This window comes from Segatella maculosa DSM 19339 = JCM 15638 (genome assembly GCF_000382385.1).
In the GTDB taxonomy this organism is placed as follows: Bacteria; Bacteroidota; Bacteroidia; order Bacteroidales; family Bacteroidaceae; genus Prevotella; species Prevotella maculosa.
This window is the reverse complement of sequence record NZ_KB908326.1, coordinates 57,672-115,342: the sequence shown is the minus strand read 5'-3', so window position 1 is coordinate 115,342 and position 57,671 is coordinate 57,672. Positions and strand designations below refer to the sequence as shown.

Below are 57,671 nucleotides of genomic sequence, written 5' to 3'. Positions count from 1 at the left end.
ATGGGCAAACTGATTCAGGCGAGGCGTATACGTAGGGTCGCCTTTGAACTTCACATGTTCAGCGTAACCGGGACGCTGCCATATCCCCAATGCGCAGTTACGGAACTGATCGGGGAACACATAGACGACATTCGGACGTGCGGTTTGACCGCCCGCAGCATACATCATCTGCGGACTCAAGGCCAAGGCGCCTAAGAACAACTTTCCGTTTTTCATTTTCTTCTCGTTAAGGCTTCCAGAAAATAGTAGTCGGCATAGTTCAATGGGACATCAATCTCATTGTTATGTGGAATGCTTCCCACAGAGTGCATCAGCAAGAAACAGCCGTTCTTGCCTAATGGTGCACGGTATTCGGGTGTCGAAAGCGACTGCATGATCCTGTCAGCGAGCGTCGCATAGCCGCTATCCGGCAGATATTCGTTCATTTCATACAGGGCGGAGGCCACGCAGGCAGCACTCGAAGCGTCGCGAGGTTCGTTGGGTATGTTCGGTGCATCAAAGTCCCAATAGGGCACAAGGTCGTCGGGAAGGTTCTTGTTGTGCATGATAAAGTTCAAAGAAGCAACGGCCCTGTCTAAGTATTTCTTGTTGCGTGTGTACCGATAGCAGGTAGTATAGCCGTAAACAGCCCATGCCTGTCCCCTTGCCCAAGCACTGTTGTCAGCATATCCCTGTGCCGTTTGCCGGTGAAGCACCTCACCTGTCGTCGGATTATAATCGACTACATGATAGCAACTGCCGTCCGGACGGAACTGATTCTTCAACGTTGCATCGGCATGGGCAATGGCTACATTCCAGAAAGTGGAGTCTCCGCTCAGGCGGGTTGCCTCGAACAGCAGCTCAAGGTTCATCATATTGTCGATGATGACGGGGCATGTCCAGCCGCGTTTCGACTGCCATCCCTTGTCAGTATTCCATGACTGAATGACTCCGGCCCCCTTCCGAAAGCGGGTGCAAAGCGACTTTGCGGTCTGAATGATAACTTTCTTGTATGCCTTGGTGGGCTGTAACCGATAGTTGTTCAAGTAACTTGAACCTATCATAAAGCCGACATCGTGGTGCCACTTCAGGTATTGTATGGAGTCTAACACCTCGGTGAAGCGCTTGGATTGTTGCAACCACGACTTGTCATTGGTCAACCGATAGAGGTAGTACAGGCTTCCTGCGAAGAAACCCGAGCACCAATCATCGGTCGGAATATACACCATGCGGCTCATCTTGTCAATGGTTTTGGGGATACGGACGGCACCTTTTCGGCCAATTTGGTCGAGCATCAACGAATATTGCCGTGATGCAAAGACGATATCTTCGCTCATGGTGTTACATACATTCCCTTGATTGGCCATGCAAAGGGCCGGAGTCAGCAGAAAAACTCCTGCTGCAAGCAGCAATTTTCTTATTTTCATGTTATAGTTTGTTTAGTTCGATATCGTAACTCAGTCCATCTTTACACCTCACTTCAATGATGGTGGTCTTGTTCGTCCGGTCAATCAGTCTTATATTATCGTCTTGTTGAAAATTCCATTTGCCCAACAGCGTCACGGTTACAGGTATTTCGCGGCTTGGGTTCTTGATCCAAGGGCGGCTGTAAATGCTTCTTTCTACGCGTTTTCCATCTTTATAGATGTCGTCAGCGGGCCCTTGATACAGTGAAAGGTCGGGTTGTGCGACCGTCAGTACCATCTTTTCCTTGCCTACCTGACGTATCATGGCAAGGCAAGTGGTGTCGGTTTGCAGCAACGGACCGCCGGGAAGGAGTCCTTTCGGGGTCTCGAAGAGAACGTAGGAGAGCGACTTCGTGGCATCAGAACGCACGATATGGGCATCTCTATTCCGTTGAATGACAGTATATGTGGGCGTTGTTTCGAAGGCTTTCAGCCGTTCCGGAGTCGTATTAGGGAGCACGGCATACTCGTAACTGCCGTTCCGAGGAGCCTTCCCATGGCTGATATAGAGCGAAGCCCACATGCCTTCGTTGGGCTTATCAGTGTCATTGTCGCGCGACTGCTGGCTGACAAGGCCCGTAAAAGTGGCGGAGTTGGGACTGTAATATCCCGTTCCTAAATGGTCTAACCATGTTTTTCCGTCGCCTTGATAGGCCTTCCAATAAGCCTGCACCTGCGCATCAGGGGCTGCCAACTGGAAGATCGTGGTCTCGGTATCGTGTTGTTTGTCGTTGTTTTCTATGTCGCTTCCGAGGCAGACAATGACATCGTTGAAGAAATGATAGGACTTACGGGCCCTGAAAGAGCCATCGTATTTGTCGTGTTCATGCAGCTTCATGCCGAAGTTCCCATTGCTGCCTTGCTGTGAGAGCCCGCCTGCGAAGGCTTCGTCAGAGAAAAGCATCTCCTCCACGCCCGAATGCAAATCGACATTGCGTATCTTTGCCCTCAAATCGGCCAAAGGCAGATGCAAACTTGTGACACCCGGAATGCGATTCCAGTTGAAACCGGCCTCCTGCCAGCCGCTTGTCGTTGGGGTAACGTCCTGGTTTTGAGGTGCAGTCATCAGGAACAAACTACCATAACCCAGATAACGACCGAACTGATTCTCGTTCGTATAGTGTTCACTACTCCACAGGTAACGACTCATACCACGGACCACTGCCGACCAATTTCCTCTACGTTGTATTGAAGCACAGGCGTAACCCAAGGACAGATTGCCCTGAGGAGCCGCCTCTGGTCGGATACCTTGCGCTGCAAACTGCCTGCAAAGCTGTTTTTCTTTGAGCAATGTCGTGTGCTCAACCAAGCGCATGAAGCTCGCCGCCATGTCCACATCGACAGGCTTATTGCCGTCGGGTGTCCCCGATAAAGCCATATAAGCGTAATGCATTGGGGTGAGATGGCCTTTCCCATCAGGGTGACGGCCTGACATGGAAAGCGGAAAATGCAGTTTATTACAGTAGAAACGCATAGCCAAAAGCGCGTTCTTCACCGTCTGATGTGCCAGCTTTCCGACTGCAAACTCGGTTCCGCTCAAGATGTAAATCATCTGTGTGGCACCGTTCAATCCACCAATGGCGTAGGCAGGATAGTTGTTACAATGATGATAAGCAGACCCATCTATCTTGAAAGAATCCATTAAACCCGGAGCAGGACGGCAGCCCCAATCCAACCAACGAGAGCAGGAACGGACGTATTGCAGCTTCTCCGGCGAGTCTTCCATCAGCAGAATGCTTGCCATACAGCCGATGGAAGCCGTGTTAAATGTGTCCATATCCATGCCGTTGACCGTGGGTTTGGCATAAAGCTGCTTCAATTGCGAGTACCATGTCATGGTGGCTACGGCTTCGGGCAACTTTCCAGCGGCCTTCAGTACGTCTTTCATCAGGAAATATGCAATGTACATGCTGCGAAGACTGTAGCCGTAATGATGGATATTGCCCCAACATGAACCCCAAGTCACGCCTTGGTCGGTAATATGTTCATACATCAAGAGGAACATTCCTTGCAGTTCTTTCTTGTCTTCTTCTGCTGTGGCATTGTTATAAGCCACGGCAATCTGCTGCATAAGCTTGAAATAATCGTTCATTTCAAAGCCGGTACGCGTCAGAATTTCCTTGTCCCAGCCGGGCATCATTCGCTCGTAGGCCTCCGCATGGCGCACAAACCAAATGGGCATTCCCGTGATATTGCCTTTCTTTTCCCTTATTTTATAGACATCAAACTTGTCCCGAAGGGTTTCCATCTGCTTGGGATAGAGTTTCGCAGGCGTATAAACGAGACTGCGGAACCGCTTTTCCATCTGCTGCATAGCCTTGCTTTGCTGTTCCGTCACAGGGGTCAAGGCGATGTCGGGCTGCAGTTTTGAATGCTTCAACACCTGCAACCAGTCGTTCGTCGTCTTGGGATTGACAAACGGAAGCTGCTCATCTGCGGTTTGATAGCGTGGATCTACCTTGATAGCCGTTATCAAATGGTCGATATACAGCCTGCCCTTCGTATCGGGGCCCTTGATTTTGATTTCGTCCATGCCGGGTTCTGCGTTTCCTTTCATGTCACGTTCGTAGCAAACCCACGCTCCTCGCCAGCCTTTGAAGTTGAGGTTCATGGGAAAGGACGTGCATACTTTCCCTTGTTTGCAGAACTGAAAGACCAGAGATTTCCCAGATAGCGGGGCTTCATTGTAGACCCAAACGATAAAAGCAGAGAGATAGTTGTCCAAACCATCAGTTTTGCGAGGCTCAAATTGTAAGTCTTTGTCGATTTTCAGCACCCCTCCAGCCTGAAAGCTCCACTCCAGCGACTTCTTTCCATTCTTGAAATGCTTGTCGGAAAGCGTAACAGCGGATTTCTCCACCTTAATATATTGCAGTTCCTTGGCATTTTCAAACGAGAACATGCGGGAATCATGGTACAATTGGGCATGTATTGCTGACGAAAACGCCAGACAACATGCCGCTATTGCCATTCGCACCAATTCTACTTGCTTCATATCGTCATTCAACCACCTTGATGTTCAATTCGCGCAACACCTGCGACTCGGCCTTATAGTTGCTGTTTGTTGCCACGAAAGTGGCCTTATAGGTACCTGCAGTCTTATATATATAGGTATAAGAGGACGTCCCCTCCGTCACATTCTTGATGGGTTGCCCGTAATCCGGCGAGCAGGCATTGGCTAAAATCATGTTCGAGACGAGCCAACTGTATTTCAATTTGGCCCCACTATTGGAACTATGAATGAAGAAATCACCTTTTGTGGCCCCCGAAAGGTTCCATATACCACTCGTACTGTTGGTAACTGAGCCGTATTCACGGTTAACTGTCATCGAACGTTGGTCATTCAAGCGGTGATGACACATCATGTTGACGGGCGTAAAGTTGAAATCGCCGGCAAAGAGGGTCGAAGTCGTCCCGTCTTTCATGGTGTTGACGATTTTCATGCCTACGATATTCACGCGTGGCTGTGCAGCTGCGTTGGAAACCGGCTTATAACAGGCCGCAATTGTCATGCGTTTGCCGAGATAAGGCGTGAAGTCTACTTCGAAATGCGTTGCATTGGCTGCATTACTGGGTGCTGTTGGCATCTTGGAAGGGTCAACGAGGTCGTTCCATGCAAAGCCTTCGACCAGAACGGAGTCTGCTTCAAATTTATTTTTAGCGAGTCCCGGGAACGTTTCCGAGAGATACAGCTTCAACAGATTGACCGAAGTGGCGGCATTACCATATTGATACCAGACGGAAAAGCTCAGTTTAGACGACACAATGTCTTTTAATGCCACTTGATCGCGCTTCCGATAGATGAATTTACGGCCGGATTCCCCACTAAAGAAAGTAATGAAGTCGGGATTTCCCGTGAAATCGAAAGTCAACGGCGTGCCTTTCTTGACGACAACTGTATTGCCTTCCCATGTAACATTGCCCGTGGACGAAACCGTTACGTCCAAGGCTGCCTTCTCTTCCAGCTCATCTTCACAACTGACAAGGGCAAAGGTCAACAATGGAATCAATAAATATATATATCGTTTCATATCGTTTGAATTTATTGGATAACAAATTGAATACTGAGAAATAGGCGCTTTCGCTCCCTACCATCCTGGGTTATTGTCCTTAATCGCCTTGTTGACGGACATTTCGTTTGATGGAATCGGGAAATAATTATAGGTATCCGACACTTGGAAATACGTGTAGACGTTGGAAGGGCCCAAGGTCCAGTTGCTTCCATTCTTGGCTCTGGCGACCAACGCATTCATATTGGCCTTGAATTCTCCCCAACGAATCAGGTCGAAACGTCGTGTCATCTCGAAACACAGCTCCATGGCGCGCTCATTCTTAACAGCTGTGCGGAAATCTTCCTGATTAAGGCCTGCAAGAACGGCTATACCAGCCCGCTGTCTAACAGCGTTGATGCATTGATAGGCCAATGTCGTGGGCCCACCGTTGACTTCATTCTCGCATTCTGCCACCATCAGCAACACATCGGCATAGCGAAGAATCGGGAAGTTGACCAATGTGAAGTTCTTATTCTTCTTGTCCGGTTCGTATTCGCGCCGCCATTTGCCGCATGCCCTACTGTAATCCGTGGTCTCGGTGGTCTTTTCGCGGTCGCCGAACTTCGCATTGGAAGGCTGATCGCCGTAACTGAACGACTTGTTCCAGTATTGTGCCTTCACTTCATCACGCTTTCCTTTCTCGAACATACGGCCGTCAACGCCTTTTCCCGACTTGGATTGCGTGTAAGTAAAGGGAGCTATGTTCCAATTCATGCGGTTCTTGTCTCCGTTTGCTTCATAGAGCTCATACAGTTTCGGCGTACTCCAAAAGAAACAATAGCCAAATCCGGGGTCAGCCTTGCCGGTAAGTTCGGCTTTACTCGACAAATCGGGAGCCTGAATGCCGATGATATTCCCCACACGTCCCTCCGTTCGGGTGTCGGTGCTGTAGTTTCCCGTGAATTCTGCCTCCCAAATGCTCTCCTTTCCTGTCGTGTTGTACTTGTCGGAACATTGGTCGATGAAGTAATCCCAATAGTTTGGCGCAAGCGTGTGCCCTTCATGCATTACTTTCTGGGCAAAGGTGCCGGCCTTTGTGAAATAGGTTTTGCGCAAGGTTGGGTCGGGTGCCACGCCATCGCGGAAACATTCGCCGGCACGGAACATATACACCCTTGCCAAGATGCCCCATGCCACCGACTTGGTGACGCTTCCCGGCAGATAACCGTTCTCAGATGCCGTCTTGAGATGGTCGGCACTTTCTTCCATCTCCTTGCAGATAAAGTCGTAAATTTGCTCCTTGGGCGTACGTGCAATCTGCAAACCATCTACGGATTGCGTGGAAGAAGTCTTGAAAGGAACGTCTCCCCAGCACTGAACGAGGTTAAAATAATAGAAAGCACGCAGGAACCGAGCCTCTGCGGCCATTCTTTTCTTGGCCGATTCGGGCAGTCCCGAAACCCCATAAACACTCTCTAAGAAGATATTTGCACGGTTGATGCCGGCATAAAGCGTATACCAAAAGGCCGTAACCGCAGGGTCACTGCTGTTGGCATTGTTGCAAATCAAGCCTCTTGTAACCGGAGAACGACCCGGACCGCCGTAGGCTTCCAAGTCATCTCCGCCGGCAAGGAAGAAATAGTCGTTGCCATAGAAAGAGGTTTGAGTCAGAATAGCATACACACCTTTAAGGAATGACTCCGTTTCGGCCTCGTTTTTGAAGTAGCTTCCCGACGTTGTTCGCGTCGGTTCTTTATCCAGAAAGTTGCAGCTTGCAGTCAATATCAGGGCTGCCGACAGTATAATGATCGATAATTTAGATAATTTCATTGCAGATACTTATATATATGATTAGAAACCAAGGTTGATGCCGAAGCTGAAACTACGTGCACGCGGATAGGCAGAGAAGTCCAATCCCGGCGTCAGGGCACTGTCCTTGATGGATACTTCGGGGTCATAACCGCTGTAGTTGGACAGGGTAAACAGGTTCTGTGCGGCGAAATAGATTCTCAACCGGTCGATTTTGAAGCGCGAAAGCATCTTCTTCGGAACACTGTAGCCCAAGGTCACGGTCTTCAAACGCAGGAACGAACCGTCTTCGATGATGCGCGAAGAGAACACACGGTTGGAACTTGAGGACGTAGCCCTTGGAATATTGCTCGTCGGATTGTCCACCGTCCAGCGCTCAGCGTAGCTGGCATACTGGTTCAGTTCACGGGCTTTGTTCCACGAACTCTCGAACATCAGCCGGTTGGCATTCAATATATCGTTGCCATATGACCACTGGAAGAACACGCTGAGGTCGAAATCACCATAGTAGAAGTTGTTGGTAAAGCCGCCGATATGCTTGGGAAGTCCGTTACCGATTGTCGTACAGTCATTCGAATCGATGACACCATCGCCGTTCACATCGCGATATTTCGGCATACCGGGCTGTGTATTGGCCTCTGAAGCAAAGTGAGGAACGTTCGATTTCAGCGTATAACTGTCGCCCGACTTATTGAAATCCTCATACTTATAAGTCCCTTCATAGATGTAACCATACATGGTTCCCATCGAATGTCCTACCTTTGCGATGTAGCTACTCTGCGTGTTGAAGTTCTGATCGAACTGTGCTGCGGTGAGCAGTGCCGTCTGATTGTCTGCCAATGCCAGCACTTTATTGCGGTTGAAAGCAATGTTGAAGTTCGTTGTCCACTCAAAATTCTTGGTCTTGATGTTGGTGGTATTCAACGTGATTTCCAAACCTTGATTGCGAACCTTGCCCACATTCTTCGTCGCACTGACGAAACCTGAAGACAAAGGAAGGCTCGATACCAACAGTAAATCGCGTGTTGTCTTGCTGTAAAGGTCTACCGTCAGCCCGATACGGTCGTTGAAGAAGCCAAGATCGAAGCCCAAGTTCCATTGCTCTGTGGTCTCCCATCTCAAGTCTTTGTTGGGGATTGAGGTCGGAACCATGCCCACATTGGTGTTGTCGTTGTTGAAAGGAAAGACGCCACTTGGGACACTTCCGAGCGAAACGAGGTCGCCTTCGCGGTCCTTGAGCAGCTGGTAAAGCCCATAGGTGTCGTATTCTCCCACGCGATTATTACCCGTCAGACCCCAACTCAAGCGTAATTTTCCGCTGTTCATCGTACTGCGTAAGGGCTTCATAAACTTCTCTTCAGTGACGTTCCACGCCAAAGATCCAGAGGGAAAGTAGCCAAAACGGTTCTTTCCTCTGAACTTTGAGCTACCATCGGCACGCATTGTTGCGGTGGCATAGTATTTTGATTTGTAGTTGTAATTGGCGCGACCGAAGTAAGACATCATGGCCCAAGAGGCCTTATCCGACCGGGTCACCGTCGGTGTTCCATCGCTCATGCCGGCCATTCCAAGGCTTTCGTTCGGTATGCGAATGGTCTTGAAGCGATAATATTCATAGTCTGAGTTCTGAAGTGAGAAACCCAACAGCGCATTCAGATAGTGACGCTTGTTGAAATTGGTCTGCCATGTCAGCGTATTCTCATTCAACCATGTGGCACGCTTGGTGCGAATGACCTGCGCATTCACCTTCTCAATCGACGTACGGCCGCCATATCGGGTCTTTGAATTGTTGAACATGTCGTTGTCAAAGCGTGTATCTGTGTAGCCACCCGACACTTTCAAGCGCAGTTCTTTCGTCAGTTTGTATTCCACAAAACCATTGAATTGCAAGTAAGTTGTCGTTTGTTTGTTGTATTCGTTGTTCAACGACATGATGGGATTGAAGCGATAATCGGTCGTATTGTTGACGTCGTCGTCTGTCGCATTCTCCACCAACGACTGCAAAGGCAGGCCGGGTTGCGTCACAGGACGGTAGCCCCACACGCTGTAGAAGAGGTTGTTCATGCCCGAATGAGACGAGGCCGAGGGCGATTGTCCCATGCGTCGGGCCTGAGAATAGTTGAGGTTGAGGTTCACTCTCCACTTCTTATGGTTGATAGTCGTGCCCAATCGGCCCTGTAAACGGTTGTAGTTGGAGTTCAACACCACGCCGTCTTGGTCGTAATACGACACGGATGCCGTGTAGCGCACGCCCTCGTTGCCCCCCGTGAGACTCACATTATGGTTCTGTAATGGGGCAGTTCTGAAGATCATGTCCTGCCAATCGTATTGCGGAATGTTCCGATAATCGTCCAAAGTCCACTGCTTTCCGTCGTGAAGAGACAGGTAGGTGTCGTCAACAGTCTTTGAATACATCTCCTTTTGCAGCGAAACAAAGTCGTAAGCATTCATCATTGGAATCTTCCGGGTCACCGTTTGCCAACCCATACTTCCGTCATAATTCACCTTAGGTTGGCCGATTTGGCCGTTCTTTGTGGTGATGATGATAACGCCGTTTGCCCCACGTGCACCGTAAATTGCCGTGGCCGAAGCGTCTTTCAGCACGTCAATCGAAGCGATATCCGACGGATTGATAGACCCTGCAATACTCGCATCCTCTACCGGAAAGCCGTCGATGACATACAAAGGTGAGTTCTCTTGCGTCAGCGAATTGTTGCCTCGGATAACGATGTTCATTGTTCCTCCGGGCATACCTTCGTTAGACGACACGTTAACTCCAGCCAAACGGCCTCCCAATGTCTGGTCGAATGACGACACAGGTGTGCTGATAAGCGCCCCCACATCGGCCTTGGAAACAGACCCGGTCAGGTCACGTTTCCTCACTTCCTGATAGCCGATGACCACCACTTCCTCGAGACTTTTGTTGTCTTCCAGCAGGGTCACGGTCATCAACTTGCCCGGTTGGGCCTTCAATTCCTGCGTAACAAAGCCCAAGAATGAGAAAGAAAGCACGGCTTCTTTGCGGTCAGTCTGCAGGCTAAAGGCTCCGCTCAGGTCGGTAACCGTACCGATATTCGTGCCTTTTATCACCACACTGACTCCCGGCATCGCTTCGCCAGTGTTGTCTTTCACTACACCTGAGAGTTTAGTTTGTGCACAAATCGCCACCGATGTGAACATCATGAGGAGCGACAATATGCGTTTTTTCGTAATGTTTTTCCTTAAACGATTCATGTCTTAATCTGAAAAGGTTGTATAATTGTTCAACTTTGAATGACAAAATTAGGGAAATCGGCCCGTTGTTCATGGCAGAATAATACAAAAACATTCTAATATCGTACAAAAAACACATGATTGTGTCCGGAAATGCACCGTATGTCGGAAACCAATGCCCATTGCTTTGCCATGAAACATACATGCGTAACGATGTAGGGACGTTGACTTTGAACTTTGAATTTTGAACTTTGAACTTTAGGATTTACTGACTTTGAACTTTGAACTTTGAACATTGACCTTTAGGATTTGCTGTATTAAAAATAATTTGCAGACAAGAAGGCATATAGGGACGCACGGTTCGTACGTCCGTTCTGCGCGGAACAATCAACTTGCCAATTTGTTTACTCGTTCACTGTTAACTAAAACGTGGGCGGACGCACGGACCGTGCGTCCCTACATGCTTCATATTGATAATCAACGACTTGGACCTTGCGTTTCAATCTCAGCCATTTTGTCGTGCAATATGGCCCATTTCACCGCACAAAATGGCTGAGATTGCACGGCGAAATGACTGAGATTGAAAACCGAAACGGCTGAAACGGAAAAACGGGGTGGGCGGAGGCGGAAAATAAGATCTTTAGGGTTGCTTTTCAGGGCAGTGTTTTTATCCGTAGAGATATAAGATTTCATCGGCATCAACGTATCGAACTTACTTGAGTGTGCTGCTCTTTTGTCCGTGAAGATATAAGGGGGCATATCGCCATTGAGCGTCTCACAGCCTTCAGCGAGGCGTTTCTATGTGATGAACACACGCAGGTTGTCGGCATCGAAGCGTATGTTGCCGCGCTGAATGAAACGCGATAGCGAACCGTCGGCAGCCAGTTGGCGCGGCGATCCCACGTGGAGTGCACCGCTATCCATGAGCCAAAGGCGGTCGGAAACCTGCAAAGCCTGTTCGATATCGTGCGTGGAAAGGAGGATTGTCTTATGGAGTTCGTGGGCCAAACGGCGCAACAGCTGCATCGTTTCCACCTTACTGGGGAAGTCGAGAAAGGCCGTCGGCTCGTCAAGGAATATCACCGGCGTTTGCTGGGCCAGTGCTTTTGCGATCATGGTCTTCTGCCGTTCGCCGTCGCTCAGCGTGCCTATCAACCGCGTTTTCAACGTTTCTATGCCCACCAATGCCAAGGCTTCGTCGACAATCCGGCGGTCGCGGTTGCGCAAGGTGCCGAAGAACCCGGTGTAAGGATAGCGTCCCATGCCCACAAGCTCGGCCACCGTGATGTGTCCGGCATCGGGTTTCGTGGTGAGCACCACGCCAATTTGCCCGGCACGTTCATGGGGCGTGAGATTCGAAATGTCCCTTCCATTGAGGCGAACGCAGCCTTCGAGCGGGCGGAGAAAGCCCGAAAGCGTGCGCAAGAGCGTCGATTTTCCCACGCCATTCGGGCCCAACAGGCATGTGAACTCGCCCGCCTGAAGGGCCGCTTGCAAGTCGCTTGCCACCTGTTTTCCCGTGTATCCGATGGTTAAATGTTCCAAAACGACGGTTTCCATGCCGCAAAGATACACTTTTATCTATAATCTTTTATAATTTTGCAAAGGAAAAGCGTAAGCTTTTAGCATTGAACTTTGGCGTTTGAACTTTGAACTTTATGATTTGAATGCTCATTGAACATGCTTCATTCTACACGAGTTACTCATTCAATTCCACATTCAACAATTCGCATTCAACATTCCCTCATATGTCTTCTCACACGCAACAATCCTCGCTCCACATTGAAAATATGACCGAAGGTGCCCCTGCTCGCGCCATATTGAAGTTTGCCGTGCCCTTGATTTTGGGCTATCTGCTGCAACAGATGTACCTGATTATCGACGCAGCCATCGTGGGTCGGTGGATTGGAGTGAACGCTTTGGCCGCCGTAGGTGCTTCAAGTAGCATCATGTTTCTCATCATGGGCTTCTGCAACGGGGCCTGTGCGGGCTTCGCAATTCCTGTGGCTCAGGCCTTCGGTGCTGGAGATTACCACAAAATGCGGTGCTATGTGAGCAATGCTTTGCGCATTGCCATGGTGTTTTCCGTGGTCATTACGCTGCTTTCATGCCTGCTTTGCGAGAAGATTCTCCAGCTTGTTAACACGCCGAATGACATTTTTCACGATGCTTATGTGTTCCTTTTCCTTCAGTTTTGCGCCATTCCTTTCACCATAACTTATAATCTTTATGCCGGTCAAATCAGGGCTTTGGGCAATTCAAAGCAGCCTTTTTATTTCCTGATTGTATCGTCGTTGGTGAACATTTTGCTTGACGTGGTGCTCATTCTGCTGCTGGGAATGGGTGTCGAAGGGGCCGGAATAGCCACGCTACTCAGTCAGGCTTTCGCCTCATGGCTGTGCTATCGGTTCATCAGACGCCACATGCCGATGCTCGTTCCACAGGGAGATGAACGACAATTCGACAACAAAAGGATAAGCATTCTCTTGAATAATGGCGTGCCAATGGGCCTACAATTCTCGATAACAGGCATTGGAATCATCATGTTACAGAGTGCAAATAACGCGCTTGGTACAGTATATGTGGCCTCATTCACAGCTGCTTTGCGCATCAAATACCTCTTTACTTGCGTGCTGGAGAACATAGGTGTGGCCATGGCGACCTATTGCGGACAGAACATCGGGGCTGGTCGTATCGACCGAATCAAGTCAGGTGTGAAGGATGCCATGCTCGTTATGCTCGTCTATTTCGTGCTGACCGTGGCCGTCATCTACCCATTTGCCGACGAAATGATGATGCTTTTCGTCAATAACGGCGAGCAGGAAGTGATTGCAAATGCCGCTCTTTTGATGCGCATCGCCAACTGGTTCTATCCTTCGTTGGGCATTCTTGTCATTCTACGCTACAGCATTCAAGGGCTCGGCTACAGCAATTTGAGCATGATGAGCGGCGTGATGGAGATGTTAGCCCGCTGCGGTGTGAGCCTTTGGTTGGTGCCGGCGTTGACTTGGACGGGCGTTTGCTATGCCGATCCCGTGGCTTGGGTGATGGCAGATTTGTTCCTTATCCCCGCATTTTGGTGGCTTATGAAAAGGTTAAAAGGTAAAAGCGTAAAACGGTAAAAGGACGTTTAGGCATAAAATGGCCGAAATTGAGCGATAAGGACAAGGAGTTTGTTGCTCAAACAAACTGAGAAGACAGCAAAAATAAGAAATCCGGCCGGCTCAGGGCAGGCGTTTTTCATCGGCTTTTCTTGCCCGTTGACAGTATTTTTATGGGGGAAAAGATGAAGCGATGGGGCATTTCGGCCCGCGAAATCTGTGGCTTCAGCCATTGTTTCAACGCGTCTTCGGTGAGCACGGCCCCTTTTTGAGGTTCTATCCGAGCGTGAAGTACCGAGCCGAAACGGGCGTCGGGAACGGCAAAGACCAGTGCTTCGGCAATCGAAGGGTGGGCTTTCAAACACGCTTCCACATGCTCCGGATAGACGTTTTCGCCCCCACAAACCACCATTTTGTCGGCTCTTCCGCGATGAAAATAACGGCCGTCGGGTGCTTGAAACACGCGGTCGCCCGTCGATTGCCAGCGATTTTGCCGACCGTTCATGGCCCATTTGCACTTCACCCACAGCGTTCCTACGCCTTCATCGTCGGCATCTCTGACGGCACATTGCATGCCGCGGATAGGTCTTCCGATGGAAACTTCATCACCACGAAGCAATTCTTGCGGCATAGCCAGCATGAAAAAGCCCGCTTCCGATGTGCCGTAAAGGTTGTAAAGCACATCACCCAAGCTCGCCGAAGTCCTCTCAACCAACAGCTTTTCCAGCCTGTCACCCCCGCTGATGAGGCATTTCAGCGATTTCATCCGGGCCTCGGCATGTTCCGATTGCCACAATCTTGCGAGCATAGCCGGCACGATTGGCATCACCTCTATGTGCTCTTTTGCTATCGTATCAAGCACATTCGTATCGAAATGACGCAAAAGACAAATCCGTTTGCCCATGACAAGCGAGATAATCAACGTGGCCAAGCCGAAACCATGATAGAAGGGAAGGACCAAAAGCACGCTCTGATAGCGGTCAATATGGACGTCTTGAAGCAGCGAAAAGAATGGAGAAAGGAACGCAAAAATGCCGGTTTGGCGGGCAGCCTCCTTGTAGTTGCCGCTCGAACCGCCCGTCAACACGCTGATGACTCCACCTCTTTTTATATAAGGAAGGGGAATGCGGACTGTCGACGGCTGTACTCTCATGCGCTTCATCAGCGTTTCGCACGATGTTTTCGGACAGGAATCGGGCACCGACATGGCTGTATTTTCGGCCTCATCATAGATGAAAAGTGCGAAAGGACGGGCCATCAGGTGGGCCAATTGTCGGCTTCCAAGGTCGGTGTTCAGCAGTTTCACGTGAACGCCCAAGCGTGAAAGGGCCGGCAGGAGCAAGGCCGAAGCCATGTGATTGCGGCACAGCAAGGCCACACGGTCGCCGCTTTTCAAACCGTAATCAGCGTACAATATACCGGCTAACAACCGTGCTCGGTGGTAAAACTCCTTGTAATCGATGCGCTCACCGTCGGCAATCAAGGCGCAATCTGCCGCATGATAGCGAGCCGAAAAGCGGAGAACGGCCATCAACGTGATGCCTTCGCGCAGCAGACAATCCAGCAATCGCATGATGCCGCGCGGCGTAATGAGATGCAAACGCACAAGGGAACGGAGCAAAGACAGGTTCATCGGGCGGCTTTTTGATAAAAGAATCGAACGAAAGGTGCAAGGAACGAGGCCACAGGAGCAGTCACCCAGGCCCACCACGGCTTGTAGGCAAAGCGATTACTCAAGGCCAATCGCAACAGGATTCCGGCGGCATCGTGGGCCGAATAAGCCGGAAGTGCGTGGTAGTTTGGGTTGACTTGCGACATTGGCGTGCGCACCAAAGGCAGATAGGCCACGTGGACACCGATGCCAAGTGAATGCCATTCGCACGCAGCTGTGCGGCACCAAACGTTAGAAGCGCACTTGGAAGCATGGTAAGCTGACCACTTTGGGGCCGGAGGATAAAGGCTACTGACCGACGAAGTGTAGACAAGTTGGCCGCCAGTTCGGCGCAAAGCAGGCAGTAAAGTGAGCGATAATGCCACCATGGAACGGTAGTTCAGGTCCATTGTCCGGTCGAAATCGTGCAGCCGGTCGGTTGCATCTACAAGGCTGCGGCAGATGGATTTGCCCGCATTACAGAAGAGAAAGTCCACCGATGGCAGCGTTTTTGCCAAGTCACCGCACACAGAATTCAATGCCAATCTGTCGCGTAAATCGACGCAACGGTAGCTTGCACGGCAACCCATCGCACGTGCTTCGCGACACAGCTCCTGCAATTCGGGCTCGCTTCTTGCCAGCAAATAGAGATTAGCCCCACAGTGCATCAGCCTTCGAACCAAGGCTTCACCGATGCCATGTGAGGCTCCCGTGACGACCACCCACCGGCCGTTGAACCGGTTTTTCAGTCGGCTTTCATGCAAACGGGGCGCAGGATAAAGGATAGAAGACAGTAGAGACATGGCTTTTTCTTAACAGATATAACAGTAAAACACGACGATTATCAGGCAGAACAGTAGGCCGATGAGGGCATTGAGGCTGCGGTTGGTGAAGTATTCGGGGTTCCGAGGGAAGACATCCGTGTCTGTCAGCGTGATGTCTCCGGCCGAAATCATGGCCTCGATGGCCTCTTCCCGACCGTAACCTTCGGCTTTCAGTGTATTGAAAATCCGTTGTTGGCGGGCATTAAGCAGCGTTGTAGCCCGAGTATTTCTTTCGTTCTGCTGCCGTTTCCAGTCTTCAAAAGCCTCTTGATAAGGCTTTTTGACACCGTCGAGCAATGGAGAATCAGTGATGAAAGCATGGTAGCTGTAACGCTCTCTCCCCTTGATTTCGTGATACAGCCAGCGCAAACAGGCACCAATGTGCACGAAAAATAATCTGAAGATGTGTGTCAGCAAGTCTCTGAACATGGTTTCACGGTCGATATGCAAGTACCTTTACGAGGCTATTCCGTTATTTCTATCAGGTTACCTTCGAAACCTTCGATGCAACTTTCATAGTAGCCGTCGCCCGTGATGCGTGGTCCGGAAACGATTTCATAGCCATCTGTGCGCAGTCGGGCAGTCAGTTCGTCCACTTTCTTCCTGCTTCCCACGCTCAAGGCCACGTGGATATAGCCCGTAACTTCCCGCTTTCGGTGATTAATCTCAATGGTTGGCTTGTTCATGAGCTCCAATCTTGTCCCGCCTTCGAATGAAATGAAGTAGGAACGAAAGTCGGTTTTCGGGTTATGGTAGCCGTCATTGCAGGCTGCACCGAAGTAGTTGACGAAGAAATCCCTTGCTTTTTCGAGGTCTTCAACATACATTGCCAAATGCTCAATCCTTGTCATTGCATTCTGTTTTTGCTTGTTTGAAGAGGTCGGGGCTGCATTGTTCTCTGCTTACCGCCCGTATTCTTCTCCCTGCAAACTTACGGATTTTTTCCCAATATCCATCAAATTCCGACAGAAATCATGCGACCTATCGGTTAGATGAGACCTCTATGGGGATACAAAGACAAAGGAAGCAGGCCTTATAGCTAGCTTCCTTTGTCGTGTATGTTATCCTGTGTAGTTTGTTTTTCTTACCTTTATGGCGGCTAGTCTTAGTGCAACCTTCCGGCAACGACGTCCCAATCGGCGATGTCCCAACTTGCCGCAATATGGTCGGCACGGCGGTTTTGGAAGTCCAAATAGTAAGCGTGCTCCCAAACATCAAGTCCGTAGATGGGCTTCAAGCCTTGGCGAACAGGGTTTCCTCCGTTAGCTTCTTTCGTAATGACAAGCTTTCCGTCTTCCTGTTGTGCGAGCCATGCCCAGCCAGAGCCGAAGAGTGTCGTCGCAGCCTGCGTGAATTGTGCCTTGAAGTTCTCGAAACTGCCGAACGAAGTGTTGATGGCTTCCAGCAAACGGCCTTCAGGCTGATTGTTTTGGCGTGGCGAACGGAACTGAGAGAAGTAGAGCGCATGGTTCAAAACCTGTCCGGCATTGTTGAAAAGCGGCCCATCGGGTGCTCCTTTCACGATGTCTTCCACGCTCTTGTCGGCCCATTCGGTGTCTTTCACCAGCGAAGTCAGCGTGTTCACATAGTTCTGCAGGTGCTTTCCGTAGTGGAAATTGATGGTCTGTTCACTGATAACCGGCTCCAAAGCATTGGTTGCATAAGGCAACGTTGGCATTTCTATTTTCATAATGTTTTCGTTTTTAATGTGAATATTCTTTGTTCTGTCAATCGTTTGCAGCCTTGTGTGACTTGATTGACATTGCAAAGATAGGCAAAGTTATCCTTTCCTGCAATCGATTTTATCTATCGGGCGATAGATAAATAGCCATTTGCCCGGCTACTTTGGCAAGAAAAAGCGAAAAAACAGCCTTGCCGACAGAGGTTTTTCACCTCTTTATGTGTATGCTTTCAACCAACTTGCACACAAAGAAAATGCGCCTCCCGTCAAAGGAGGCGCATGGTTATATCATTATCTTTTTGATTATTCAACAGTAAATGTAGTAACTTTCATCGAATTCTTTGTATTTTCATGATTGGGGTCACCGATAACAATACCGTATTCGCCTGGTGTGAGTCCTTCAAGCACAAGAAGATAAGAACTTTTACCATATTTCTTGGCCTTATAGTCTACACTTGAGAGATTGTTTGTCTCGGTTTTAGAGAGTGTTCCCGCTTCCGCGAGTTGGTATCTCCGCTCTTTTCCTTTTATTTCAAACTTAAATATGTTGATAAACGAGTTCGGATCAGTTTCATTATTGATTGCTTTAACGATAAGACGCGTCTCTGTTGAACCTTTTACTTGGCTGGTTGATTTTGTACCTTGCAGGGTAAGGCGTGATTTTACTTTTCCTATACCTGTAAGATAAAGGCTTGCGCCGGCCTTGGTCTTTACAGTTCCATTTTCCCGACTGAGTTTTACGCCTTGTGTGTTAGAAGTAAGCAGCAGAGTTTCTTCTGCAAATTCGGGTTCTTCTACTTTTACTTGCGCATAGGATGCGGTTGTAAGGCAAGTACTCACAAGGAGCATCATAAAGAATTTCTTCATAATTTCTGATATATTAAAGTTAAATTATAGCACAAAAATACGTTTTTTTCTTGATTTATACAAAGAAAAAGGTTATGAAATCGAAAAAAAATAATCGCATAACGGCTCGTCATGCTGGCCAATCATAATGAAAACCGCCTCTCATTTGAAGCTGAAAACAATGGAGACTTACCCTTATAAACGCCCAATCAGGCGCTGAATGCCCTCCAAATCAGTTGCAACTTGGATATAATCTGACCACTTTCCGCGAATCATTCCACGCTGTTGTAGGTCGTCAAGCAGGCCAATAAGCGAGTCGAAAAAGCCGTTCATGTTGTAGAGAATCACTGTTTTTGCGTGATAACCTATCGTGCGGCTGGCTGCCACAGTGAACACTTCATCGAGCGTACCGATGCCACCTGGCAATGCAATCAGCACGTCGCTCTGAGCCAATATCAGGTCTTTGCGGTCGCTCAGGTTGTCACATGCGATGTTCACATCAACCGAATTGCTAACGCGTCCGCCCTTTTCAACCACGCGGGGAATGACACCTATGGCCTTTCTCCCACCCTCATGGACGGCCTTTCCGATGGTTTCCATCAGCCCGCAATTGCAACCTCCGTACACAACATCATGCCCGTTGCGGGCCATCCAAGCCCCCAAATCCTCGGTTTTCTTGAAGTATTCGGCATCAATTCCGTTGTTCGCAGAACAAAAAACTCCTATTTTCATATCCGCAAATTTATTAAAAAAATCTGTGAAAAAGCTTTCGTTTGTCCATAATTTTATTACTTTAGCATCGGCAAAAGGATTTCCTACGACCGCGACAAAACGCTTTTTCAACGTCGAACCACGTCCGAAGGACATCAAAAAGCCACGGAAAAACAATTTAAAACAATAGGCGCCATGAACAAGAAACTGATATTTTGCGCCGTATTTGCCCTACTCACCGGGGCAAGCGGCATGGCACAAGAGAAGCTTTTCAATGGGAGCAGCGTGCAATCGCCCGTGAAGAACGCCGACGGAACGGTCACTTTCAACCTCTATGCCCCGCAGGTAAGGCAGGTAAGTGTGAGCGGAGACTTCCTGCCGACAGTGAAAATGAAAACCCCGAAAGGCGAAATTGACGTACCGGGAAGTGCACAACTCACGAAAAACGCACAGGGCATGTGGAGCTATACGACTGCCGTGCTCTCGCCGGAACTCTATTCTTACGCGTTCAACGTGGACGGATTGAACATCAACGACCCTGCAAACATCTACATGAACCGCGACATCAGCACCTACAGCAACATTTTTATAATCACTAAAACAAAGGGAGATAAGGGCTATCTTTACAGCGTCAACGAGGTTCCTCACGGCAATTTGGCCAAGGTTTGGTATGAAAGTCCGACGCTAAAAATGCAACGTCGCATGACAATTTACACGCCGGCGGGCTACGATAAGGATAAGGCTTACCCCGTACTCTACCTCCTTCACGGTGCAGGAGGCGACGAAAACGCGTGGAGCGAGCTTGGACGTGCGTCCCAAATCATGGACAATCTGATTGCAACAAGCAAAGCCAAGCCGATGATCGTGGTGATGCCGAACGGTAATCCCGACTGTCAAGCGGCCCCGGGAGAGTGGTCGAAGGGCATGTATAAGCCTACTTTCATGGCCAGTATCAGTCCGAAAACGCCCAAAGCGACCATAGAAGAGAGCTTTATGGACATTGTTAACTACGTAGACAGCCACTATAAGACCGTCAAAAGCCGTGAGGGACGTGCCGTTTGCGGCCTTTCTATGGGCGGAGGTCACACATTTGGCATCGCTCGGTTATATCCTTTGACCTTCGATTATTACGGACTTTTCTCCGCAGGATTGCATCTTTCAAAACCCATAAACCTGAAAGATCCGTCGCTATATGACGAGATGAAGGCCGACAAAGCGTTCCAACAACAGATGAAAACGCTCTTCAACAGCAATCCAAAGCTGTATTGGATTGCCATTGGAAACACCGATTTCCTTTACAAATCCAATGCCGACCTGCGCCGGTTCCTTGACAATAACCACTATAAATACGAGTATGTGGAGACCGACGGCGGCCATATCTGGCGCAACTGGCGCATCTATCTGACGGCGTTTGTGCAGAAGCTGTTCAAAGCCTCGCCCACCTCGTCTCGCTAAAAGGAGAAGAAAAGTTTCTAACCCGGCTGCCCTTCCAAGGCAAAGGGGGCCGGTTTATTGTCCAATCATAACATTCTCATGTTCTGTTTTCAAAGCGTTCTGCTTCCCTCTCCTTGGGTATAGGGCTGGGAAGCGGTGCTATTTCTCTTCAAATCGGGGCCGATGGAGCGGCCTTATGCTGTTCATCACCGCCAATAAAGCCACACCGCTGTCGGCAAAGACAGCCTCCCAAAGGGTCGCCACGCCTAAGACTCCGAGCACCATCACCAACACTTTCACGCCAATGGCAAAGACAATGTTCTGCAAAACGATGCGACGTGTGCGCCTACCAATGGCAATTGCCTCGACAACCTTAGCCGGTTCGTCGGTCTGAATGATGACATCTGCGGTCTCAACTGCCATGTCTGCGCCCATGTTTCCCATGGCAAAACCCACGTCACTCAAGGCCAATACAGGCGCATCATTGATGCCGTCGCCCACGAAAGCAACCCGTTTTCCCTCTTTCTTCAATGCTTCAAGATGCGAAACCTTGTCTTCGGGAAGCAAATCTCCATAACCTTTCACGAAACCATGCCCATGAAAGCCCGCTATCAGCTTGTCGATGAGGGCCTGTTTGTCGCCACTAAGCACCTGCATCAACTTGATTCCCTGGGCTTTCAGGCGTTGAGGGAGCGTAAAAATGCCCGCTTTCGGCGTGTCGGCCAGCAGAATATAGCCCACGAAACGGCCGTCATGGGCCACGGCAACGATTGTTTCTGCCACCTCATTCAAGGCCTCATCGTAGGCAATTCCCTGTTTTTTCATCAGCCGAAGCGTCCCAATGGCCCACGTTCCGCAGGTCATTCCGTAGCCGGGAACGTTCACTATATGGGCCGAATCGACTGTTGCAAGCGGCTTTCCCTGCATGAATTCGACGACAGCACGGGCTATCGGGTGACTGCTTTTGGCCTCAACGGCGGCCACAAAAGCCAAGTCTTCGGGCGAAAGACCCACGGTTTGCTCCACCCGAAACGCCCCCGTTGTGAGCGTACCTGTCTTGTCGAACACCACCGTATCAAGCATTGTGACGGCATCAAGCCCATTACTTCCTTTGAAAAGAATGCCTTTTCGGCTTGCAACACCAATGCCCCCGAAGTAGCCCAAGGGCACACTGATGACCAAAGCACACGGACAACTGATGACCAAAAAGACCAAAGCGCGCTGCAACCACATGGAAAACGCATAGTCTGTTGCCGAAAACAGCGAGGCCAACCACGGCACAACGACCACTAACACGGCCAAGGTTATCACCACAGGCGTGTAGACATGGGCGAAACGGTGGATAAATGCCTCGGTAGATGACTTGCGCTCGGCCGCCTCTTCCACCATTTTCAGAATGCGACTGATGGCACTTTCGCTTGCTTCGCGCACCACTTCGAGTCGCACAATGCTGTCGGTTGCAATCATTCCTGCCATAACTTCGTGACCCGTTTCTATCATTCGGGGCACCGATTCGCCCGTCAAAGCGGCCGTATTAAAGGCGGCCGGAGCATCTAAAAGGCGGCCGTCGAGGGGCACACGCTCACCGGGTCGCACTTCGATAACGCTGCCAATGGCCACCGCTTCAGGCCGTTCTTCGCGCCCATCTGCCAGCCTTGCGAAGTCAGGACGAAAGGCTATGAGCCGCTTGATACTGTCGCGTGCACGGTCGACCGCCCTGTCTTGCAGGCCTTCGCCCACGCAATAGAGCAACATAACGGCTACGGCTTCGGGGTATTCTCCCAAGAAAAAGGCGCCAATGGCAGCCACCGACATGAGCATAAACTCGCTGAAGAAGTCGCGTTCGTGCTCGATTTGCTCCCAAGCTTCGCGCATCACGGGCAGTCCCACAGGCATAAAGGCCACTATATAGATAAGGAGAACGAGGTAAGGATTAATGAACCCGAACGTCTCAACATTGTCAAGAAGCAGTCCTATCACTAAGAATACTGCCGAAACGACGATAAGTTTCCAGTTCATTTCGCCTCCGCCATGTTCATGGCTATGTGCTTCGTGTGCCATATTTCTTTATTTTGATTTCTAAAGGCAAAGGTATAAGTTTTTTTTCGCAACCGAGTTGCAAAGGAGAACGGGCCACTTTGCAATCGAAAGAAAAGGAATAAGCATTATGTTCCAAAGATGGAAATGCGCAAAATGGTTGAGAGGAACATGCAGAGATACACGGCCCGTGCGTCCGTTCTGCGCGGAACAATCAACTCGCCAATTTGTTTACTCGTTCATTATCAACTAAAACATGGGCGGACGCACGAGCCGTGCGTCCCTACATGCATTCGAGCAGCTCGCCCTATCCATCATTTTACACATCAATATGGACAAGGTGGGTATGTAGGGACGCACGGTTCGTGCGTCCGTTTGGCGCGGAACAATCAACTTGTCAATTTGTTTACTCGTTCACTGTTAACTAAAACGTGGGCGGACGCACGAGCCGTGCGTCCCTACATGCATTCGAGCAGCTCGCCCTATCCATCATTTTACACATCAATATGGGCAATGTGGGTATGTAGAGATGCACGGCTCGTGCGTCCGTTCTGCGCGGAACAATCAACTTGCCAATTTGTTTACTCGTCCACTGTCAACTATGTTGCGTTTCAATCTCAGCCATTTTGCACGCTAATATGGGTCATTTTACCGCGCAATCTCAGCCATTTTACCACGCGATATGGCTGAGATTGAAACACAAGGTGTAAGCCATTGATTATCAGCCTGAACGTATGTAGGGACGTACGGAGCGTGCGTCCGCTCCATTAACCATACATATTTGTTTGCCATTCAAGGCAAATCGGTATATGATGGCAGGGAAGCAAGTAGCACATTTGCTGCATAAACAACGAAGCCACGATGCGGTTTATCTCTTACCTCCTTCTTGTTTGTCCTCATCATTTATCAAGTGGGCCAACATCAAACGTCAATTCCTCCTCATGAATGCTTGAATGGGCCATCAATATAGGCCAAACAGCGGGGGAAAACGAAAAGCGTCGGACGATTGAAAACTCAATCTTCCGACGCTTTTTGTTGTCCCAGGCGGACTCGAACCACCACTGACAGAACCAAAAACTGTAGTGCTACCATTACACCATAGGACAATCTGCGCGCAAAGGTAGTGGTTTTTTTGCCTATCACCAAATTTTCGGCCGACTTTTTGCGGCTCCTTGCCCGTTACTTTCCCTTGAAAAGCAACGTCAGAAGCTCCATCTCGCGCGTGATATCGAAGTGAATGGTGGACTTATCATAGCGTTCGCTCACCCCACCAAGCGTGAGAATGTCGCAATGTCCCACCAATGCTTGCCCCTTGACACGTTGTATTCCAAGGTATTCGCGCAGTAAATGATATTCATCGGGCACTGATGTGACCACGAAAGGATGCGCATGTGAGCCGTCACCCGTGGCGGCAATAGCCTCAAGAAGCCGCTGGAAAACGAGCAAAGCGCCGTAACCTGTGTTCTTGGGAACAGGCGTATCTGTTGCAAAAGGCCAGCCATCGCGGCACAATTGGGCTTTGACAAGCAGGGCAGAGAGGTTGAGCGGATTCACAGCAAGCACTTTATCAGCCAGCTGAATGGCTTTGGCTGTTTCTTTATTCTGCAGGGCTTTGTTCATTTCCTGCTCGTTGACGGTTTCCTTTCCAAGGCTGATATAGCTCTGACCGCAGTAGGCCAGCACGCATTCCGCCATGGTCGGGGGCTGCTCGGGCGTTGGGGTTGCGACCCTTTCTACCAGCAATCGTATGCTGTCGGGACGCGAAGTGCAAAGCTGTTCGATATGTTTCCAGTCGGGCGTGATATAGTTTTTGGACGCCTGCGCCATGCTTGTGAGGGCGAGAATGAGGAACAACGAAGTGATAAATGGCCGTTTCATGTCGTGAAATTCAGGTTTATGGGACAAAGATATAAAAAAATCTGCAAGGTAATGTGCCCTGCAGACTTTTTTATCGTCATACAAATGAAATCTTATTTGACCGTGATAAGATAGTAATTCTTCTTACCTCGCTGCACAAGGAGATATTTTTCGTCGATGAGGTCGGCAGCCGTTACGGGGCGATCGAAGGCATCGAGCTTCTCTTTATTGAGGCTCACGCCACCCCCTTTGACCAGTTTTCGCATCTCACTCTTGCTGGGGAAGATGTCCATTCCCTCCTGATTGAACACGTCTACAGCCGGTGAACCCAGCAAGGAGTGGTCAATGGTGTAGTGAGGTACGTCGTTGAAGACATCGTTGAGCGTTACTTCGTCGAGCCGTTCCAAGCTTTCTTTGGTGGCTTTCCCAAAGAGTATGTTGCTGGCGGCAATGGCCATGTCGAGGTCTTCCTTTGAATGAACCATCGTTGTGACCTCTTCTGCGAGTCGTTTTTGGAGTGTTCGGCGGCCCGGGTCCTGCAGATGATCGGCCACAAGCGCCTCAATGGTCTCCTTATCAAGGTCGGTAAAGATCTTGATATAGCGTTGGGCATCGTCGTCACTGACGTTGAGCCAGAACTGATAGAAGGCATATGGCGTCGTTCGATTGCGGTCGAGCCACACGTTTCCACTCTCCGTTTTGCCGAATTTCCGCCCATCTGCCTTCGTAATCAACGGACAGGTGAGACAGAAAGCCTCGGCTTCATTGCTCAAAGTGCGGCGAATCAGTTCGGTTCCCGTGGTCATATTGCCCCATTGGTCATTGCCTCCGAGCTGCAAACGCACGCCATGATGCTGATAGAGATAAAGGAAATCGTAGCCCTGAAGCAGCTGATAAGTGAACTCGGTGAACGAAAGTCCGTCGTGAGCCTCGCCGTTCAAGCGCTTTTGTACGCTGTCTTTGGCCATCATGTAGTTGACGGTGATGTGCTTGCCCACCTCTCTTGCAAAGTCAAGAAAGGTGAACTCCTTCATCCAATCGTAGTTATTGACCAGCTCGGCCTTGTTGGATTCGCTGCCATCGAAGTCAAGAAACTTTGCAACCTGCCTCTTGATGGCCTCTTGATTGTGGTATAATGTATCGGAATCCAGCAGGTTTCGCTCCTGACTTTTACCCGAAGGGTCGCCTATCATGCCTGTTGCACCACCCACAAGCAGGTAAGGTTTGTGTCCGCAACGCTGCAAATGGCGCAGCATCATGATGCCGCAAAGGTGGCCGATGTGCAGGGAATCGGCCGTTGGGTCGGTACCCAAGTAAGCCGAAACCATGTGGCTTTGCAGATACTCTTCCGTTCCCGGCATGATTTGTGCCAGCATACCACGCCATTTCAGCTCTTCAACGAAATTCTTTATCATGTTTTTTCCAATTAAAAACGCGGGAAGTTGCTTTCCAATCCCTCCCACATTGTTTATTTATATGCGTGTCGGGGGCCGCTCACAGTGCTTATGGCACGGGGTCATAACCGCTTCCGCCCCATGGATTGCACCTCAGAATGCGCCACACGGCCAATGCCAATCCCTTGAAAGGGCCGTGCTTCAGCAGTGCTTGTCGGGCGTATTCGGAGCACGTTGGCGTGAACCTGCACGACGGAGGTGTGAGGGGTGAGATAACATGTTGGTAGAACCAAACGGGCAACAGCAACATCCATACGAGGAGTTTCATTGCACCTTGCCATATCATTTTAGCTATGTTCATAGCTTTTCACCTATGCGTTGTAACAGATTGACAACCTTTCGGGTGACGATTTCCGACGATTGGAGCTTGTCATCAAGCCAGATGAAGGCCATTACCATGCTTTTTCCGTCTTCCATTTTGTCGGCCACGAACCGGCGATTTCGGCGATATGCCTCCCTTATCTGACGCTTTACGCGATTGCGTTTAACGGCTTGTTTGAAGCATTTCTTAGGCACACTGACCAGTAATTGCGTCTTGGGAAGCCGTTGTGGGCCATCTTCCGTCATTAGCATATAGACCACGCGTAACGGAAAGGCTGACATGGAGTGGCTTTTTCCACCATTAAAGAGCTTGTCAATGGTCTTTTTGCTACTGACGCGCTCCTCTTTGGGCAGTCTTTCCGAGTGAATCGTGACCATATCCCACCTGTTAGGCTTTTATTCTTGCGCTTCCAAATAAGCCTTCAAGGCCGCCGTCATCGAGGGATATTCCTTACTTGGCGCCACAAGGTCGATGTGCAAGCCTTGCGCTTCCACCTCTTTGGCCGTCGCAGGCCCGAATGCAGCAATCTTGATGTCGCCTTGTTCGAAATCAGGGAAGTTCTTTTTGAGTGCTTTAACGCCCGTCGGGCTGAAGAACACCATCATATCGTAGTCGAAAGCGGCCTTTTCTGCGGCCGAGAAGTCATTACTTACCGTGCTATACATCACACATTCGCTGTGTTTCAGCTTCTTATTGTCGAGCATGTTCTTGATGTCATCGTTGTGAACACTGCTCAATGGCACGAGATATTTCTCGTTCTTGTGCTTCAACATCAGGGGTATCAGCCCGTCAATCTTACCATTTGTGCCGAAAAAGACCTTGCGTTTGCGATACTGAACATACTTCTGTATGTAGAGAGCAACAGTCTCTATGAGGCAGAAATACTTCATATCTTCGGGTATAGTGATGCGTAATTCCTTGGCTAATTTGAAATAATTGTCGATAGCATGACGCGAAGTGAACACCACTGCCGTGTGATCAAGCAGGCTAATCTTCTGCTGTCTGAATTCTTTAGAGGAGATTCCTTCAACCTTAAAGAATGGTCTGAACACCATTTCCGTGCCATATTCCCGCGCAATGTCATAGTAAGGTGACTTGTCACTGGCTGGTTTTGGTTGAGAAATCAAAATCTTCTTTATCATTATATCCTAAAAATTGATTTTCAAATATGCGTTAATTGTTGCCAAGGTTCCCCATAAAGCGAGCACAGGCATGACTTCAAGGGTGCAAAAGTACAAAATATTCTGCACATAACTTCCGTTTTGTTTGAAAAAGATAAGATAGCTCTTGCAGAACAACATGATTTTAAGTAGGACGATAACCACAAAGGTATAAACCATAGCATGGTCTACTTGGAGACCGAAATAGGCCACCAATGTGCTCGCAGGGAATAGCAACAAGCCCTCTATCGACACGATAAAGAGAATCGACTTGAGCCATTGTTCGTTCCGCTTACGGTCGAAAAAGGTCAGATTGGTCACCGTGTAAATCACTATCTTCAATAGGAAATAAATCAGAAACGCACCAGAAAACCACCCGATTACTTGGTATTGATCGACAATAAACGTGTCGCTAAGGGTGGCACGTGTGTGAAAAAAGAACAGCAACGCTAGCTGAAGACACGTCTGAAGCATCAAGAAAAACTGGAAACGAAGCTCGCTTGCCGTCTCAGTAACGGCCGTTGTCTCGCCGTGTTGCACGTAGAAGAAGTGCTTTGCCTGCCGTCCGATGAAGCCACGCGACTTTCTGAAGGCCACTATACCAATGACAAAGCAAGCCAAAAGAAGCCCCGTTATCACATTGTCCGCTGCAACGGAATACGGAATGGGGTCTCCTGCAACGCCCATTCGCCCACCCGGTAGCTCAGGATGGAACAAAGGAGAACGCGAAAAGAATGATTCTTTGTAGTATTTCGGGAGACTCACGTCCCGCCAGCTCTTCCCTACGGGCTGACCCGGCAGATGTAGCGTGTCGGGACGGCTGCTCCAATGAATCTCGCTCGGCTTGATATGGGCCTGAATGGCCGAATCTTGTTGGGCCGGCGTGGCGTTCTTGGGCAGCCAACTCAGCACTTCGGCCGGCGTAGGTTGCCGATGTACGAGTGCTTCGGCCTCGGGAACACCTTCCGACAGTGCTGCTTGTGCGATGGAATCTCCTTGTTGTATCATTCTATTATGATGAAAAAGGGACGGAAACACGTGCTTTCCGTCTCTTTCGGTACATGAATTTACAGATTAAATGCCTGTTTAATGTCGGCCACACGGTCGAGTTTCTCCCACGTGAACAGCTCCACGTCGATGGTTTTCGGCTCATGATACCTGCTGGTAAAGGTCTTTTTCACCACTTCATTACGTCTTCCCATGTGTCCATAGGCTGCCGTTTCCAAATACATCGGCTGTCTCAGCTTCAACATACGCTCAATAGCGTGCGGACGGAGGTCGAACAGTCGTTCAATTTGCCTTGCAATCTCGCCATCGCTCATCTTTACGTTGCTCCGACCATAGGTATCGACATACACACTGACCGGTTTAGCCACGCCAATAGCGTAAGCCAACTGCACAAGCATCTCGTCTGCGACGCCTGCCGCTACCATATTCTTGGCGATATAGCGTGCAGCATAGGCCGCAGAGCGGTCAACCTTCGACGGATCTTTACCTGAAAAGGCTCCTCCACCGTGTGCTCCTTTGCCGCCATATGTGTCAACTATAATCTTACGGCCTGTAAGTCCGGTGTCACCATGCGGACCTCCGATGACAAACTTGCCCGTCGGGTTGACGAGATACTTGATATTGTCATTGAACAAGGCTAATACTTTCTCGCCTAAACGGCTTTTCACGCGCGGAATAAGAATGTTGATGACGTCTTCTTTGATTTTATTGAGCATAGCTTCATCGTCATTGAGGAACGCATCATGCTGTGTACTCACGACAATCGTGTCGATTCGTTGCGGAATACCAGCGTCGTTATATTCAATCGTCACTTGACTCTTGGCGTCGGGGCGTAGATAAGGCATCAATTTGCCCTCGTGACGGATTTCGGCCAGCGTACGCATCAGCAAATGTGACAGATAAAGCGACACAGGCATGTAGTCCTCGGTCTCGATAGTGGCATAACCAAACATCATTCCTTGGTCTCCTGCTCCTTGTTCGTCTTCATTTTGTCGGCTCACACCACGATTAATGTCATCGCTCTGCTCATGAATGGCCGTCAAAATGCCACATGAATTGCCGTCAAACTGATACTCTGCCTTGGTATAACCAATCTTTTTGATGGTGTTTCGGGCGATGGTTTGCAAGTCGATATACTCTTTTGAGCGCACTTCGCCCATGATAACCACTTGTCCCGTGGTGCAAAACGTCTCGATGGCGCAGTGAGATTGCGCGTCATAAGCCAGAAACTGGTCGAGCAATGCGTCCGAAATTTGGTCGGAAACCTTGTCAGGATGTCCCTCGGACACTGACTCTGAAGAGAATAAATAACTCATTTTTCTATTACTTTTTAGCGTGGAACAACACCAAGTAACCGTAAAATCAGAGAGGATTTTGCAGTTTTAGCATTTTTTTATGTGGTTGCAAGCAGCCAAATTTTTCCACAATTGTTATACATAATCTATTAACTTGCCGCAAAGTTACAAACTATTTTCCATATTGCAAAATAATAATACGAAAGTTAATAGCTTAATTTCGGTTCCCGTTTGCATGTAACTGTTCCTCCCGCTCCCTTTCCTTCATAATCATCTCGGCCCTATTGCATCGCAATAGGGCCGAGAAGGAGATGTAGGGACGCACGGTTCGTGCGTCCGTTTAGGGTGAATTGCAGGTGTATATGTATGATTGTTTGAGTGGACGCACGAGCCGTGCGTCCCTACATGCGGTCAAACGATTTATCACATTGGCCTGATTATGGCCTGATTTCGGCACTCCTTGCTCCTCGTGGCCTTACGGTTGCTTGCCGATGTAGGCCAAGATGCCGCCGTCCACATAGAGAATGTGACCATTCACAAAGTCGCTGGCGTCAGAAGCCAAGAAAACGGCCGGTCCCATCAGGTCTTCAGGCGTTCCCCAACGTGCAGCCGGGGTCTTACTGATGATGAATCGGTCGAAAGGATGGCGGCTTCCGTCGGGTTGTTTCTCGCGAAGTGGAGCGGTTTGTGGCGTAGCTATGTAGCCCGGACCAATGCCGTTGCACTGTATATTGTGCTCGCCGAACTCCGAACATATATTGCGTGTGAGCATTTTCAGGCCGCCTTTGGCTGCCGCATACGCGCTGACTGTCTCACGACCCAGCTCACTCATCATCGAACAAATGTTGATAATCTTTCCGTGTCCCTTTCGTTTCATACCCGGAATGACGGCTTTTGAGACGATAAAAGGAGCGTTGAGGTCGATGTCAATCACCTGTCTGAAGTCCTCCACACTCATCTCTTCCATCGGAATACGCTTGATGATTCCGGCGTTGTTGACGAGAATATCAATCGTTCCGAGCTCCTTTTCAATCGTATTGACGAGCGTTTTAACCTGCGATTCGTCGGTGACATCGGCAATATATCCGCGGGCATCGATGCCTTTGGCCTTGTAGTCGGCCAACGCTTGCGCAAGATGTTGCTCACTACGACAGTTGAATGCCACCTTAGCCCCAGCCTTTGCGTAGGCCTCAGCAATGGCAAATCCGATGCCATAAGCACCACCTGTGACCAAAGCTACCTTACCTTCTAAAGAGAATTTTTTTGAAAATGTGTCCATGATTTGTTTTTGTTTCGAGTTATTCGTAATATTTCTGCAAATATATATCATTTATTTTAAAATCCTGCCATAAATGAATGGAAATTTGTTTTGTAAAAAAATGTACGCTAATTTTAACACTTCGGAGTACCATGAAATAGAAATAAAAAGTAAGGATAATCGACCTCCGGACTCTATCTTCCGTTTTTTACAAGCCATTTTCCATCGTTTTACTTTTCCGTTTTCCTCATCGCAGTTGACAATATCAGCCATATCGTCGCGCAATATCACCCACTTTACCGCGCAATATGGCTGACATTGTGCGATAATATGGCTGATATTGGTTTTCAATATGATGCATGTAGGGACGCACGGCCCGTGCGTCTGCTCCCCGCTTCAGTTAACAATAGACAAGTAAACGGGTGAGCAAGTTAAATGCTCGTATGCATGTAGGGACGCACGGGCCGTGCGTCCGCTCATTAAACCACGTGGATATACCTTTCAATATTGATGGAACGGACGCACGAGCCGTGCGTCCCTACATGCCTATCATGGCATGTTATGCAGGAAAATGATTGAAATAACTACACAAAACGAGTGATTTCAGCTTGCAAAGTCCATACAATCGATCTGCAAAACAGCGAGTTTTGCCTCGCAGATTGCATTGTTTTATTTAATCATTTGATTTTTAATGGTTTATAAAAGCGTAAAATACGGTTTCTATTCCTATCATCTGTGCTTCCATTTCAAATACGCAAGTTATGCGAAAGCGTTTGTAAAAGAAAATCATAAAATCAAGATTATGGTTCCATATACTCATTTTTGATTTCCACCCCACCCCATTTTAATGGGAAAATAAACTGATTTACACCTTATTTTACCTTCATTTTCTTCACAAAAAAAAATAGAAAAAGCCATAAAATACGGCTATATTTTATGGCTTCTTCTATTGGTATCGCTATTTTATTTCATTCGGAAACGGAATAAAACAGCCCGTTTGAATATGCTTATTCTTTGAAAGCGGCAGCTTCGGCAGCAGCAATGATTTCTTCATCGCTCTGCTTTCGCGCACTGATATCGCTCAAATCGAACTCGTCTTTATCCTTTTCGGGTTTTTGTTCTGCCGATTCTTTCTCGGTTTTATACATGGGTGAACGACGACGGTTGCGACTTGGCCTGTCCTCATAAACGGTTTCACGGAACACGTTTTCGTGTTTTTCCTCCGGAAGTTTGTCATCTTTGCTTTGAGGAATGATGAAATTGTCGGCCTCATCCGTGCTCGGCACGTTCTCAACCGGCTCTTCTTCCATCTTTGTACGGTCGGCTTTGGCAGCGAATACGGCGTCGATAAACTTCGGTTCTTTGCGCAATCGCTCTAAAGTAAGCTTGCTGGCGAGTTGCTGGCTCTCCTTTTTACTGTAGCCAACACCGCTACATCCGTCTACACCTTCAATGACAACACGATAGTTGAACATCGGACTTCCGTTCTTGTCTTTGCCTTGTTCAAGGATATTAAAGTCGAGACGGACGCGGTTTTTCTGACTCCATTCGATGAGTTTGCTCTTGAAATTCACCTCTTTATAGGCCACTTTGTCGATGTTGATCATCTGTGCAAGGATTCGGTTCTTCATAAAACGCATGCAAGCATCATAGCCCTTGTCGAGATAAATGGCCCCAACAAGTGCCTCAAAAGCATTGCCTCCTATGTAATTATTATGTGAAGAGCTACGCCCATTGCTAAGGATTAATCGGCTAATTCCAAGCTCTTTGGCCAGCTTATTCAGCGTTTCTCGCTGCACAAGTTTGGAGCGTGTGTTGGTAAGAAAGCCCTCTCTCTTACCCGGAAAGTGCTGGTAAACGATGTCACCTACAATGGCATCAAGGATAGCATCACCCAAAAACTCAAGTCGTTCGTTGTTAACTGGCTTCCCTTTTGCATTGCGTCGCATCACACTTTTATGCATTAATGCCAACTTATAGTAGCTGATATCGTGTGGAAAAAAGCCGAGAATGGAACGTAAAGACGAATAAAGCTCCTTCTCTTTTCGGAAAGGAAGCTTTATTCTATCAATGATATTATTCAGCATATTTCTTGAAAACAACGCAGCAGTTATGTCCTCCAAAGCCGAAAGTGTTGCTCAATGCCGCACGCACTTCACGCTTTTGAGCCTTGTTGAAAGTGAAGTTTAATTTGTAATCCAGTTGTTCATCGTCGTCACCTTCTGCGTGATTGATGGTCGGAGGCACTATATTATGCTTCACACTCAGCACACAAACCATCGCTTCAACAGCTCCTGCAGCACCCAAAAGGTGGCCGGTCATGCTCTTTGTTGAGCTGATATTGAGTTCATAGGCATGGGCTCCAAAGACGTCTTTTATGGCTTTTGCCTCTGAAATATCACCCACTGGAGTAGACGTTCCATGCACGTTGATGTAGTCAATGTCCTCAGGTTGCAAGCCAGCATCCTTGAGTGCGTTCATCATAACAAGCTTTGCACCGAGGCCTTCCGGGTGAGAAGCGGTGATATGATGGGCGTCGGCACTTGCTCCTTCGCCTACCATTTCGGCGTAAATCCTTGCACCTCGTGCCTTTGCATGGTCCATTTCTTCGAGTATTAAACAGCCCGCTCCCTCTCCCATCACGAAACCATCGCGGCTTGCACTAAAGGGACGGCTCGCATGTTCGGGGTCTTCATTGCGCGTAGATAGGGCATGCATGGCATTAAAACCGCCCACTCCGCATTCGCAGATGGCTGCTTCTGCACCGCCACTTACAATAATATCGGCCTTTCCCAAGCGGATAAGGTTGAACGCATCAGCTAAAGCATTGCTCGAAGATGCGCAAGCACTGGTCGTAGTATAGTTGGGACCGTGGAACCCATACTGTATACTTATCTGCCCAGCAGCTATATCTGCAATCATTTTCGGTATGAAAAAGGGATTGAATTTAGGTCCATCAGTAACGTGTTGTCCGTAATATGTCACCTCATCTTGGAAAGTTTGAATGCCACCGATGCCCACTCCGTAGACCACACCGATACGGTTCAGGTCTTCTTTCTCCAAATCGAGACCGGCATCTTTGATGCCTTGAGCGGCACTTACCATTGCCAATTGGCAATAACGGTCCATCTTTCGGGCCTCTTTACGGTCGATATAGTCATTCAAATTCAAGTCTTTTACCTCGCAGGCAAACTTGGTTTTGAACAATGTTGTATCGAAATGGGTGATTGGTGCAGCTCCACTCTTGCCTTCAAGCAGGTTTTTCCAAGTCTCTTCTGGCGTGTTACCAACCGGTGTAACAGCTCCCAAACCTGTTACTACTACTCTTTTTAATTCCATATATATAAAAAATTGATTAGGGATTAGGGATTAGTGACCGGGCACAACAGGTTGTAACCCAATCCTTAATCACTAATCCCTAATCTTATGATTTGCAAAATAATCTAAGCTATGCTATTACTTTGCGTTCTCTTCGATGTACTTAATAGCATCACCTACAGTCTGAATGGTCTCTGCTTTGTCGTCAGGAATAGAGATACCAAACTCTTTTTCGAACTCCATAATCAGCTCTACGGTATCCAAAGAGTCTGCACCAAGATCGTTTGTGAAGCTTGCTTCGGGCTTAACTTCAGCCTCGTCAACACCGAGTTTGTCTACGATAATAGCTTTAACCTTGCTTTCAATTTCTGCCATAATAGTTAATTTTAAAATGATTATAAATTAATTTCTTAATGAAAAACTGCGTGCAAAGGAACAAATTTATTTTCAATTCCGCAAATATTTTATACAAAAAAGCACCTTACCTTGCACAAATACCCCCACATTGTGCAATAAATCACGCGTTTTTTCCATTTTTATTCCGTTATAACAGCCATGATTTTCCAATGCATGTCGCCAATAATAGATGTCTTTTTAATTGAAAATACGTTGCACATGTGCCACAATTTGTTCGTAATCGATATCGTTCATGCAAGCATAATCGCCTCGGAAACAAGGCTTATTGCCATAAACGGAACAGGGACGGCAGGGCATATCCAACTGAACGGCATCTGTTTTGCGTTGGTTCCAGCCCATGAAGCCGGCGAAAGGATGCGTGGCTCCCCAGACACTTACCACTCTTGTACCTACCAACGAGGCCAAGTGCATGTTGCCACTATCCATGCTTAACATCACATCTAAATGGCTCATGAGTATCAATTCGTCGCCTATTCCGTTCAAAAGTGCCGAAGCATTCATGCAATTGGCATAATTCTTGGCCCACGCATCAAGCACTTCTCGCTCTTTCCCGCCACCACCAAAAAGGAAAATACGACAGGAAGGGTAAAGCTGAATGAACTTTTCAACAACCTTTTCCATCTTTTCCAAGGGATAAATCTTACCCTTATGGGCAGCAAACGGGGCAATACCTATCCACCGCTGGAACTCCTTTTTCTCGCCTATTACAGTCGGAAGCCGACGCAGATTTCCCCCTTCGGTAGGGAAAACCGACTGAAAATCCAACTTTACGGGATAGCCCAAACGGGCCAATACTGCTGCATAGTTTTCAAAAGATGTGGGCTGCTGTACTTTTACTTTATCCTTTTTCCGACACAACAGTCGCTTTCCTTTGCGGTGTTTATCTATATGTGCCACGCGAAAACCACCGAGGAAGAAACGCAACCGCAGGTATTTCGTGCGCAACACATCATGAAAATCGGCTATATCGGTGAAGTTTTTTGCCAACAATCTGCGATAAAGTGCATTCAAACCATTAAAACCTTGATATTCGTTTTTAATGTCGGCAGCCATGAAACGAACGTTATCGAGTCCTTCAAAGAATGGACGAGCAAACGGTTTGCTCAACACTGTAACACGAAGATCGGGATATTGGCGTGCCAACGAAGCCACAACGGGAAGCATCATGGCTACATCGCCCATGGCAGAAAAGCGGATAATGAGAAGATGTTTCATCGTATCAGACCCCTACTTCCTACATGTTGCAGGGTGATTGGATTAACATATCAATGTTTCGGCTATGTTTCTACCTCCTATTTCTTATATAACACAGGGTTCGTATCGGCATCGTTATACATCTTCATCTGTCGATATACCTTCATATATTTCCTGCCTGCCGCAATATCCTCAAGCAGTTGGTCGATGGCCGTACTTAAATCAACCTGCTGCTCCATGAGAACAGCCAGCTTAGCCTTGCACTTTTCAATGTGTTCGGCTGTGGCATCAGTACGATCAGCCTGCTCTTTCATGTGATAAATCTTCAAGGCAAGAATGCTCAAACGGTCCACTGCCCAAGCCGGACTCTCCGTATTGATGCGTGCATTTGGCTGAACTTTCACCTCTTTATATAAGTCTCTGAAATACGAATCAATCTGTTCTACCAAGTCAGTTCGGTCTTGATTGCTCTTATCGATGCGTCTTTTGAGAGTCAAAGCCTCTGCAGGAACAATCCCGGGATCGCGGATTATGTCTTCAAAATGCCACTGAACGGTATCTATCCAACACTTCAGATAGAGGCGATTTTCAATGGTTCCCTCTTTAAAAGGGTTACAAATAGGGGCATTGATGTCGTCTTTTACGTGATAATCACCAATGGCTTGATTGAATATCTTGTTGCAATGTTGTGTGAAAGACATATAATTACTATCTATTTTACACTTAGGTTAATACTGCAAAAATATATATTTATTTTCATAATCACAAATATTTATCCACAATAAGTGTTGATAAGCCTGCTGAAAAAGCATAGATAATCTTGTTTATAACTTGATTGTTATTCACAACCTTCCCCCCTACCCCATAAATCTCGTGGATATCAACTCTCTTATACAGCAGTTTCCTTTTGCTTTTCCACGTTTTCAGCATTGAAATATTTATCAACTTATCAAATCATACCTATTCCGTCGTTTAAGTGGAAAAGCTATATATGCCATTGATATTCATTGAAAAATTATCAATAATAGCGTTGATAACCGCTTATTTGATGTTGATAATGAAACAAGCAAATTATTCCTTGACTTTTTATCGACATATCCACACTCATTATTCTTACTCTTTTATTTTCTTTCTTTTAAAATATTAAAGTATAAAAAGAATAAAGCGTCGGGCGTATCTTTCTAAAAATACATATAAAGCTATAGTTAATGCTTTATAATTCCTATATCGTTTTGATTAAGTTTCCGTAACTTTGTAATCTCACATCCTGTTGTCTAATTTTAAATGATAAACAAATAAAAGAATAGTATAATTATGGAATAAATATATTCCATATTGTTTTGAGATATAAAATGAATTATTTACTTTTGCAATGGAACAATTAAGGGAAATATTCTACTCTGAATCGTACGAAACTTACTATAAGAAGTTGGATAAAAAGCTTCAAGAAAAGTTTGATTATGTGTCACATATAATAAGAACACAGCCTGTTGTAAATAGTAAGTTCGTTAAGAAGCTGGAAGGAAGTGACTTCTATGAGGCACGAATATCAATGGGAAGTAATGAATATCGTACTATTCTCTTTGCAATAGATGCTGAAAGTTTTAATCAATGTTCATGTGTTTTGTATTTGAATTCTTTTCAAAAGAAAGATAAAAAGCAATATAAAAGCGAAATAAAGAAAGCTGAAAAAATAATTAAAAACTATATGGAGGAATGATAATGATAACATTAAATAGAGACAAATTGGCTAAGTTGCGAACTTCAAGTGCGCATTTTAATAAGAAATATGGCGTGGAAGGAACACCTAAACGAAAGGATTTTGAAGCGCGTGCCAATACTTATTACTATGCCGAACTGCTGAGAGAGCAACGTAAAGCACAAAAACTTACACAGCAACAATTGGCAGAAAAGATAGGAAAAAAACGGGAATATATCTCGCAAATCGAGCGAGGTAACAGCGATATGCAACTATCTACCTTCCTACAAATAGCCAATGCGTTAGGTTTAAGGTTTGCAATGGTCGTTGGTTGAATGACTTCAATCTTCAAAAGACCATCAATCGTTAACGCTTCCTAAATTATATTCCCTTTCAATTGAATTTCAGTAATTTTGTACATTCAATGGAATTCAATCATTACGCGATAGATTATGGCAGCAAACGATAAGGGCCTGACGCCCATGATGAAGCAGTTTTTCTCGATGAAAGCCAAGCATCCCGGTGCATTGATGCTGTTTCGTTGTGGCGATTTCTATGAAACTTATGGTGAAGATGCCGTAGTTTCGGCGGGCATCTTGGGCATCACGCTGACCAAACGTAATAATTCTGCTGAGAATTCAGTGGAGATGGCGGGATTTCCTCACCATGCCTTGGACACTTATCTGCCTAAACTGATTCGTGCCGGCAAGCGTGTTGCCATCTGTGATCAGCTGGAAGACCCGAAAAAAAAGCGTGAACAAATCAAGGGAAAGAAGGGTCTTACGGAGATGGATAAGATGGTTAAGCGTGGCATTACAGAGCTTGTGACGCCCGGAGTAGCCATGACTGACACCGTATTGAACTACAAAGAGAACAATTTTCTGGCTGCCGTGCACTTCGGAAAGGCTTCTTGCGGCGTGAGTTTCTTGGACATTTCGACGGGAGAATTCCTCACCGGAGAAGGCTCATACGACTATGTTGAGAAGATGTTGGGCAACTTTCAGCCCAAAGAAGTGCTCTACAACCGCGAGCATAAAAAGGATTTTGAACGCTTTTTTGGTACAAAATACTGCGTGTTTGAGATGGATGACTGGGTTTTTTCCGACCAAAGTGCACGCCAAAAACTGCTGAAACATTTCGGAACAAAGTCGCTCAAAGGCTTTGGTGTAGACCATTTGAAGAACGGAATCATTGCAAGTGGAGCCGTATTGCAGTATCTTGAACTGACCCAACACACACATATTAACCACATCACTTCGCTATCTCGCATCGAAGAAGAGAAGTATGTGCGCCTCGATCGCTTTACAATTCGTTCGTTAGAACTGGTATCTCCGATGCAAGAAGAAGGCAGTTCACTGCTCAATGTCATTGATAAAACGGTCACAGCTATGGGCGGTCGAATGCTCAGGCGCTGGCTTGTTTTCCCCTTAAAAGACGTATTTCCCATCACAGAACGGCTGGATATCGTCGACTATTTCTTCCAAAAACCGGAGTTCAGGCAGCTTATTAACGAGCAACTTCACCGTGTGGGAGACCTCGAACGCATTATATCTAAGGTGGCAGTTGGACGTGTTTCGCCGCGCGAAGTGGTTCAGTTAAGGAATGCACTTGACGCTGTTAGGCCCATCAAAGAGGCTTGTCTTTATGCCGAAAATGAGGCTTTGAAGCGCATAGGAGAGCAGCTGAACCTCTGCGAAAGCATCAAGAATCGCATCGAAAAAGAGATACAACCCGACCCTCCACAGCTGATTGCGAAGGGCGATGTCATAGCCGATGGCTGTAATGAAGAGCTGGATGAGCTGCGTGCTTTAAGCAAAAACAGTAAGGATTACGTGCTGAATATTCAGGAAAGAGAGGCAGAAAAGACGGGAATAACAAGCTTAAAAGTGGGTTATAACAATGTTTTCGGCTATTATCTTGAGGTACGTAACACCTTTAAAAGCAAGGTTCCCAACACATGGGTACGTAAACAGACGCTGGCGCAGGCCGAACGGTACATCACACAAGAGCTTAAAGAATACGAAGACAAGATACTTGGCGCCGACGAGAAGATTCTTGCGTTAGAAGCACGCCTGTTCAGTGAGCTGATATTGGCCATGCAAGACTTCATTCCGCAGATTCAAATCAATGCAAACCTGTTGGCACGCATCGATTGTCTGCTGAGTTTCGCCAAAACGTCTGAAGATAACGGTTATATCCGACCTGTCATAGACGACAGCGAGGTGATAGATATCCGTCAAGGTCGCCATCCTGTGATTGAAACCCAGCTGCCTTTGGGCGAGCGTTATGTGCCCAATGACGTCTATCTTGACACGGAAAAGCAGCAAGTGATGATGATAACAGGGCCTAATATGGCTGGAAAATCGGCGTTACTTCGCCAAACAGCCCTTATTGTTTTGCTGGCCCAAGTGGGTTGTTTCGTCCCTGCTGAGCGGGCAAACATCGGACTTGTGGACAAAATATTCACGCGCGTAGGAGCCAGCGACAACATTTCGTTGGGCGAATCCACGTTTATGGTCGAGATGACTGAGGCTTCTAACATTCTTAACAACGTGTCTTCAAAGAGTCTTGTGCTGTTCGATGAGTTGGGAAGAGGCACAAGTACCTACGATGGTATCAGCATTGCGTGGGCTATTGTGGAGTATCTTCACGAACAACCTAAGGCACGTGCACGCACACTTTTTGCCACACACTATCACGAACTCAATGAGATGGAAAAGAATTTCCATCGCATTAAAAATTACAACGTGAGCGTGAAAGAGGTAGATGGCAAGATTATCTTCCTGCGCAAGCTGATGAAAGGTGGCAGCGAACATAGTTTCGGCATTCATGTGGCTGAGATTGCGGGCATGCCACGCTCGATAGTGAAGCGAGCCAACGTGATATTGAAGGAATTGGAGGCCGATAATGCCGGCGTAGGACGTGCAGGAAAGCCTAATACAGCCAAGATAGCAGAACACAGAGAGGGCATGGAACTGAGCTTTTTCCGTCTTGATGACCCTGTATTGGAGCAGATTCGCGACGAAATCCTCGGCCTCGATGTGAACAATCTCACGCCCGTTGAGGCCCTTAACAAGCTCAACGACATCAAAAAAATATTGAACGGGAAAGCCTGAACACCCGTTTTTTCCATTCTAATGAATGGAGATGGAGTGGTTTATGGGTTCCTATTGGATTGTAACCAAATTTATCCCGCTTTTTTGTTTCATTCATCTTGTGATTTAATCTCAGCCATTTTGCCGTGTAATTTCAGCCATATTACACGCTAATATGACCCATTTTAGCGCGCAAAATGGGTAATATTAAAAAGTAAGATGCAAGTCGTTGATTTCCAATTGACTGCATGTAGGGACGCACGAGCCGCGCGTCCGTTCTATTAATCTTATGTATTTATTTATTATTCCCCTTGAGCGGACGCACGAACCGTGCGTCCCTACATACCGAGTAACAATCATTGAAACGCAAACTAATCCTTATTTTGACGGTTATAAGCTGCTTTCATATTCTTTTCAAGCTGTTCTACCGAACTGGCACCTACGATGACGCTTGTCACTCCTTCTTGTTCAAGCACCCAATCAAGGGCTCTTTCGGCCAAGGAAAGTCCGTTTTCAGTGGCTTCCTTGTTCCATTCGTGCAATTGATGCAGCAATTCTGGTGTCAATGCGTCGTGCTTTAAGAACTTTTCCTTGGCCATTCTGCTGTCAGTAGGTATGTTTCCATGCAGGTAACGGTCAGTGAGTAGACCTTGAGCCAATGGAGAAAAGCCGATAAAACCAATGTTTTTATGTTTGCAATAGTCGAGAATACCGTTGTCGATGACCTCCTTGTCAAGCATATTGAGCCTTCCTTGATAGATCAGCAGGGGTACATCGCGTTGCGACAAGAATTGGTTTGCAAATTCAAACGCTTTCAATGGCCAACGACTGATGCCTAAATAACGCGCTTTTCCCTGTTTAACGATGTCTACCATGGCCTGCAACGTCTCTTCCATGGGCGTGTTCGGGTCGAAACGGTGGCTGTAAAAGAGGTCTACATAGTCGAGATGCATTCGCTGAAGACTTTGTTCAAGGCTCGCCATGAGGTGCTTTCGCGAGCCCCAATTACCGTATGGACCGGGCCACATGTCGTATCCTGCCTTCGTAGCGATGAAGAGTTCGTCGCGATAAGGCCTGAAACTGTCGTCCATCAAACGTCCCATTGTCTCTTCGGCTGAGCCATTTGGAGGTCCATAGTTGTTGGCCAAATCGAAATGAATGATGCCATGATCGAAGGCATAATGGGCAATTTGGCGGCTTCTTTCATAGGAATCAATGGCTCCGAAGTTGTGCCAAAAGCCCAAAGAAAGCTTCGGTAGCAAGATACCACTCGTGCCGCAACGACGGTAAATGTCGTGTGTATAGCGAGAAACGTCAGCTGTGTACATGTTTGTTTCGTTTTGATGAACAATAAAAATGATGGGTTTAGGCCTTTTATTCGGCAGGCGTTCCTTGTTTATTTTGGGCTCTGTCTTTCCGAATGAGGGCCAACAAGTGCTCTACGGCCACTTCTTGTGGAATGTTTTTCTCCACACAAACCTGTTTTCTGTATAGACTTACGCGGTTGATTCCTGCGCCTACGTAACCATAATCGGCGTCGGCCATCTCGCCGGGGCCGTTGACTATACAGCCCATAATACCTATTTTGAGTCCTTTCATGTCCTTGGTAGCTTCGCGAATGCGGGCAATTGTCTCGCGAAGTTCATAGAGCGTGCGCCCGCAACCGGGGCAACTGATGTATTCGGTCTTGCTGGTTCGGAGGCGAGCTGCCTGCAAAATGCCGAACGAAGTGTCGGTGATGACGCTTTGAGAGAGGTCGCCATCGTTCATCAACCACAGTCCGTCGGTGAGTCCATCAATCATTAATGCGCCCATGTCTGCTGCCGCTTCGAGTTGGAAATCGCTCTTTTCGGCCGCTGTGTGCCGATACATTTGGGCGAAGATGACGGGATTATGAACACCGTTCTCCCACATTTCGTGCACCAAGGCCCGCTGTTCTGCCGTTTTGTTTTGATGATTACTCGTGCAAACGACCACGATTTCGGGGTGCAGTTTAAGGCAGGTAAGATATTCATCTGTTGGTGCTCCGAATTGCAAAACAAGGAATTTTAGGTCGGCTTTCACCATACCTATGAACGGAATTGCGGTCACTGGGAAGATAGGATAGACGTTTGTTGTGTCGTTAAGTGCCATATATTGGTCGTAATCGAGAATGTATTTGCATCCTTTCTTACGTTCTTTCAGCTCCTGACCTACGTAGATATAGTCTGCTTCCTGCTTGTTTCCGCTCGGCGAAGAAGCGATGACAACGGGCACATTGCTGCCACCTATGCCACAAACGGCACGGGTGAAGCGGCGTTCGGGCTGCAACCAATTGAAGTCTTTTGCCTGCGTTCCGGGCACAAGAAGGTGGCCTTCGCGTCGCCCGATGTACTCAACAAGATGACGGGCAACAGGGATTTCGGCTGCAGGTTCCTCGCTTAGGCTCACCCGAATGGTGTCTCCAATGCCGTCAGCCAGCAGCGCTCCGATGCCAACAGCACTCTTTATGCGTCCATCTTCTCCCTCTCCTGCCTCGGTAACGCCCAGATGTAGCGGGTACTTTATGCCCTCTTTTGCCATGCGATCTACCAGCAATCGCACTGCAAGAACCATGATAACGGTGTTCGATGACTTGATAGATATGACCACATTATCAAAGGATTCGCGTTTGCAAATGCGTAAGAATTCCATGCAACTCTCCACGATTCCCGCGGGTGTATCGCCGTAACGGTTGCGTATTCTGTCGCTTAAACTGCCGTGATTTACGCCAATTCGCACCGCAGTATGGTTGGCTTTACAGATGTTAAGGAATGGAACAAAGCGGTCATTTATCTTGTTTAACTCCGCAGCATAGGCCTCATCGGTGTACTCATGCACGATGAATTTGCGGGCAGGATCAACGTAATTGCCCGGATTAATACGTACTTTCTCGGCGTAAAGTGCAGCAACATCGGCCACATTCGGGTTGAAATGAACGTCGGCAACCAATGGTGTTTGATAGCCATCAGCACGCAGTTGCGCATTGATATGCTTCAGATTTTCGGCTTCGCGCGTGCCTTGTGTAGTCAAACGCACCAGTTCTCCGCCCGCTTCGATAATCTCTTCGGCTTGTCGGACGCATGCTTCCGTGTCGTTGGTGTTGGTGGTTGTCATGCTTTGCACGCGTATGGGGAACTCACTCCCCATATCAATGGCACCCACATGCACGGTGATTGTTTCCCGTCGTTTGTATTGAAATAAGTCGATATTCATAAGATTGGTAGCTTGCTACGGCCGCTCTAATTACACTTATACTCGTATTTCACTGCCTTCAGCTTCTCATTTGCCTGTTCAATCTTATCACCTAAGACTGCTTTCCAAGCGTCGATCTTGGCTGCAATGGCCTCATCTGTGAGAGCAATCATCTGAGTTGCGAGGATAGCAGCATTCTGTGCGGCGTTCACTCCCACTGTTGCAACGGGGATACCCGGCGGCATTTGAATGATAGAAAGCATGGCATCGAGTCCGTCGAGCATGCCTTTGATGGGCACACCGATGACAGGAAGCGGCGTAGAAGCAGCGATAACGCCGGGCAAGGCAGCCGACATTCCGGCCGCAGCAATAATGACTTTAATGCCTCTTTGCTTGGCATTGCGGGCGAAAGTCTCTACGGCTTCGGGCGTACGGTGGGCAGAAAGTGCGTTCACTTCAAACGGAATAGCATTATCGTTGAGCCATTTACAGGCCTTTTCCATAACAGGCATGTCGCTTGTGCTGCCCATAATGATACTGATGATAGGTGTCATAATTGTATTGTTTTGATGAGTTTATTGTTTACTTTTATTGATTTTCTATACCATGGCGATTGTCAGAAAGGCGAGAACGCAGCCGATGAACCACCCGATCACTATCTGTGAGAGCGAGTGTTGACGTAACATCATGCGACTGGTGCCCACAATTCCCGAGAGAAAAAGGGTCAGACAGAACCACCAAATGGGGTCGAAGGTGAAGATAATGGCAAAGGCAAGCAGCGCACCTGTCACACCTCCGATGGCAGCTTCATGCACTGAGACCTTCCACCACGTGTTGATGAGGGCACAAACTACCTGTATCAACACGGCAGCCACAAGGATACTGCCCATGAAATGAGGGATATGAGCCATGCTCATAAGGTAGTAGCACACTGAATAGCACACGATAGAGATGACATAAGGCACCATTCTTCGCTCCCGAACAATAAGGTCGAACGGCTTCCATCCTTGATAATGGCGGTAAAGACGTATTAAAAAAGTGGGCAAAAGTATGGTGAACAGATAGACAAGACCCAGCACCGTGAGTTTGTATCCCCATGGCATGAGACCCAAATAGCTGAAGAGAAACAACGCAGCAAGGCCCACTATGGGCAGGTAGAACGGTGTGAATACCATGCTGATGACGCGTGCTGCCAATATAATGTCTTTTTCTTTCATAGACTAAACCTACCCCCAACCCCTCCCCAAGGGAGGGGAGTACAAACTCATGAAAGGTTTTCTACTCTTTAGAATGGAGGAAAATGAATCTTTATATATTTGTTTATGAATTACTTCATCTGCTTTATCATGTCTTAAACATGTGTCGTTGTGCTATGTCTGCTATAAAATAGCCTGCAAATTTGGTCTCCCCTCCCTTGGGGAGGGGCTGGGGGTGGGTGTTAGGAGCAATGGGTGAGTGGGGGAGGCTCACCCTCTTCTCAACCTTGCCACGGGTATATTGAGTTGCTCCCTGTACTTTGCTATCGTGCGACGGGCTATCGGGAACCCTTTTTCTTTCATCAGTTTGGTCAGTGCTTCGTCGCTTAACGGCTTGCTTTTGTCCTCTTTTTCGATGACGGCTTTCAGGGCCATTTTTATCTTTCGCGTTGACATTTCCTCACCTTCTCCCGTGGTATAGGAGTCAGTAAAGAAGAAACGGAGGGGGAAAGTGCCCCATTTTGTCTGCGCATATTTGACGTTACTCACCCTACTTACGGTCGAAATATCGAGTCCGGTCTTGTCGGCAATGTCCTTAAGTATCATAGGTCGCAGCTCGCTCTCGTCACCTTCTTGGAAGAAGCGCCTTTGCCAGTCGATGATGGCCTGCATGGTGAGCGTCAAAGTGCGGCGGCGTTGCTTTATGGCCTCAATGAAACCCTGTGCCTTGGCCACCTTTTCTTTGGCGTAGAGTAGGGCCTCTTTGGTTTGTCGGCTCATGCTTTTCTTGTTGCCGCGATAGGCTTTTACCATCTCGTTGAACGCAGGTGAGACTTTTAGTTCGGGGATATTGCCTTGGTTGAGCGTGAAGGTCACCGTGCCGTCGTCGTCGGTATCGATGATAAAATCGGGCGTTATCTGTTGCATGTTGCGTCCTTCGGTCTCGCCAAGTGAGGCTCCCGGCTTCGGATTCAGCTTGTGAATTTCGCGTTGAAGTGTCTCTGTTTGCGTGTCGTTCAGCCCAAGTTGTAACTTGATTTTATCCCAATGCTTCTTCTTGAAGGCCTCGAAACACTCTTTGAAAACGCGCTCCATGGCATCTAACAAGCGGTCGTTACGGCCATCTTCGCGCATTCGCTCCACTTGAAGCAGCAAACATTCTTGCAACGAGCGTGCTCCGATGCCCGCAGGGTCCATGCTTTGGAGTAGTTTTAACAGCTTTTCGAGTTCTGGTTCGCTGATGTCGATGTTGTGATAGATGGCAAGTTCGTCGCCAATCGTACCCAAATCCTTGCGCAGAAGTCCGTCGTCATCAAGGCTACCGATAAGATATTCCATCACGGCATGCTCTTTTTCGGTAAGCATGAGCATGTCCATTTGCTCCTTCAGTTTGTCATAGAACGACGTTGTATCGCCGTAAACGGTCTCCTCATAGTCGGCATTATCGTGGTTGTTGGCGTAGGGTAGGGGCATGGCATCATCACCTTCGATGCCTTCCAAGACCGAATCGAGGGCGTCCTGCCGCTCTTCTTTCTCGTTGAGGCTGTCGAAATCGTCGGCTTCATTACCGTTTTCAAGTTCGTTTTCTCCCTCGTTTTCGGTCTGCCCCAAGTCGTTTTCCGCCTTTTCCAAGGCCGGATTGTCATCGAGTTCAGCGTTGATATTCTCCTCAAGTTCGGTCAACGGCATCTCCAGCAGGTGCACTTGCAGCATCTGTTGCTGCGAGAGTCGCATCTGTTGTACCAGCTTTTGTTCCTGCGTTTGTATGAGTTTTTGAGCCATGATGTATGGAGATAGCCTTCAACACTTGCAAAGATAGAGATTATCATAGACAAATCAAAGCAAAAAGAGAAATAATTAAAAGTCTGTTTCCATCTTCTTTTCGATACATACGTGCTTGTTTGCCGATGCAATGTGACGGTGTACAAGGCGCGAAAGAGGGGAGGAAGAAGGTCTTTTTGTAAATATTCTCTCCCTGTTTTTAACACTTCGGAGACTGCTGAAATAGAAACGGAAAAGCAAAAAACCGGGTATTTCGTTGCAAGAAAGTGCAGGCTGTTTTCTTGTTTCGCGCTCTTTGGAATACCATTTCCACCGTTTTGCATTGCCATTTCACCTATTTTGCATCGCTATCTCAGTTGTTTTGCATCGCTATCTCAGTCATTTTACCTTGTTATTTCAGCCATTTCACCTTGCAAACCCACCCATATTGCTTCGCTTTTTGTCTGTGATTGCAGTTCGTTTCTTTTCGAATTGTGCAATTATTTGATGGTCAATAATTTGCAACTTGGCGAATATGGCGCGTATTTGTAGCCGCGGAGTCGTCGGTTTTAAATGCGCGAGCGATGCGAAAGCATTTGTAAAGGAATTTAAAACCCACCTCTATCCCTCAAAAACCCACCCCCAACCCCTCCCAAAGGGAGGGGAGAGTGAGCTTGGATGGCTTCGGCATGTAGGGACGCACGGCTCGTGCGTCCGCTCAAGATGATGTAATAGGAATGTGAACTACTTGGTTTTATGAGATTGTTTAAGCGGACGCACGAGCCGTGCGTCCCTACATTCGAAGCCTTTTTCCTTTATATGCAAGCCTATTTGTCCGCAAGTTTGGGCTCCCTCCCTTTGGGAGGGCTGGGGTGGGTTTTTGTTTTTCTTTGTTATTTTTATTTTATGGTGGCAAAAATTGCTTATCTTTGTAAGCGTATGAAAAGGAAAATCGTTATTATTTCGCTGATGGCGCTCTGCCTCGGCAGCTTTGCACAACAGGCAAAGCAGGACTTCAAGGCCGACAGGCTGCTGTCGGCGAGTAATTATCTGGCCTATCCCGGTCCGCTTCAAAAGACACTTACGCCCGCACCAAAGGGCTATGTGCCGTTCTATTTGAGCCATTACGGACGGCATGGCAGCCGTTGGCTCATCGGTAACCGCGATTATCAACGACCCGTTCGCTGGCTTGAAAGGGCCGACTCGCTTGGAAAACTCACGCCGAAAGGGCAGGAGGTGCTCGCCAAACTGCGCCGTATCAGTGAGGCTGCTCGCGGTCGTGACGGCGAACTGACGCAGCTCGGGGCCGAGCAACACCGTGGAATTGCCGAGCGAATGATGCGGAATTTCCCCGAGATTTTCAAGGGAAAGACCCATGTTGACGCCAAGAGTACGACGGTGATTCGTTGCATTCTGAGCATGGAAAACGCGTTGCAGCAACTCGCGCGCATGAATCCTGCGTTGGAAATCAGCCACGATGCCAGCCATCACGACATGTATTACATGAATTACGCGGACACTGCTCTCTTCAAAACACGCATGCCCAAGGAGGTGAAAGCCACATTCGAGGCTTTCAGAAACCGCCATTTCCATCCCGAACGTGTGATGCGTTTGCTCTTCAACGACGATGATTACTGGCAGAAACAAGTGGATTTTGGGAAGCTGTATGAGCTGCTTTTCAAACAAGCGGCCAATCTTCAGAGCACCGAACTGCGCCATTCAATGTCGCTTTATGACCTTTTTAACGATGACGAAATCTATGATATTTGGCAGATAGGTAACGCATGGTGGTACATAAACTTTGGGCCTTCGCCACTCAACGGCGGCCGCCAACCGACTTCACAGCGCTATCTTTTGCGGAAGATTGTCAGTGAGGCTGACAGCTGTTTGCGCCTGAATCACCCCGGAGCAACGCTGCGTTACGGTCACGATACGATGGTGATGCCGCTGACATGTCTGCTGGGTTTGGACGGAACAGGGGTGCAAGTGGCCGACTTGGAGCAGCTTCCTGCAATCGGATGGAGCGACTATCGCATCTTTCCCATGGCCTGCAACCTGCAGTTTGTGTTCTATCGGAAGGCGGGAAGTGACGACATTTTGGTGAAAATATTGCGCAATGAGAACGAAGCAAAGCTGCCCATTAAGACCGATCTTTACCCATATTATCATTGGAAAGACGTGAGGGCGTATTGCGAAAGAGTGAGTCAGTAGACAAAAGGGCCACCCTTGGCCTCCAAAGACCCACCCCCAGCCCCTCCCGAGGGGAGGGGAGAGCGAGCTTGAAAGGCCTTTTTGCGATGTAGGGACGCACGGTTCGTGTGTCCGCTCCATGGGAATAGCCCCCTTGAATGGCCTGTTTGGTGAATGTAGCGTGTTGAGCGGACGCACGAGCCGTGCGTCCCTACACGCAAACGGAGGCTTCAATGATGTTGCTTTCTGCTGGAGTTAAAGATTTAGAGGGCTGTAATCGGTATGTAGGAACGCACGGCTCGTGCGTCCGCTCCATGGGGATAACCCCCTTGAATGGCCTGTTTGGTGAATGTAGCGTGTTGAGTGGACGCACGAGTCGTGCGTCCCTACACGCAAACGGAGGCTTCAATGATGTTGCTTCCTGCTGGAGTTAAAGGTTTAGAGGGTTGCAATCGGTATGTAGGGACGCACGGCTCGTGCGTCCGCTCCGGTGGAACAATCTTCTTGAATGGCCTGCTTTGTGAATGTAGTGTGTTGAGTGGACGCACGAGCCGTGTGTCCCTACATGCAAACGGAGGCTAAGGCCAATTATAGAAAATACTAAAATCAATAAAAACAATGAAGAAATCACTTCTTATTTTGCTGCTGATGGTCTGTCCGTTTTTGGGCCATGCGCAGGTGATCCGGCCCAAATTGGTAGTCGGAATCGTGGTCGACCAAATGCGGTGGGACTATTTTTACTATTACAACCGAGAGTTTTGTGCGGGCGGTTTCAAGCGTCTTTTGAGCGAAGGTTACCGCTGTCAGAACACAATGGTACCTTATATTCCCACCGTTACGGCCATTGGTCACTCGAGTATCTACACAGGTAGCGTTCCGGCTTTGACGGGAATACTCGGCAACAGCTTCTTTATCAATGGCAAAAAAGCCTATTGTTGCGGTGACGACAGCGTAGAAACGGTGGGCAGTAAAAGCAAGGAAGGGAAGATGTCTCCACGCAGATTGTTGGCTTCAACGATAGGCGATGAGTTGAAACTTGCCACGGATTTCAAGTCGAAAGTGGTGGGGGTGGCTCTCAAAGACCGTGCCGCAATCTTGCCGGCAGGCCATTGTGCCGACGCAGCCTACTGGTGGGACTCGAGTGAAGGCCGCTTCATCACGAGCACATACTACATGAACAAGCTGCCTGCGTGGGTGGAACAATTCAACAAGGCGCACCAACAAAAGAAAGGATTTGACGTGAAAAGTACGCCGAAGGGTATCACGTTGACCTTCGATATGGCCGAGGCTGCCCTGAAGAATGAGCGGCTGGGGCTGGGAACGGAGACCGATATGCTGACCGTGAGCATCTCTTCTACCGACATTATCGGCCACATTTACAGTACACGCGGCTCTGAAATCCACGATGCCTACATTCAGTTGGACCGCGAACTTGACCGTTTTTTCAACACACTTGATGCGCAGTTGGGACGTGGGAACTATCTTGTTTTCCTCACAGCTGACCATGGTGGTGCGCATAATCCTAATTTTATGCGAGCCAATAAGCTGCCTGCGGGAGGCTTTGAAGGCTGGACTTTGGTCAAAAAACTGAACAAGGAACTGCAGCAGGCAATGGGGACAACGGCAAATCTTGTGCTGGGTGAGAACGTATTGCGCGTTTATCTTGACCACAAAAGTATTGCCGAAGCAGGTCTTGATTTGCAGAAAGTGAAGGCCGAGGCCAAGCGGTTATTAGAACAAAAGCCTCATATTGCCTTTGTTGCCGACTATGAAAGTGTAGCTACACAACCTATTCCGCAACCCATTCGCGACCGGATCATCAACGGATATAGTCGTGAACGTGGGGGAGATCTGCTCATCGTGACTCAGCCGGGCTGGATAAACAGCGTGTCGGACAGCAACTATAAGGGGACGAACCACGGCTTGTGGAACCCCGACGACAGTCATATCCCACTCGTGTTCATGGGGTGGGGCATCACGAAAGGGGAGACATTCCGTCCCACAAGTATGGCGGACATTGCCCCGACCATTTGTGGTTTGCTTCATATTCAGATGCCCAATGCCTGTGTGGGCAATGCCATTCTGCCGTGAGAGTTCATTATTTCAACAAGATATAATTAGAATAAGAAATGAGTTTACAAGAGATTTTGAATCATAGGCGGGCCGTTCGGCATTTCGACCCGGCCAAACCGATCGATGAAACGACGGTGAAAAAGTGTATAGAATTGGCAAGTTTGGCTCCGACAAGCTCCAATCTGCAGCTTTGGGAAGCCTATCATGTGACCGATAAGCAGGTGTTAGAGCAATTGGTACCAGCTTGTTTGGACCAGAAAACGGCCCATTCGGCACAGCAAATCGTAGTGTTTGTGACTCGTCAAGACCGGTATAAGCAGCACGCAAAAGCTGTGCTTGCCTTTGAAGAAGGCAATGTCAGGCGCAATAGTCCGGCCGAAAGACAGGACAAACGCATCAAGGATAAGGCCATGTATTATGGGAAATTGATACCGTTTACCTATTCCCGGTGCCTCGGTTTGTGGGGACTTGTGCGCAAAGGGCTGGCACAATGCATCGGACTTTTCCGACCGATGACGCGCCAAATGAGCGAAGGCGACGTGCGGGTCAGTGTGCATAAGAGTTGTGCCTTGGTGGCCCAGACGTTTATGTTGGCCATGAGTGAAGCCGGATATGACACATGTCCGCTCGAAGGATTCGACAGTTGGCGTGTGAAAAAGGCTTTAAAACTGCCCTATAACACGGAGATAAACATGGTGATTACCTGCGGAATACGCGTTCCGAGCGGCGTTTGGGGCGAACGTTTCCGCCTGCCTTTGGAAGAAACCTACCACAAAGTGTAATGTATCGTTCAGTCTCTTTCTACATGACTCACTTTACATTACACATTCATCAGTGGGCTTCGAGCCAGTTCTTTCCCCAACCTGCATCGACGGTCAGGGGTACTTTGAGTGTGTAGGCACCTTGCATTTCTTCCAAAACAATCTGCTCTACGCGTTCCTTTTCATCGGGATAGACAGAGAAGTTGAGTTCGTCGTGCACCTGAAGAATCATCTTTGACCGAATATTTTCAGCCTTGAAGCGACGCCAAATGCGTATCATGGCAAGCTTGATGATGTCGGCTTCGGAGCCTTGGATAGGTGCATTGATGGCATTCCGCTCTGCAAATCCGCGCACGGTGCCGTTCTTTGACAGGATATCGGGCAGGTAACGGCGACGTCCGAACAGCGTTTCTGCGTAGCCTTTTCGGCGAGCTTGCTCCTTAGCTTGCTCCATAAAAGCACGCACTTTGGGGAAGGTCGCGAAGTAATCCTCTATGAGTTTGCGGGCTTCTTTGTTGTCAATTCCCATGCGTTGTGCCAGCCCATAGGTGGTAATTCCATAGATAATACCGAAGTTAGCTTGCTTGGCTTGCTTCCTTTCCGCAGCCGAAACGTCTTCCATTTTCTTGTGTTTTATCTTCGCAGCTGTGGCAGCATGGATGTCAAAACCCTCGCGGAAGGCTTCTATCATGTTGGCATCTTCGCTAAGATGTGCCATGATTCTGAGTTCTATTTGTGAGTAGTCTGCGGAGAAAAATAGGCAATCTTGCTCTGCAATAAAGCACTTCCTGATTTCCTTTCCGTCCTCACTTCGCACCGGAATATTCTGTAAATTGGGGTCGCTGGACGACAATCTTCCCGTGGCAGTGAGGGCTTGATTGAATGAAGTATGAATGTGTCCGGTGCGCTTATTGATGAGTTTTGGGAGCGCATCGACGTAAGTTCCGAGCAGTTTTTTCAGGCCCCTGTAGTCCAATATGTCTGCAACAATGGGGTGTTTTGTGCGAAGTGACTGCAGAACTTCCTCGTTTGTGACATACTGTCCCGTCTTTGTTCGCTTCGGTTTCTCCATGATATTGAGCTTCCCGAAGAGGACTTCTCCCACCTGTTTTGGGCTGGATATGTTGAAAGTCTCACCCGCTTTGGCATAGATATGTTGCTCAAGAAGGTTCATTCTTTCAGTGAAAATGATCGACGTTTCGCGCAAGGCTGCAGTGTCGATGCGCACACCTTGGCTTTCCATATCGGCCAAAACGGGAACAAGGGGCATCTCTATATTCCAGAACAAGTCCTCGGTTCCGGTCTCTTTCAGCTTGGGTTCGAGTACGTTTTTCAGCTGAAGTGTGATGTCGGCGTCCTCAGCTCCGTAGGCATAAACGTCTTTCGGGTCGAGTTCGCGCATTGACTTTTGATGCTTTCCGTGCGGACCTATGAGTTCATCAATATGGATGGTCTTGTAGTGAAGCAGCGTCTCGGCAAGGTAATCCATGTTGTGATGCAACTCGGGTTGCACGACATAGTGAGCCAACATCGTGTCGAACATCTTGCCTTGCAGCGTGACCCCGTAGTTCATCAACACCATATAGTCGTACTTAATGTTCTGTCCTATCTTCAAAATCGATGGGTCTTCGTAGATTGGTTTGAAGATATTAACATATTGCAACGCCTCTTCACGGTCGTTAGGAATGGCAACATAAAACGCTTGATGCGCTTCTACGGCGAAGCATAAGCCTACCAATTCGGCATCGATTGGGCTGAGTGAAGTCGTTTCCGTGTCTAAACTAAGGATCTGTTTTGTCCTGAAAAAGTCACAAAGTTTGCGTGCTTCATCTTGATTATCAATGAGTTTATAATCGTGCTTTACGGTTTTAATGCTCTCAAAACTTGCATTTTCAGAGCTAACTTGCCCATCGGTCGGATTTACGGCAAACAAATCGAGTTGTGTATTAATAGATTTTGGCTTTTGTTCAGCTTTGTTTAAGATTTTGTTCGCAAGCGTTTTGAATTCCAATTCAGCAAAGATTTCACCCAGTTTCTCCTCATCGGGCGATTGAAGTTTCAGTTCATCGAGATGGAGTTCCATAGGAACATCGGTCCGAATTGTGGCAAGGAACTTCGACATCTTAATGTCTTCGACTGCATTTTCCACCTTTTCACGCATCTTACCCTTCAGTTGATCGACATGCAAAATGAGTGATTCTGTCGAGCCAAACTCATTGATCAGCTTCACAGCTGTCTTCTCTCCGACCCCCGGACAACCAGGGAAATTGTCGGCAGAATCACCCATTAAGGCCAGCAAATCAATGACTTGTGCAGGCGTAGAGATGCCATATTTCTCTGCAATCTCATGTTCACCAATCACGTCATATCCGCCACCATGACGCGGACGATACATGAAAACGTTCTTCCGGATAAGTTGTCCGTAGTCCTTATCCGGCGTGAGCATGTAGGTTTCCACATTCTTTTCGGCGGCCTTGATGGCTAAGGTTCCGATTACATCATCGGCTTCGAAGCCGTCAGCTTGCAGGATAGGGATATGGAACGCCCGCAGGATTTCCTTGATAATCGGCACACTTTGTGTGATATCTTCAGGCGTTTCCTGTCGCTGGGCCTTATAAGCAGGGAAGGCTTCATGGCGGAAGGTCTTTCCGTGGTCGAATGCTACACCGAGGTAATCCGGCCGTTCTTTCGTGATGATTTCATGCAGCGTGTTGACGAAACCGAGTATGGCCGAGGTGTTGAGTCCCTTGGAATTGATGCGCGGCGCACGGATTAAAGCATAATAAGACCTGAATATCAACGCATAAGCGTCCAATAAGAATAGTTTGCTCATAGGTGTTTTGTTTGGTGTAAAATTACAAAAAAATTGGCATTAATCCTTGGTTTTGGCATCAATCCCGTAAAAAATGAGTATTTTTGTATCAAATTTAAGGAAGCATGGACCATTTATCTCTTATCAAACAGCCTATTTTTGGAGAGCTCGATGATTTTGTTTCGCTCTTCAATCAGTCGCTTTCGCACGACGATGGCATGTTGGCTCAGGTGTTGACTCACATTCGACAGCGGGGCGGGAAGCGTATGCGGCCTATGCTTATCCTGTTGATGGCCAAGAATTTTGGTCGAGTTTCCGGCACAACCTTGCATGCAGCGGTGGGCTTAGAGCTGCTCCATACGGCGAGTCTTGTGCATGATGACGTCGTTGATGAGAGTAGTGAGCGACGCGGTCAAGCCAGTGTTAACGCGTTATATGATAACAAAGTGAGTGTCTTAGTGGGTGATTTTATTCTTTCAACCGCCCTACTTTACGTCTCAAAAACACATTCCGAGGCTATCGTCAGACGCCTTTCCGAACTCGGACGTACGCTGTCTGACGGTGAAATCTTGCAATTAACGAACATTCAAAGCAAGGAGATTACCGAAGAGGCTTACTACGAAATCATTCGCAGAAAGACTGCCGCTTTGTTCGAAGCCTGCGCAGCCATTGGTGCAGAGAGTGCCGGAGCGTGTCGCGAAGACGTGGAGGCTGCAAAGCAATTCGGGCAAAATCTCGGTATTATCTTCCAGATAAGAGATGACATTTTCGACTATTACGACTCGAAGGAGATAGGAAAACCGACGGGAAACGACATGCTCGAAGGGAAGTTGACCCTGCCCGTTATCCACGCATTAAACGCAACTTGCGATGCCGAGATGCTGGCTATTGCGCGCAAAGTAAAGGTGCGCGAGGTGTCGCAGGCTGAGATTGGCCGCCTTGTTGCGTTCACCAAGGCCAACGGGGGTATTGAATATGCCGACCAACAGATGTGGAGTTTCCATGCCGATTGCATGAGATTCATTGACGAAAGGGTGGAGGATAGCGCCATAAAAATGGCTTTAAAAGCCTATCTTGACTTTGTAATTGAGCGGAAGAGCTGAGGAAGCCTCTCTCCCGACCCCTCCCCGAAGCGGGAGAGAAGTAGAATGCCTTACCGATGGAGTGGGTTTTGCGTGGTAAGGTTAGTGTTGCTTCTTGGTAGTTTGAATTAGATTGATAATCAACGATTTATATTTCCATTCCAATCTCAGCCATTTTAGCGTGTAAAATGGGTGAGATTGGCGTGCAAAGTGGGTGAGATTGTGCGGTGAAGTGGCTGATATTGGAAAGCAGAAACATTCATATTGAAGTATGACGTGCATGTAATTTGCATGTAGGGACGCACGGCTCGTGCGTCCGCTCCATTAGAAATGAAAGTGAATGATATGTTTGTTTGGACGGACGCACGAGCCGTGCGTCCCTACATGCGGTGTAGCAATCAATTTGTTCACCCGTTTACTCGTCAAAAGTTAACTGAAATGAGGGTGGACGCACGGGCCGTGCGTCCCTACATACGATGTAACAATCAATTTGTTCACCCGTTTACTCGTCAAAAGTCAACTGAAATGAGGGTGGACGCACGGGCCGTGCGTCCCTACATGCCTCTTGCCTGCAAATCATCTTCATAATAGGGCTAATCTTAAAGGTCAAAGTTCAATGGTCAAAGTTCAAAGTCAAGGTCCCTACATGCGCATGGACAATCAATTTGTCCACTTATTTATGCGTTAACTGTCAACTGAATTATTTGATTTCTCGCAGCTGATAATCGAGTTTCTTAATGGTTTCACCCGTCGTTGGATCGGATATATCAATGTAATCTTCGAGGGCTTCGATGCGGTTGGAGGTCATTCCATAGCGCAATTTGTTCTGGAGGTCGACGATGCCGTATTGATCTTGTTTCTTGACGATGAAGAGATTGGGGCTTTCTGTAGTAGTGATTTTGTCGTAACCATAGGGGATAACCTGTTTATCCTCACGGTTGATGAGGGCCGTTTGTAGGTCTTTGAAGACGATGAAGTGTTCATCGTCGTTGAGTCCTACCACAGAATTATATTTGAAAGGCAGGAGGATTTGCATGGAATTGAAGTCGACAACCGTTTCAAAAACGTCTTTATAGAGGTAGAGATAATGGTCGGTGAGCTCGCTTTCGTCATAGGATAGGTTGAGTGCAAGGCACTTTTTGTCCATGTCGTAGAGCTGTTTTCCACCCTCGGATGACAGTTCTATGATGTTGAAAAGATAGGTAGGCTTGATGTTTTCGTATCGAAATGGGATGATCGTTTTGTTGTTCAGGTCGATGATGCCATAGCGATTGTCTTTGCAGGCAATGAGATATGTGATGCTATCCGGGAGAATAAACGCCAATTTTTCCAGTGGATTATCGTATTGAGGCATGATGATAGAACGTCCGTTTCTATTGAGTAGTCCCCACAAATCACCCCTTCTGTAGTTGTAGTATAGGATTGTTGCAAGACCTTCTTGGATTTCTATGGGTTCACGGTCATCGATAGTGACGCCTTTAATGATGTTTTCGGTGTTGAAAAGATATTCAGGTGCGTTGTCTTTCATCATGACGAAGTAGTCATTGGAATTGTATGTGATGTCGTCATATCGGGGTTCTATGATGAAATCTCCATCGCTGTTGCAGATGCCATACTTGTTGTTTTTCACGATAAAGTAGCGCTTTTCGTCCTCAGAATACTTGTCTGTCGGTTTGATTCTTTGGTAGATTGGTGCCAAGATTTGCTTGCCCTCGTCGGTGTACAGGCCCAGTTTGTTGTCCTTGGTGACGAGGCAAAAGCC

The 57,671-nt window shown here is 48.0% G+C and carries 45 protein-coding genes and 1 tRNA gene (2 of these 46 cut by a window edge); 10 read left to right on the top strand and 36 right to left on the bottom strand.

Going from position 1 to position 57,671, the window contains the following annotated elements:
- The 7 genes from H164_RS0108480 to H164_RS0108445 form a co-directional block, all read right to left on the bottom strand.
- Positions 1–216, bottom strand: the start of a protein-coding gene (locus H164_RS0108480) for a sulfatase family protein (protein WP_019968217.1). The gene continues 1,323 nt to the left of window position 1, outside the view; the window shows 216 of its 1,539 coding nt (coding positions 1–216); its start codon is at positions 214–216; its stop codon lies beyond the left edge, outside the window.
- Positions 213–1,406, bottom strand: a complete 1,194-nt coding sequence (locus tag H164_RS0108475; protein ID WP_025830344.1) for a glycoside hydrolase family 88 protein — start codon at positions 1,404–1,406, stop codon at positions 213–215. The genes H164_RS0108480 and H164_RS0108475 overlap by 4 nt, the downstream gene beginning before the upstream one ends.
- A gap of 1 nt (position 1,407) precedes the next feature.
- Complete coding sequence (locus tag H164_RS0108470; protein WP_248616188.1) at positions 1,408–4,440, bottom strand: chondroitinase family polysaccharide lyase; 3,033 nt, start codon at positions 4,438–4,440, stop codon at positions 1,408–1,410.
- Positions 4,441–4,444: 4 nt separating this feature from the next.
- Positions 4,445–5,476 (bottom strand): DUF5017 domain-containing protein, encoded by a 1,032-nt coding sequence (locus H164_RS0108465; protein ID WP_019968214.1) that lies wholly within the window; start codon positions 5,474–5,476, stop codon positions 4,445–4,447.
- 57 nt (positions 5,477–5,533) lie between these two features.
- Positions 5,534–7,267: a RagB/SusD family nutrient uptake outer membrane protein gene (locus H164_RS0108460; protein WP_019968213.1), complete on the bottom strand. Its 1,734-nt coding sequence runs from the start codon at positions 7,265–7,267 to the stop codon at positions 5,534–5,536.
- A gap of 21 nt (positions 7,268–7,288) precedes the next feature.
- Positions 7,289–10,480, bottom strand: coding sequence for a SusC/RagA family TonB-linked outer membrane protein (locus H164_RS0108455; RefSeq protein WP_019968212.1), 3,192 nt, complete (start codon positions 10,478–10,480; stop codon positions 7,289–7,291).
- Between the two features lie 777 nt (positions 10,481–11,257).
- Positions 11,258–12,019 (bottom strand): ABC transporter ATP-binding protein, encoded by a 762-nt coding sequence (locus H164_RS0108445; protein WP_019968210.1) that lies wholly within the window; start codon positions 12,017–12,019, stop codon positions 11,258–11,260.
- Between the two features lie 188 nt (positions 12,020–12,207).
- Here H164_RS0108445 and H164_RS0108440 point away from each other — a divergent pair, with 188 nt between their 5' ends.
- Positions 12,208–13,581: an MATE family efflux transporter gene (locus H164_RS0108440; protein WP_025830289.1), complete on the top strand. Its 1,374-nt coding sequence runs from the start codon at positions 12,208–12,210 to the stop codon at positions 13,579–13,581.
- A gap of 118 nt (positions 13,582–13,699) precedes the next feature.
- Here H164_RS0108440 and H164_RS0108435 read toward each other — a convergent pair whose 3' ends face one another.
- The 7 genes from H164_RS0108435 to H164_RS0108405 form a co-directional block, all read right to left on the bottom strand.
- On the bottom strand, positions 13,700–15,193 hold the full coding sequence (locus H164_RS0108435; protein WP_019968208.1) for a class I adenylate-forming enzyme family protein: 1,494 nt from the start codon (positions 15,191–15,193) through the stop codon (positions 13,700–13,702).
- Positions 15,190–16,014, bottom strand: coding sequence for an SDR family NAD(P)-dependent oxidoreductase (locus tag H164_RS0108430; protein WP_019968207.1), 825 nt, complete (start codon positions 16,012–16,014; stop codon positions 15,190–15,192). The genes H164_RS0108435 and H164_RS0108430 overlap by 4 nt, the downstream gene beginning before the upstream one ends.
- A 9-nt stretch (positions 16,015–16,023) precedes the next feature.
- Entirely contained in the window at positions 16,024–16,464 is a 441-nt protein-coding gene (locus tag H164_RS0108425) for a hypothetical protein (protein WP_019968206.1), read from the bottom strand.
- A gap of 35 nt (positions 16,465–16,499) precedes the next feature.
- Entirely contained in the window at positions 16,500–16,886 is a 387-nt protein-coding gene (locus H164_RS0108420; protein WP_025830290.1) for a VOC family protein, read from the bottom strand.
- 254 nt (positions 16,887–17,140) lie between these two features.
- Positions 17,141–17,728 (bottom strand): superoxide dismutase, encoded by a 588-nt coding sequence (locus tag H164_RS0108415; RefSeq protein WP_025830291.1) that lies wholly within the window; start codon positions 17,726–17,728, stop codon positions 17,141–17,143.
- Between the two features lie 291 nt (positions 17,729–18,019).
- Positions 18,020–18,583, bottom strand: a complete 564-nt coding sequence (locus tag H164_RS0108410; RefSeq protein WP_019968203.1) for a hypothetical protein — start codon at positions 18,581–18,583, stop codon at positions 18,020–18,022.
- 174 nt (positions 18,584–18,757) lie between these two features.
- Positions 18,758–19,294 carry an LOG family protein gene (locus H164_RS0108405; RefSeq protein WP_025830292.1) on the bottom strand — a complete coding sequence of 179 codons (537 nt, stop codon included), beginning with the start codon at positions 19,292–19,294 and terminating at the stop codon, positions 18,758–18,760.
- A 174-nt stretch (positions 19,295–19,468) separates the two neighbouring features.
- Between H164_RS0108405 and H164_RS0108400 the strand changes: the two genes are divergently transcribed.
- A complete protein-coding gene (locus H164_RS0108400; protein ID WP_025830293.1) occupies positions 19,469–20,728 on the top strand; it encodes an esterase in 1,260 nt (419 codons plus the stop codon).
- 138 nt (positions 20,729–20,866) lie between these two features.
- Here H164_RS0108400 and H164_RS0108395 read toward each other — a convergent pair whose 3' ends face one another.
- The 15 genes from H164_RS0108395 to H164_RS0108320 form a co-directional block, all read right to left on the bottom strand.
- Positions 20,867–22,768 carry a heavy metal translocating P-type ATPase gene (locus H164_RS0108395; RefSeq protein ID WP_019968200.1) on the bottom strand — a complete coding sequence of 634 codons (1,902 nt, stop codon included), beginning with the start codon at positions 22,766–22,768 and terminating at the stop codon, positions 20,867–20,869.
- A 1,011-nt stretch (positions 22,769–23,779) separates the two neighbouring features.
- Positions 23,780–23,850: transfer RNA gene (locus H164_RS0108390), tRNA-Gln, on the bottom strand.
- Between the two features lie 73 nt (positions 23,851–23,923).
- Positions 23,924–24,622, bottom strand: coding sequence for a DUF4919 domain-containing protein (locus H164_RS0108385; protein ID WP_019968198.1), 699 nt, complete (start codon positions 24,620–24,622; stop codon positions 23,924–23,926).
- Positions 24,623–24,714: 92 nt separating this feature from the next.
- Positions 24,715–26,016, bottom strand: coding sequence for a tyrosine--tRNA ligase (gene tyrS, locus H164_RS0108380; protein ID WP_019968197.1), 1,302 nt, complete (start codon positions 26,014–26,016; stop codon positions 24,715–24,717).
- 88 nt (positions 26,017–26,104) lie between these two features.
- On the bottom strand, positions 26,105–26,356 hold the full coding sequence (gene yidD / locus H164_RS0108375; RefSeq protein ID WP_019968196.1) for a membrane protein insertion efficiency factor YidD: 252 nt from the start codon (positions 26,354–26,356) through the stop codon (positions 26,105–26,107).
- Positions 26,353–26,754, bottom strand: coding sequence for a ribonuclease P protein component (rnpA, locus tag H164_RS0108370; RefSeq protein WP_019968195.1), 402 nt, complete (start codon positions 26,752–26,754; stop codon positions 26,353–26,355). The genes yidD and rnpA overlap by 4 nt, the downstream gene beginning before the upstream one ends.
- An 18-nt stretch (positions 26,755–26,772) precedes the next feature.
- The gene (locus H164_RS0108365; protein WP_019968194.1) at positions 26,773–27,519 is read right to left on the bottom strand and encodes a uroporphyrinogen-III synthase; all 747 of its coding nucleotides are present in this window, start codon (positions 27,517–27,519) and stop codon (positions 26,773–26,775) included.
- Positions 27,520–27,525: 6 nt separating this feature from the next.
- Positions 27,526–28,545, bottom strand: a complete 1,020-nt coding sequence (locus H164_RS0108360; protein WP_019968193.1) for a DUF4271 domain-containing protein — start codon at positions 28,543–28,545, stop codon at positions 27,526–27,528.
- Between the two features lie 59 nt (positions 28,546–28,604).
- On the bottom strand, positions 28,605–29,861 hold the full coding sequence (gene metK, locus H164_RS0108355; RefSeq protein WP_008564319.1) for a methionine adenosyltransferase: 1,257 nt from the start codon (positions 29,859–29,861) through the stop codon (positions 28,605–28,607).
- 454 nt (positions 29,862–30,315) lie between these two features.
- Positions 30,316–31,119, bottom strand: a complete 804-nt coding sequence (locus H164_RS0108350; protein ID WP_025830295.1) for a gluconate 5-dehydrogenase — start codon at positions 31,117–31,119, stop codon at positions 30,316–30,318.
- Positions 31,120–32,105: 986 nt separating this feature from the next.
- Complete coding sequence (rnc, locus tag H164_RS0108340; RefSeq protein ID WP_019968190.1) at positions 32,106–33,185, bottom strand: ribonuclease III; 1,080 nt, start codon at positions 33,183–33,185, stop codon at positions 32,106–32,108.
- The gene (gene fabF, locus H164_RS0108335; protein WP_019968189.1) at positions 33,175–34,437 is read right to left on the bottom strand and encodes a beta-ketoacyl-ACP synthase II; all 1,263 of its coding nucleotides are present in this window, start codon (positions 34,435–34,437) and stop codon (positions 33,175–33,177) included. The genes rnc and fabF overlap by 11 nt, the downstream gene beginning before the upstream one ends.
- Before the next feature lie 117 nt (positions 34,438–34,554).
- A complete protein-coding gene (locus tag H164_RS0108330; protein WP_008564325.1) occupies positions 34,555–34,791 on the bottom strand; it encodes an acyl carrier protein in 237 nt (78 codons plus the stop codon).
- A 219-nt stretch (positions 34,792–35,010) separates the two neighbouring features.
- The gene (locus H164_RS0108325; protein ID WP_026356297.1) at positions 35,011–36,048 is read right to left on the bottom strand and encodes a glycosyltransferase family 9 protein; all 1,038 of its coding nucleotides are present in this window, start codon (positions 36,046–36,048) and stop codon (positions 35,011–35,013) included.
- Between the two features lie 77 nt (positions 36,049–36,125).
- On the bottom strand, positions 36,126–36,728 hold the full coding sequence (locus H164_RS0108320; protein ID WP_019968187.1) for a DUF4254 domain-containing protein: 603 nt from the start codon (positions 36,726–36,728) through the stop codon (positions 36,126–36,128).
- A 671-nt stretch (positions 36,729–37,399) separates the two neighbouring features.
- Here H164_RS0108320 and H164_RS0108310 point away from each other — a divergent pair.
- The 3 genes from H164_RS0108310 to mutS all read left to right on the top strand — a co-directional run bounded on the left by H164_RS0108310 (position 37,400) and on the right by mutS (position 40,842).
- Complete coding sequence (locus tag H164_RS0108310; protein ID WP_008564329.1) at positions 37,400–37,747, top strand: type II toxin-antitoxin system RelE/ParE family toxin; 348 nt, start codon at positions 37,400–37,402, stop codon at positions 37,745–37,747.
- A gap of 2 nt (positions 37,748–37,749) precedes the next feature.
- Entirely contained in the window at positions 37,750–38,061 is a 312-nt protein-coding gene (locus tag H164_RS0108305; RefSeq protein WP_025830297.1) for a helix-turn-helix domain-containing protein, read from the top strand.
- A gap of 117 nt (positions 38,062–38,178) precedes the next feature.
- Positions 38,179–40,842 (top strand): DNA mismatch repair protein MutS, encoded by a 2,664-nt coding sequence (gene mutS / locus H164_RS0108300; RefSeq protein ID WP_019968184.1) that lies wholly within the window; start codon positions 38,179–38,181, stop codon positions 40,840–40,842.
- A gap of 350 nt (positions 40,843–41,192) precedes the next feature.
- On the opposite strand, the gene H164_RS0108295 is transcribed toward mutS, so the two are convergent.
- The 5 genes from H164_RS0108295 to rpoN all read right to left on the bottom strand — a co-directional run bounded on the left by H164_RS0108295 (position 41,193) and on the right by rpoN (position 47,012).
- Complete coding sequence (locus H164_RS0108295) at positions 41,193–42,149, bottom strand: aldo/keto reductase (protein ID WP_019968183.1); 957 nt, start codon at positions 42,147–42,149, stop codon at positions 41,193–41,195.
- 46 nt (positions 42,150–42,195) lie between these two features.
- Positions 42,196–44,055 (bottom strand): 4-hydroxy-3-methylbut-2-en-1-yl diphosphate synthase, encoded by a 1,860-nt coding sequence (locus H164_RS0108290; protein WP_019968182.1) that lies wholly within the window; start codon positions 44,053–44,055, stop codon positions 42,196–42,198.
- Between the two features lie 26 nt (positions 44,056–44,081).
- The gene (gene purE, locus H164_RS0108285; protein ID WP_008564335.1) at positions 44,082–44,588 is read right to left on the bottom strand and encodes a 5-(carboxyamino)imidazole ribonucleotide mutase; all 507 of its coding nucleotides are present in this window, start codon (positions 44,586–44,588) and stop codon (positions 44,082–44,084) included.
- 45 nt (positions 44,589–44,633) lie between these two features.
- Entirely contained in the window at positions 44,634–45,251 is a 618-nt protein-coding gene (locus H164_RS0108280; RefSeq protein ID WP_019968180.1) for a phosphatase PAP2 family protein, read from the bottom strand.
- Between the two features lie 249 nt (positions 45,252–45,500).
- Positions 45,501–47,012 (bottom strand): RNA polymerase factor sigma-54, encoded by a 1,512-nt coding sequence (rpoN, locus tag H164_RS0108275; RefSeq protein ID WP_019968179.1) that lies wholly within the window; start codon positions 47,010–47,012, stop codon positions 45,501–45,503.
- A 918-nt stretch (positions 47,013–47,930) separates the two neighbouring features.
- On the opposite strand from rpoN, the gene H164_RS0108265 reads away from it, so the two are divergent.
- From H164_RS0108265 to H164_RS0108255, 4 genes are all read left to right on the top strand, one after another.
- Positions 47,931–49,202, top strand: a complete 1,272-nt coding sequence (locus tag H164_RS0108265) for a histidine-type phosphatase (RefSeq protein ID WP_026356296.1) — start codon at positions 47,931–47,933, stop codon at positions 49,200–49,202.
- 212 nt (positions 49,203–49,414) lie between these two features.
- Positions 49,415–49,615 carry a hypothetical protein gene (locus tag H164_RS15520; RefSeq protein ID WP_154652131.1) on the top strand — a complete coding sequence of 67 codons (201 nt, stop codon included), beginning with the start codon at positions 49,415–49,417 and terminating at the stop codon, positions 49,613–49,615.
- A gap of 184 nt (positions 49,616–49,799) precedes the next feature.
- Positions 49,800–51,272, top strand: coding sequence for an alkaline phosphatase family protein (locus tag H164_RS0108260; protein WP_025830123.1), 1,473 nt, complete (start codon positions 49,800–49,802; stop codon positions 51,270–51,272).
- Between the two features lie 38 nt (positions 51,273–51,310).
- Positions 51,311–52,036 carry a nitroreductase family protein gene (locus H164_RS0108255; protein WP_019968175.1) on the top strand — a complete coding sequence of 242 codons (726 nt, stop codon included), beginning with the start codon at positions 51,311–51,313 and terminating at the stop codon, positions 52,034–52,036.
- Between the two features lie 49 nt (positions 52,037–52,085).
- Here H164_RS0108255 and polA read toward each other — a convergent pair whose 3' ends face one another.
- Positions 52,086–54,848, bottom strand: a complete 2,763-nt coding sequence (polA, locus tag H164_RS0108250) for a DNA polymerase I (RefSeq protein ID WP_019968174.1) — start codon at positions 54,846–54,848, stop codon at positions 52,086–52,088.
- A 104-nt stretch (positions 54,849–54,952) separates the two neighbouring features.
- Here polA and H164_RS0108245 point away from each other — a divergent pair, with 104 nt between their 5' ends.
- Positions 54,953–55,930 (top strand): polyprenyl synthetase family protein, encoded by a 978-nt coding sequence (locus H164_RS0108245; RefSeq protein ID WP_019968173.1) that lies wholly within the window; start codon positions 54,953–54,955, stop codon positions 55,928–55,930.
- Between the two features lie 679 nt (positions 55,931–56,609).
- Here H164_RS0108245 and H164_RS0108240 read toward each other — a convergent pair.
- On the bottom strand, positions 56,610–57,671 hold the 3' portion of the coding sequence (locus tag H164_RS0108240; protein ID WP_019968172.1) for a WG repeat-containing protein. The gene runs 294 nt beyond the window's last position; 1,062 of the gene's 1,356 nt are visible here — the last part of the coding sequence; its start codon lies beyond the right edge, outside the window — the gene reads right to left on this strand; the stop codon is at positions 56,610–56,612.

Coding starts and splice junctions, on each gene's coding strand:
- polA (WP_019968174.1), bottom strand. CDS start 54,848: ATGAGCAAACTATTCTTATTGGACGCTTATGCGTTGATATTCAGGTCT.
- H164_RS0108260 (WP_025830123.1), top strand. CDS start 49,800: ATGAAGAAATCACTTCTTATTTTGCTGCTGATGGTCTGTCCGTTTTTG.
- H164_RS0108440 (WP_025830289.1), top strand. CDS start 12,208: ATGTCTTCTCACACGCAACAATCCTCGCTCCACATTGAAAATATGACC.
- H164_RS0108475 (WP_025830344.1), bottom strand. CDS start 1,406: ATGAAAATAAGAAAATTGCTGCTTGCAGCAGGAGTTTTTCTGCTGACT.
- yidD (WP_019968196.1), bottom strand. CDS start 26,356: ATGAACATAGCTAAAATGATATGGCAAGGTGCAATGAAACTCCTCGTA.
- H164_RS0108255 (WP_019968175.1), top strand. CDS start 51,311: ATGAGTTTACAAGAGATTTTGAATCATAGGCGGGCCGTTCGGCATTTC.
- mutS (WP_019968184.1), top strand. CDS start 38,179: ATGGCAGCAAACGATAAGGGCCTGACGCCCATGATGAAGCAGTTTTTC.
- rnpA (WP_019968195.1), bottom strand. CDS start 26,754: ATGGTCACGATTCACTCGGAAAGACTGCCCAAAGAGGAGCGCGTCAGT.
- H164_RS0108420 (WP_025830290.1), bottom strand. CDS start 16,886: ATGACAAGGATTGAGCATTTGGCAATGTATGTTGAAGACCTCGAAAAA.
- H164_RS0108325 (WP_026356297.1), bottom strand. CDS start 36,048: ATGAAACATCTTCTCATTATCCGCTTTTCTGCCATGGGCGATGTAGCC.
- rpoN (WP_019968179.1), bottom strand. CDS start 47,012: ATGGCTCAAAAACTCATACAAACGCAGGAACAAAAGCTGGTACAACAG.
- H164_RS0108410 (WP_019968203.1), bottom strand. CDS start 18,583: ATGAAGAAATTCTTTATGATGCTCCTTGTGAGTACTTGCCTTACAACC.
- H164_RS0108360 (WP_019968193.1), bottom strand. CDS start 28,545: ATGATACAACAAGGAGATTCCATCGCACAAGCAGCACTGTCGGAAGGT.
- H164_RS0108305 (WP_025830297.1), top strand. CDS start 37,750: ATGATAACATTAAATAGAGACAAATTGGCTAAGTTGCGAACTTCAAGT.
- H164_RS0108405 (WP_025830292.1), bottom strand. CDS start 19,294: ATGAAAATAGGAGTTTTTTGTTCTGCGAACAACGGAATTGATGCCGAA.
- H164_RS0108265 (WP_026356296.1), top strand. CDS start 47,931: ATGAAAAGGAAAATCGTTATTATTTCGCTGATGGCGCTCTGCCTCGGC.
- H164_RS0108395 (WP_019968200.1), bottom strand. CDS start 22,768: ATGGCACACGAAGCACATAGCCATGAACATGGCGGAGGCGAAATGAAC.
- H164_RS0108470 (WP_248616188.1), bottom strand. CDS start 4,440: ATGAAGCAAGTAGAATTGGTGCGAATGGCAATAGCGGCATGTTGTCTG.
- tyrS (WP_019968197.1), bottom strand. CDS start 26,016: ATGATAAAGAATTTCGTTGAAGAGCTGAAATGGCGTGGTATGCTGGCA.
- H164_RS0108465 (WP_019968214.1), bottom strand. CDS start 5,476: ATGAAACGATATATATATTTATTGATTCCATTGTTGACCTTTGCCCTT.
- H164_RS0108455 (WP_019968212.1), bottom strand. CDS start 10,480: ATGAATCGTTTAAGGAAAAACATTACGAAAAAACGCATATTGTCGCTC.
- H164_RS0108320 (WP_019968187.1), bottom strand. CDS start 36,728: ATGTCTTTCACACAACATTGCAACAAGATATTCAATCAAGCCATTGGT.
- H164_RS0108425 (WP_019968206.1), bottom strand. CDS start 16,464: ATGTTCAGAGACTTGCTGACACACATCTTCAGATTATTTTTCGTGCAC.
- H164_RS0108330 (WP_008564325.1), bottom strand. CDS start 34,791: ATGGCAGAAATTGAAAGCAAGGTTAAAGCTATTATCGTAGACAAACTC.
- H164_RS0108430 (WP_019968207.1), bottom strand. CDS start 16,014: ATGTCTCTACTGTCTTCTATCCTTTATCCTGCGCCCCGTTTGCATGAA.
- H164_RS0108295 (WP_019968183.1), bottom strand. CDS start 42,149: ATGTACACAGCTGACGTTTCTCGCTATACACACGACATTTACCGTCGT.
- purE (WP_008564335.1), bottom strand. CDS start 44,588: ATGACACCTATCATCAGTATCATTATGGGCAGCACAAGCGACATGCCT.
- H164_RS0108310 (WP_008564329.1), top strand. CDS start 37,400: ATGGAACAATTAAGGGAAATATTCTACTCTGAATCGTACGAAACTTAC.
- H164_RS0108365 (WP_019968194.1), bottom strand. CDS start 27,519: ATGATAAAGAAGATTTTGATTTCTCAACCAAAACCAGCCAGTGACAAG.
- fabF (WP_019968189.1), bottom strand. CDS start 34,437: ATGGAATTAAAAAGAGTAGTAGTAACAGGTTTGGGAGCTGTTACACCG.
- metK (WP_008564319.1), bottom strand. CDS start 29,861: ATGAGTTATTTATTCTCTTCAGAGTCAGTGTCCGAGGGACATCCTGAC.
- H164_RS0108280 (WP_019968180.1), bottom strand. CDS start 45,251: ATGAAAGAAAAAGACATTATATTGGCAGCACGCGTCATCAGCATGGTA.
- H164_RS0108460 (WP_019968213.1), bottom strand. CDS start 7,267: ATGAAATTATCTAAATTATCGATCATTATACTGTCGGCAGCCCTGATA.
- H164_RS0108290 (WP_019968182.1), bottom strand. CDS start 44,055: ATGAATATCGACTTATTTCAATACAAACGACGGGAAACAATCACCGTG.
- H164_RS0108350 (WP_025830295.1), bottom strand. CDS start 31,119: ATGGACACATTTTCAAAAAAATTCTCTTTAGAAGGTAAGGTAGCTTTG.
- H164_RS0108245 (WP_019968173.1), top strand. CDS start 54,953: ATGGACCATTTATCTCTTATCAAACAGCCTATTTTTGGAGAGCTCGAT.
- H164_RS15520 (WP_154652131.1), top strand. CDS start 49,415: ATGATGTTGCTTTCTGCTGGAGTTAAAGATTTAGAGGGCTGTAATCGG.
- H164_RS0108385 (WP_019968198.1), bottom strand. CDS start 24,622: ATGAAACGGCCATTTATCACTTCGTTGTTCCTCATTCTCGCCCTCACA.
- H164_RS0108435 (WP_019968208.1), bottom strand. CDS start 15,193: ATGAACCTGTCTTTGCTCCGTTCCCTTGTGCGTTTGCATCTCATTACG.
- H164_RS0108445 (WP_019968210.1), bottom strand. CDS start 12,019: ATGGAAACCGTCGTTTTGGAACATTTAACCATCGGATACACGGGAAAA.
- H164_RS0108400 (WP_025830293.1), top strand. CDS start 19,469: ATGAACAAGAAACTGATATTTTGCGCCGTATTTGCCCTACTCACCGGG.
- rnc (WP_019968190.1), bottom strand. CDS start 33,185: ATGCTGAATAATATCATTGATAGAATAAAGCTTCCTTTCCGAAAAGAG.